Origin of the sequence: Streptomyces sp. NPDC017943 (assembly GCF_044328425.1) — a bacterium.
Classification (GTDB): Bacteria; Actinomycetota; Actinomycetes; order Streptomycetales; family Streptomycetaceae; genus Streptomyces; species Streptomyces djakartensis_A.
Genome location: NZ_JBIRHH010000011.1, coordinates 1 through 57,671, shown reverse-complemented (window position 1 = coordinate 57,671; position 57,671 = coordinate 1). Strand labels below are relative to the sequence as shown.

The window sequence follows — 57,671 nt, the reverse complement described above, 5'->3', positions numbered from 1 at the left end:
ACTTCGCGATTCAGCCCGCGTTCTTCACCGACCCTTTCCCCACCCTGCGAGCCCTCCAGCAGGAAGGGCCCGCCCGCCCCGTCCGGCTCCCGGACGGGGTGGAGTGGTGGTTCGTCACCCGGCACGAGGACGTCCGCAGCGGCCTGGCCGATCCACGGCTGAGCAGCGCGGCCAACGACCACATGGCCAACGACGAGAGCCTGCCCACCACGGACGCCATCACGAGCGCCAACGACGCCACACGGCGTTCCCTGGTGAACCTCGACCCGCCCGACCACACCCGCCTGCGCAAACTGGTCGTCCGGGCGTTCAGCGCCACACGTGTCGACGGACTGCGTCCGCGCGTGCAGCAGATCGCCGACGAACTCCTCGACGCCATGGCCGCGGGGGACGACGAGGCCGACCTCATCGGGACCTACGCGTCCGCCCTGCCCATCCGGGTGATCTGCGAACTGCTCGGCGTCCCCGAGGACCACGACGCACTCCGCGAGAAGACGGGCGCCGCCTTCCAGGTCGTCCAGGACGACACCTCCGCGGCCGACATGGCACAGGCCTTCGCCTGGCTCACCGCCTACACCCGGCGCCTGATCGCGCTGAAGCACGACACCCCCGGCGACGACCTGCTCAGCGACCTGATCGCGGTGCACGAAGAGGACGACGACCGACTCGACGACGAGGAACTGGCGGCCATGGCGCTGACCCTCCTCCTCGCCGGGCACGAGACGACGGTCCAGCTCATCGGCAACGGCATGAACGCCCTGTTCGACCATCCCGAGCAGTTGGCCACGCTGCGGGACCGGCCCGAGCTGCTCCGCACCGCCGTCGACGAACTGCTGCGCCACGACGGCCCCACCAACCCCGGCGTCGCCCGCTACGCGACCGAGGACGTGACCCTCGGCGGAGTCCGCATCCCCCGCGGCGCACTGGTCCTGCTGTCCGTCGCCGCGGCCAACCGGGACCCGGCCCGGTTCACGGACCCCGACCGGCTCGACCTCACCCGTGACGCCGGCGGACACCTCGGCTTCGGACACGGCATCCACTACTGCCTCGGCGCGCGGCTGGCCCGCATGGAGGGCGAGATCGCCATCGGCTCACTGCTGCGCCGCTTCCCGGGCATACGCCGTGCCGTGCCGGCCGAGGAGGTCCGCTGGCGGCTGGGCATGGTCCGAGGGCTCGTCTCCCTGCCCGTGATCCTGCGGTGACGACGTCCAGGGTGCGTCCACTCGTGCTCTAGCTCGCCCCGATTCGATGGTCGAGCACCACATCTGTCCCGGGTACAGCCGCTTTCCGGCCCCGTCGCACACGACGGCGTGACGCGCCGGGCAGCGAGGGTCGCGCTGATCGCGCAGAAAGGCTCGACGTGTCGAACACACAGCAGGACCTGAAGGCCGCGCTGCCCGCCATCCGGGCACTGCAGAAGCGGGCAGCCGATCTGGAGGCCCAGCTCACCGACCCGATCGCCGTGGTGTCGATGGCATGCCGTCTGCCGGGCGGTATCGACACCCCCGAGGCGTACTGGGAGCTGCTCGCGTCCGGCGGTGACGCAGTGGGCGGTCTGCCCGACCGCTGGCGTGGACTCGACCTGTACGACCCCGACCCGGAGGCCGTCGGCAAGAGCTACGCGCGCGAGGGCGGGTTCCTCGCGGACGGTCATGTGGAAGATTTCGACGCCGGCTTCTTCGGTATCTCGCCGCGTGAGGCGGTGTCGATGGATCCGCAGCAGCGGCTGGTGCTGGAGGCGTCGTGGGAGGCGCTGGAGCGCGCCGGGATCCGGCCGGAGACGCTGAGCGAGAGCCGCACCGGCGTCTACCTCGGCACCATGAGCACCGACTACGGCGCCCTCGGCCGCAACCTGGACGCCCTGGACGGCTACGTCAGCACCGGCAAGGCGTCCAGCGTCGTCTCCGGGCGGGTCGCCTACACGCTCGGCCTGCAGGGCCCGGCCATCACGGTCGACACCGCGTGCTCGTCGTCGTTGGTGGCACTGCATCTCGCCGTCCAGGCGCTGCGCCAGGGCGAGTGCGAACTCGCCCTGGCCGGCGGCGTCACGGTCATGAGCGCACCGTCCCTCTTCGTGGAGTTCTCCCGCCTCAAGGGCATGGCCGCGGATGGCCGGTGCAAGTCGTTCTCGGCTGCCGCGGATGGTGCGGGGTGGTCGGAGGGTGTGGGTGTGCTGGTGCTGAAGCGGTTGTCGGCCGCGCAGCGTGACGGCGATCGGGTGCTGGCGGTGGTGCGTGGGTCGGCGGTGAATCAGGACGGGCGCAGTCAGGGGTTGACGGCGCCGAACGGTCCGTCGCAGCAGCGGGTGATCCGGGACGCGCTGGAGGCGGCGCGGTTGGTGCCGGGGGACATCGATGCGGTGGAGGCGCACGGCACGGGTACGTCGTTGGGGGATCCGATCGAGGCGGGTGCGCTGGCGGAGGTGTTCGGTCCGGGCCGGGATCCGGGCTCTCCGGTGTGGTTGGGGTCGTCGAAGTCGAACATCGGTCACGCGCAGGCAGCTGCGGGTGTCGCAGGTGTGATCAAAATGATCCTCGCGCTCCAGCATCAGATGCTTCCCAAGACCCTGCACGCACAGGAGCCCAGCGCACTGATCGAGTGGGAGGGCAGCGGACTCCAACTTGTGCAAGAGGCACGAACCTGGGAGCGGGATGGGTCGCGTCCGCGTCGTGCGGGTGTGTCGTCGTTCGGTCTGAGCGGCACGAACGCGCATGTGATCGTGGAGGAGCCGCCCGTCTCCGCTTCTGTCGAGCCGGTGGCCGGGGGAGTGGTGGGTCCGGTGCCGGTGGTGGTGTCGGGGCGTGACGAGGCCGCGCTGCGGGAGCAGGCGGGACGCTGGGCGTCGTGGCTGACCGTGCACCACGACGTGGCCCTCGCCGACGCCGCCGTCACGGCCGCCCGGCACCGCACCCAATTCGAGTCACGGGCGAGTGTGGTGGCGGCGGACGTGCCGGAGTTGGTCCGGGCGTTGCGGTCGCTTGCGGGTGGTGAGGCGCACGACGCGGTGGTGACCGGGGTGGCGGAGCGGCGTGGGAAGGTCGTGTTCGTCTATCCGGGCCAGGGTTCGCAGTGGGTCGGGATGGGGCGTGAACTGCTGGCGTCCAGTGAGGTGTTCCGCCAGTCGGTCGAGGCGTGTGATGAGGCGCTGCGTCCCTTCACCGGTTGGTCGGTGCGGGAGGTGCTGGCCGGTGAGGAGGGCGATCACCCGCCGTTCGACCGGGTCGACGTGGTCCAGCCGGCGCTGTTCGCGATGGGCATCGCCCTGTCGGCGCTGTGGCGCTCCCTCGGAGTCGAGCCCGCTGCTGTGGTGGGCCATTCTCAGGGCGAGGTCGTCGCGGCCGTCGTCAGCGGGGCCCTCACCGTCGAGCAGGGGGCGCAGATCGTCGCGGCGCGTTCGCAGGCGGTGCTGGCCTGTACCGGGCAGGGTGGCATGGCGCTGATCGAGCGTCCGGTGGCGCAGGTGGAGGAGTTTCTCGCCCCCTACGGCGATGCTCTGTCCGTCGCAGCGGTGAACACGGCCGGGTCGACGATCATCTCCGGCGAGGCCGACGCCATCGCGCGGATCGTGGCGGAGCTCGGCGCGCGCGATGTGTACGCCCGCCGGATCAATGTGGACTACGCGTCCCACAACGCGCAGATGGACCCGCTTCTGCCGGGCCTGGCCGCCGAGTTCGCAAATCTCACCCCCCATCAGGCCAGGATCCCTCTCTATTCAACCGTGACCAGTCAGGTGGCTGCGGGGCCGGAGCTGGACGGCTCGTACTGGTGCCGCAACCTGCGCGAGCCGGTCCGTTTCGATCGTGCCCTGAACCGGTTGCTGGACGATGGACACACGGTGTTCGTGGAGATCTCCGCGCATCCGGTGCTGTCCATGCCGTTGACCGACGGCAGCAGCGAGCACGGCGGGATCGTCGTGGGTTCCCTGGCCCGCGAACAGGGCGGCCCGGCTCAACTGCTGCGCAATGCGGGTCTGTTGCACGTCCAGGGCCACCCGCTCGACTGGGACCGGGTGCTGGGGGCTGGCACCGTCGTGCAGCTGCCGACGTACGCCTACCAGCGTCAGCGCTACTGGCACCAGAGCGAGGAGACGACGGGCGACGCCCGTTCCCTGGGACTGCAGCCCGCGGAACACCCCTGGCTCGGTGCGCTGACGGCCACCGCGGACGACGACGGCTACCTGTTCACCGGCCGCGTGTCGCTGCGGGAACACCCGTGGCTGGCCGAGCACTCGGCGTTCGGCACGACCCTGGTCCCCGGCACGGGTCTCCTCGAACTCGCCCTGGTGACCGCCGACCACGTAGGCGCGCAGACGGTCGAGGAACTGACGTTGCTGGAGCCTCTCGTCCTCCCCGACGAGAGCGCGCTCGGCCTCCAGGTCGTCGTGGGCGGTCCCTCGTCTGACGGCCGGCGCTCCATAGCCGTCTACAGCCGACCCGAGTCCGCCGACGAGGACGTCCCGTGGCGGCAGCACGCGGCCGGGACGCTCTCGTACGCCGCCACGCCTGACACCCACGAGCCCACCGGTCTGGCGCAGTGGCCCGCCCCCGGCGCCGAGCGGCTCCCGCTCGACGGCTTCTACGAGGCGTTCGCTGCACGCGGCCTCGGCTACGGTCCGGCCTTCCAGGGTCTCACCGAGCTGTGGCGCAGCGGGAACACCGCCTACGGCCTCGTGCAGCTGCCGGAAGCCCTCGCAGCGGATGCGTTCGCCATTCACCCCGCCCTCCTGGACGCCGCACTGCACGCCCTGGTGACGCTGCACGGCGAGAGCGGAGCGCACGAGCAGGTCCTGCTGCCCTTCGTGTGGTCCGCGGCGCGGTTGCACGCCGTCGGCAGCACCGAACTCCGCGTCCGGATCGACCTCGACACTGCGGCGGACACCTTGCGCGTCCGTGCGACCGACCCATCGGGACGACTCGTCGTCGAGGCGGATCTGCGGCTGCGTGAGGCCACCGCCGAGCAGGTCCGCGCATCCCGTCCCGGGACGGCCCACCTGCACCGTCTCGAGTTCCGCCGGCTGCCCGCCCCGCCGGCCGCGCCCGAGGGCGCCGCCTGGGTGACGGAACTGGCGGACCCGGCTGCGCTCGACGCGCTGACCGGCCGCCTCGACGCCGTAGAGGACGCCCCTGAGCGGGTCGTGATCGACGCCACCGCCCCGGCACCGACCGCGCTGGAGACCACGTCCCTGGCCCTCGACCTCCTCCAGGGCCTGCTCGCCGAGCCGCGGCTGAACGGCGTGCCCCTGCTCTGGGTCACCTCCGGCGCCGTGGACGCCGGGGACGGCACGGGCGTACCGTCGCCGGCCGGCGCGGGACTGTGGGGGCTGCTGCGCACGGCCCGCACCGAGCACCCCGAACGCCCGGTGCACCTGGTCGACACCGACGGCTCCGTCGACCCCGGCCGGACGCCCCTGATCGCCGGGGAGCCCGAGGCGGTCGTACGGGACGGCGAGATCCGTGTCGCACGCCTCGTCCGCGCCGCCGGGGAGGCCGGGACGGTGCCCCTGGACCCGGAGGGCGCCGTGCTGATCACCGGCGGCCTAGGTGAACTGGGCCGTCAGGTCGCCGCCCACCTGGTGCGCGAGCACGGCGCACGCCACCTGGTCCTCACCTCACGGCGCGGCCCCGACACCCCCGGTGCCGCGGAGCTCGTCGCCGGGCTGACGGAGGCGGGCGCGGCGAGCGTCCACGTCATCGCGTGCGACGTCTCCGACCGCGAGCGCCTCGCCGAGGTGCTCGCCGCCACCGACCGGCCCTGGACGGCCGTCCTCCATCTCGCCGCGACCCTCGACGACGGCCTGCTGACCGGCCAGACCCGGGAGCGGCTCGCCGCGGTCTGGGAACCCAAGGCCCAGGCCGCCGAGCATCTCCACGAACTCACCCGCGACATGGACCTGGCCGCGTTCGTGCTGTTCTCGTCCGCCGCCGGTGTCCTCGGCGGTGCCGGACAGTCCACCTACGCCGCCGCCAACGCCTACGTCGACGCGCTCGCCGCACACCGTCGCGCCGCCGGCCTGCCCGCCACCAGCCTGTCCTGGGGACTGTGGCAGCAGGCGGGCATCGGCCTGACCGCCGCACTGGGCCAGGCCGAACTCACCCGGCTGCGCCGCCAGGGAGTCGGCGCGCTGGCCGCCGCCCAGGCGCTCGCGGCACTGGACACGGCCCTCACCCAGCCCTACGCCCACCTCGTGCCCGTCAGGCTGGAGCTCACCTCGCTCCAGCGCACCCTCGACAGCGAGGGGGAGGCGGCGGTGCCGGCGGTGCTGCGTGCCCTCCTGCGCGCACCGCGCCGCCGCGCCGGACAGGCCGGAGCCGACCGGTCGGACCTGCGCGGCCGCCTGCTGACGCTGTCCGAGACCGACCGGCGCGGGTCGCTCATCGACCTGGTCCGCAAGGAGGCCGCCACCGTCCTGGGCCTGTCCGGCCCCGAAGGGGTGGGCAAGGAACAGGTCTTCAAGGACCTGGGCCTCGACTCCCTCATGGCGGTCGAACTGCGCCGCCGCCTCTCGGCGGAGACGAGCGTCCCCCTGCCGTCGACCCTCGCCTTCGACCACCCCACGTCCACCGCCATCGCCGACCTGCTGCTGAGCAGGCTGGACCTGGCCTCCGGCCCTGAGACCCCGGCGGCCACGGCCGTCGTCCGGGACGAGGACCGGTCCGCGGACGAGCCGATCGCGGTGGTGTCGATGGCGTGCCGTCTGCCGGGTGGTATCGACACGCCGGAGGCGTTCTGGGAGCTGCTGGTGTCCGGTGGGGATGCGGTGGGTGGGTTCCCGGGGCGTTGGCGGGGGCTGGATCTGTTCGATCCGGATCCGGAGGTGGAGGGCAAGAGTTACGGCTGTGAGGGCGGGTTCCTCGCGGATGGTCATGTGGAGGATTTCGACGCCGGCTTCTTCGGTATCTCGCCGCGTGAGGCGGTGTCGATGGATCCGCAGCAGCGGTTGGTGCTGGAGGCGTCGTGGGAGGCGCTGGAGCGGGCCGGGATCCGGCCCGAGGAGCTGAGCGGCAGCCGGACCGGTGTGTATCTGGGGGCGATGAACTCCGACTACGGGGATCACCGCACCCATGATCTGCAGGCGCTGGACGGTTATGTCGGCACGGGCCGTGCCTCCAGCATCCTGTCCGGCCGCGTCTCCTACGTACTCGGCCTCCAAGGGCCGTCCCTGACCGTCGACACGGCTTGCTCCTCCTCCCTCGTCTCCCTGCACCTCGCTGCCCAGGCGCTGCGGCAGGGCGAGTGCGAACTCGCCCTGGCCGGCGGCGTCACCGTGATGTCCACACCGTCGACGTTCGTGGAGTTCTCGCGGTTGAAGGCGATGGCTCCGGATGGCCGGTGCAAGTCGTTCTCGGCTGCCGCGGATGGTGCGGGGTGGTCGGAGGGTGTGGGTGTGCTGGTCCTGAAGCGGCTGTCGGCCGCGCAGCGCGACGGCGACCGGGTGCTGGCGGTGGTGCGTGGGTCGGCGGTGAACCAGGACGGACGCAGCCAGGGCCTGACCGCACCGAACGGCCCGTCGCAGCAGCGGGTTATCCGGGACGCGCTGGAAGCAGCCCGGCTCACCCCCGCGGACATCGACGCGGTGGAAGCCCACGGCACCGGCACCTCGCTGGGCGACCCCATCGAGGCGGGCGCCCTGGCGGAAGTCTTCGGCCCGGGCCGTGACCCGCACACGCCGGTGTGGCTCGGCTCGTCGAAGTCGAACATCGGCCACGCCCAGGCGGCCGCCGGCGTCGCAGGGGTGATCAAGATGATCCTCGCGCTCCAGCACCAGATGCTCCCCAGGACCCTGCACGCCCAGGAGCCCAGCGCACTGATCGAGTGGGAGGGCAGCGGACTCAAACTCGTGCAAGAGGCGCAGGCGTGGGAGAGGGATGCTGCGCATCCGCGTCGCGCGGGTGTGTCCTCGTTCGGCCTGAGCGGCACCAACGCCCATGTGATCGTGGAGGAACCGCCACTCGCCGAAGTCTTCGACTCGGCTGAGGACGTGGTGGGTGCGGTGCCGGTGGTGGTGTCGGGTCGTGACGAGGCCGCGCTGCGCGAGCAGGCCGGGCGCTGGGCGTCCTGGCTGACCGCTCATCACGACGTGACTCTGGCCGACGTCGCCGTCACCGCCGCCCGGCACCGCACACACTTCGACTCACGGGCCGCGGTGACAGCCGACTCCCTCGACCAGTTGGCCGAGGCCCTGCGGGCACTCGCCGACGGCCGCCCCCACCCCGCCCTCACGCACGGCACCGCCGCCCCGCGCGGAAAGGTCGTCTTCGTCTTCCCCGGCCAGGGCACCGACTGGGAAGGCATGGGGAGCGCGCTGCTGGAGCAGAGCGACGCCTTCCGGGACACCGTGACGGCCTGCGACACGGCGCTGCGGCCGTACACCGGTTGGTCCGTGCTGGAGCGTCTGCGCGGTGAACACTCCGGCTCCCTGCCCTTGGAGCGTCTGGACGTCGTCCAGCCTGTGCTCTTCGCCATGTACGTCGCGCTGGCGGCGGCCTGGCGGTCGCTCGGCCTCGAACCCGCCGCGGTCGCCGGCCACAGTCAGGGCGAGGTGGCCGCGGCCGTCGTGTCCGGTGCACTGACCCTCGACGAGGGGGCCCGCATCGTGGCGGTGCGCAGCCGCGCGCTCCAGTCCGACGGCGGCGGTGGCGAGATGGCCGTCGTCGAACTGCCCGTCGCCGAGGTGCAGGAGCGCATCGCGCCGTACGGGGAGGCCCTGTCGATCGCCGCGGTCAACACCGGCCGCTGGACGGTGATCTCCGGCAACGCCGACGCGGTCGAGGACGTCCTGATCGAACTGGACGACGAGGACATCTCGTGCGGGAAGCTCAACGCCGCCTGCGCCTCGCACAGCGCGCACATGGACCCCCTGCTGCCCGGCCTGCGGGCCGAGTTCACCGTCCTGCGCCCGCAGAACACCGGCATACCGTTCTACTCGACGGTCACCGGCGGTCCCCTCGACGGATCCGAACTCGACGCGGACTACTGGTGCCGCAACCTGCGTGAGCCGGTGCGCCTCGACCTCACCCAGGCCCGGCTGCTGGACGACGGCTACGACGTGTTCGTCGAGGTCAGCCCCAGCCCGGTGCTGGTCATGCCGCTCACCGACGGCTGCGCCGACGCGGACGGCCTCGTCGTTCCGAGCCTCCAGCGCGGCCACGGCGACGCGGGCGAACTCCTGCGCACCCTCGCCCTGCTGCACGTCCAGGGCCTCGACGTCGACTGGAACCGCGCCCTCGGGACCGGGTTCCGGCGGGCGGACGCGGTACCCCTGCCCACGTACGCCTTCCAGGGCGAGCGCTACTGGGCCGACACCGCACAGGGGACCGGCGACGCGAACTCGATGGGCCTCGTCGCCGCGCGGCACCCCTGGCTGAGCGCCGTCACGACACTGGCCGGGGGAGAGGGGCATCTGTTCACCGGCCGGCTGTCGACGGCGCTGCACCCCTGGCTGAGGGACCACGCCGCGTTCGGCACCGTCCTGGCCCCCGGCACGGGTCTGCTGGAGCTCGCCCTGGTGGCGGCACGGGAGACCGGAGCCGGACACGTCGGCGAACTCACCCTGTCCGAACCGCTGATCCTCGACGACGACAGCCCTGTGCACCTCCAGGTCGCGGTGGACGCGCCCGACCTTCAGGGCGAGCGCTCCATCGCCGTCTACTCCCGGCCGGAGTCGGACCAGGAGCACTGGACCTGCCACGCCTCCGGACGGCTGCTCGAGGGCCTCCCGGACGGCCACGACCAGGGATTCGAGAGCCTGCGGGACTGGCCCGTCCCCGAGGCGGAGGCGGTCCCCCTGGACGGGTTCTACGAACGGCTGGACGCCCAGGGTGTCGGATACGGCCCCGCCTTCCGGGGCCTGACCGAGCTGTGGCGTGACGGCGACACCGCATACGGCCTCGTCCGTCTCCCCGAGGGGGTCCCGGCCCAGGAATACGGGATGCACCCCGCCCTGCTCGACGCCGCCCTGCACACGGTGCAAGCCGTCCGGGACCAGGACGAGTCCGACCGGCGAGTCCTGCTGCCCTTCGCCTGGGAGAGCGTGGAGCTCCACGCCGCAGGCAGCTCCACCCTGCGGGTGCGCGTGGACCTGGACGGCGCGCGCTCCAGCGCCCGGCTGTGGGTGGCCGACGCCGACGGCAGGCCGGTGGCCGCGGCCCGAGCGCTGCGGATGCGCGAGGCGAGCGCGGAACAACTGCGGGCGGGCCGCCCGGTGGAACACCTCCACCAGGTGGACTTCCAGCCGCTCCTCGCCCCGGTGACGCGGCAGGAGACGGCCGCGACCTGGCTTCTCGGCGACGAGCGTTTCCTGGCCGGGCTGCCCGACGCCACGGACACCGGGCACATCGAGCACCTCGCCGGTGCGGACGCCCTCACGGCGCGTCTCGACGAGGGCTCCCCGGCGCCCGCTCGGCTGATCGTCCTCGCCGTCCCCGCCGTCCCCGCCGTCCCCGCCCCGGACACCGCCGGTGCCCAGGACACACCGGACACCGACGGCGGCAGCACCGTCGCGGACCTGCGGGCCCGCACGGCCGCAACCCTGGAACTGCTGCGTGCGCTGCTGGCCGAGGAACGGCTCGCCTCCACCGAGCTGGTCTGGGTCACCCGCGGCGCCGTGGACGGTGGTGACGGTGTGCGGGACCTCGCCCACAGCGGTGTGTGGGGCCTGCTGCGTGCGGCCCGCACGGAGTACCCCGAGCGGGTCCTGCGCCTCATCGACACGGACGGGCCCTCCCCGGCGCTGGCCCGCGCGTTGACGGTGACGGACGAACCCGAGATCGCCGTACGGGGTGAGGCGCTGCTCGGCGCCCGCCTGGTCCGTGCCACCGGCACCACCGGGAGCACCGGCACCACCGGCACCACCGGCGACGGCTCCGCGCACGGCCGCCCGGACCCCAACGGCACCGTCCTCGTCACCGGGGGCACGGGGGAGCTCGGCCGGCAGGTCGCCGCCCACCTCGTCCGCGCCCACGGAGTCCGCCACCTCGTGCTGACCTCCCGCCGCGGCCCCCAGGCCCCCGGCGCGTCGGACCTCGCACGCGAACTCCACGACGCCGGCGCCGAGACCGTGCGCATCGAGGCGTGCGACGTGACCGACCGCGACCGCCTCGCGGACATCCTGGCCGCCGCGCCGGACGGCCACCCGTGGACCGGGGTCGTCCACCTCGCGGCCACACTCGACGACGGCCTGCTCCAGAACCAGGACCCCGAACGTCTGTGGACGGTCATGGGCCCGAAGGCGGCCGGAGCGGTCCACCTCGACGAGCTCACCCGCCGGGCCGGCGCGGACCTGTCCCTGTTCGTGGTGTTCTCCTCGGTCGCCGGGATCCTCGGCGGCGCGGGACAGTCCACCTACGCCGCCGCCAACACCGTCCTGGACGCGGTGGCCGCCCGCCGCCGCGCCGACGGCCTGCCCGGCACCAGCCTGTCCTGGGGCCTGTGGGAGCCCAACGGCACCGGCGTGACCGACGCCCTGAACGACGCCGACCTGGCCCGGATGCGCCGCCGCGGCATCTCCGCGCTCACCTCCGGCCAGGCGCTGCGCCTCCTGGACGCCGCGCTGTCCCGCCCGGAAGCGCACCTCGTGCCGGTCAAGCTGAGTCTCGGAGCGCTGCAACGCGGTCTCGACGACGGGGACGACACACCCGCGCTGTTGCGCGGACTGCTCCGCAGCAGGCTGCGTCGCGCCCAGGGTGCGACGGCACCGGTCACCCTGCGGGACAGGCTGCGCTCCGCGTCCGCCAAGGAACGACGCCGGACCGTCCTGGAGACGGTCCGCCGCGAGGCCGCCGTGGTGCTGGGTCTGCCCGGTCCCGAGGCCGTGGACGCCCAGCAGGTCTTCAAGGAGGCGGGCCTGGACTCCCTCATGGCGGTGGAACTGCGCAGGCGCCTGTCCGCGGAGACCGCGCTGACCCTGCCGGCCACCCTGGCCTTCGACCATCCGACCCCGGACTCCATTGCCGCGTTCCTGCTGGACCGACTGCCGCAGGACGACGTTCCCGAGCGCCCGGGACGCAGGGCCGCGACCGACCCGCTGACCGAGGCGCAGATCGACAGCCTGGTGGCACTCCTGCGCTCCGCCACGCCGAAGCAGCTCGAGTCGCAGGGCCTGGCTTCGGCCTTCCTCGACCTCAAGGAGGGCCTGACGAAGACCGTCACCACCGCAGAAGCGGCCCCCGTCGAGCTCGAGGCCGACAGCACCGAAGACCTTCTGCAGTTCCTGGACGACAAGTTTGGAGTCAGTTCATGACCGCGCCCGATGTCGAGAAGCTCGAGTCCTACCTGAGGCGTGCCACGACGGCCCTGCTCAAGGCCGAGAAGGAACTCGACTCGGAGCGGGCCGCCCGCACCGAGCCGATCGCGGTGGTGTCGATGGCGTGCCGTCTGCCGGGTGGTATCGACACGCCGGAGGCGTTCTGGGAGCTGCTGGTGTCCGGTGGGGATGCGGTGGGTGGGTTCCCGGGGCGTTGGCGGGGGCTGGATCTGTTCGATCCGGATCCGGAGGTGGAGGGCAAGAGTTACGGCTGTGAGGGCGGGTTCCTCGCGGATGGTCATGTGGAGGATTTCGACGCGGGCTTCTTCGGTATTTCACCGCGTGAGGCGGTGTCGATGGATCCGCAGCAGCGGTTGGTGCTGGAGGCGTCGTGGGAGGCGCTGGAGCGGGCGGGGATCCGGCCCGAGGCGTTGAGCGGCAGCCGGACGGGTGTGTATCTGGGGGCGATGAACTCCGACTACGGGGATCACCGCACTCATGATCTGCAAGCCCTGGACGGCTATGTCGGCACCGGCCGTGCCTCCAGCATCCTGTCCGGCCGCATCTCCTACGTCCTCGGCCTCCAAGGCCCCGCGATGACCGTCGACACCGCGTGCTCGTCATCGTTGGTGGCACTGCACCTCGCCGCCCAGGCGCTGCGCCAGGGCGAGTGCGAGGTGGCCCTGGCGGGTGGTGTCACGGTCATGTCCACGCCCTCCCTCTTCGTGGAGTTCTCGCGCTTGAAGGCGATGGCTCCGGATGGCCGGTGCAAGTCGTTCTCGGCTGCCGCGGATGGTGCGGGGTGGTCGGAGGGTGTGGGTGTGCTGGTGCTGAAGCGGTTGTCGGCCGCGCAGCGTGACGGTGACCGGGTGCTGGCGGTGGTGCGTGGGTCGGCGGTGAATCAGGACGGGCGCAGTCAGGGGTTGACGGCGCCGAACGGTCCGTCGCAGCAGCGGGTGATCCGGGATGCGCTGGAGGCGGCGCGGTTGGTGCCGGGGGACATCGATGCGGTGGAGGCGCACGGGACGGGCACGTCGCTGGGTGATCCGATCGAGGCGGGTGCGCTGGCGGAAGTGTTCGGTCCGGGCCGGGATCCGGGCTCTCCGGTGTGGTTGGGGTCGTCGAAGTCGAACATCGGTCACGCGCAGGCGGCCGCGGGTGTCGCGGGTGTGATCAAAATGATCCTGGCGCTGCAGCACGGAGCGTTGCCGAAGACGCTGCATGCCGATGAGCCCAGTTCGCTCATCGAGTGGGAGGGCAGCGGACTGCAACTGGTGCAGCAGGCGCAGGCATGGGAGCGGAATGCTGCACGTCCGCGTCGTGCGGGTGTGTCGTCGTTCGGTCTGAGTGGCACCAACGCCCATGTGATCGTGGAGGAACCGCCACTCGCCGAAGTCTCCGAGTCGGCTGAGGACGTGGTAGGTCCGGTGCCGGTGGTGGTGTCGGGTCGTGACGAGGCTGCGCTGCGGGAGCAGGCCGGGCGCTGGGCATCCTGGCTGACCGCTCACCAGGACGTGACTCTGGCCGATGTCGCCGTCACCGCCGCCCGGCACCGCACGCACTTCGAGTCACGGGCGGCGGTGACGGCCGACTCCCTCGACCAGTTGGCCGAGGCCCTGGAGGCGCTCGCCGACGGCCGCCCCCATCCCGCCCTCGCCCAAGGCACCGCCACCCAGGGCGAGTCCGCGGTGCTGTTCACCGGCCAGGGCAGCCAGCGCATCGGCATGGGGCGCCGGCTCCACGCGGCGCTGCCGGTGTTCCGCGACGCCTTCGACGAGGTCTGCGCCGCTCTCGATCCGCATCTGAGCCGCCCGCTGGCCGAGGTGGTCCTCGCTGCCGACGACAGCGCCGACGCGGCCCTGGTCCACGAGACGGAGTTCACGCAGCCCGCGCTGTTCGCCTTCGAAGTGGCGCTGTTCCGCCAGTGGCAGTCATGGGGCGTCCGGCCCGCCGTGGTGGCCGGGCACTCGATCGGCGAGCTGGCGGCCGCGCACGTGGCGGGCGTTTTGGACCTGGCCGACGCGACCCGCCTCGTGGCGGCCCGCGGCCGGCTGATGCAGGCGTGCGAACGCGGTGGCGCCATGGCATCGGTCGAGGCGTCCGAAGCGGAAGTGACCGAGGTGCTCGCCGGCATCGACGGCCGGATTTCCATCGCGGGCCTGAACGGCCCGGCCCAGACGGTCGTCAGCGGTGACGCCACGGCGGTGGAGGCCGTCACGGCGCACTTCGCCGCACAGGGCAGGCGCACCCGGCGGCTGGAGGTGTCCCACGCCTTCCACTCGCCCCACATGGACGCCATGCTCGCCGAGTTCCGGACGATCGCCGAGAGCTGCCGTTTCCAGGCCCCGGCCGTCCCGCTCGTCTCGTCCGTGACCGGACTGCGGGCCGACGAGGACCTGGCAGCCGGAGAGGGAGTGCGCTCCCCGGCGTACTGGGTGCGCCAAGCCCGCGACGCGGTGCGTTTCCTGGACGTCGTGCGTGCCGTCGAGCAGCAGGGCGCCACCCGGTTCCTGGAGTGCGGGCCCGCCGCCGTCCTCTGCGCCATGGGCGCCGCCTGCTCGGAGCGAGACGCCGTTTTCGTGGCCTCGCAGCGGTCGGACACCGGCGAGTCCGGCGGGACGGACGAGGTCCGCACGCTCGTGCGGGCTCTCGGCGGCCTCCACGTGGCCGGGGAGGAGCTCGCCTGGCAGGACATCCTGCCCACCGGCTCCGGAGCCGCACCCGTGGCGCTGCCCACGTACGCCTTCCAGCGTGAGCGTCACTGGCTGGAGACGGCCGGTCAGGTGGGCGGCGATCTGGCGTCGGTCGGGCTGGAGCGCCCGGGGCACCCCTGGCTCGGCGCCGCGACCGTGCTGGCCAACGGCGAGGGGCATCTGTTCACCGGCAAACTGTCGCCGAACGAGCACCCCTGGCTGCGCGACCACGTCGTGCACGACATCGCCCTCGTTCCCGGCACCGGTCTGCTGGAGCTGGCTCTCGCGGCCGCGCACCGCACCGGCGCGGCGGGGGTGGCCGAGCTCACGCTGCTCGAACCGCTCGTGCTGGACGAGGCCGTCCGCCTCCAGGTCGTCGTCGGGGCCCCGCGCGGCGACGGGGGCCGCACGATCGGCATCCACAGCCGTACCGAGGGCTCCGCCCCCGACGCATGGCGCCAGCACGCCGTCGGCGAGCTGCTCGAGCACTCCGCTCAGACCGCCGAGCCCGAGCCGCAGCCGTGGCCGGCGCCGGACGCGGAACGCGTCGAACTGGACGACTACTACCGGCACTTCCACACCCTGGGCCTGCAGTACGGCCCCGCCTTCCAGGGACTGGCCGAACTGTGGCGCACGGGGGACACCTTGTACGCCGAGGTCCGCCTCCCCGACGACCTGCGCACCGCCGACTACGGCGTCCACCCGGCGCTGCTCGACGCCGCCCTGCACGGGCTCGCCGCGCTGCGCGCCCAGGACTCCCCGCAGGGCACGGAAGTTCTGCTGCCCTTCGCCTGGAGCGGCGTGGAATGCCGGGTGGCCGAGAGCACCGCCCTGAGGGTGCGGGTCGACCTCGACCGTACGAACGCCACCGCCTCGCTGCACGCGACCGACGCGGCGGGCCGCCTCGTGCTGAAGGTCGCGGCGCTGCGGCTGCGCGAGGCGACAGCGGAACAGCTACGCGTGCGCGGAACCGTCGAACACCTCTACAACGTGGCCTTCCAGCCCCTGCGCCACCCGGAGCCGGCGGACGGCCACACCCGCACCTGGGTCGTGGGCGGCACCGGAGACCTGGCCGACCGCCTGAGCGCCACCGGCCCCGACTCGGGCCTGGTACGGCACTGCCCCGGCACGGACGAGCTGACCGCACTGCTCGACGCCGGTGAGGAACCCCCGCCACGGCTCATCCTCGACGCGACGGCCTCAGACGGGGAAGAGGCGTACGCCTCCGCGCTCGCCGCGGTGAACGGCACCCTGCGCACGGCCCGGAGCCTGCTCGCCGACGAGCGGCTGGAGTTCACCGAACTGGTCTGGGTCACCCGTGACAGCGTGGCGGCCTCGCCGGCCGACCGGCTCGACGGATGGGCCGGCGCCGCGGTGTGGGGCCTGGTCCGCGCGGTGCGCGCCGAACACCCCGAGCGGACGGTACGGCTCGTCGACCTCGACGCGCAGGACCTCGACGCCCACGTCCTCGCCCGTGCCCTCACCGCAGCCGGGGAGCCGGAGATCGCCGTACGGGCGGGCCAGGTGCTGGCCTCGCGGCTCGTGCCCGGACCCACCGTCGACGAGACGGACGCATCCCACCGGCTCGACCCGGACGGCTCCGTGCTTCTCACCGGTGGCACCGGTGAACTCGGCCGGCGCGTCGCCCGCCACCTGGTGCACACACATGGCGTGCGCCACCTGGTGCTCACCTCACGGCGCGGCGCCGACGCCCCCGGTGCCGACGAACTGGTGCGGGACCTGACCGACGCCGGAGCCGAAACCGTGTCCGTCGTCCGGTGCGACGTCGCCGACCGCGACCAGCTGGCCGCTGTCCTGGCCGCCGTCGCTCCTGATCACCCGTGGACCGGCGTCTTCCACCTCGCGGGTATCACCGACGACGCGCTGCTGGCCGATCAGGACGAGGACCGCGTGCGCCGGGTCATGGACCCCAAGGTCGCGGGCGCCCTCCACCTGGCGGACCTCACCGCCGGCCTCGACCTGTCCGCTCTCGTCCTGTTCTCCTCCGTCTCCGGTGTCTTGGGCGGACCGGGTCAGAGCAATTACGCCGCGGCCAACGCCTGGCTCGACGCCTTGGCGGCCCGGCTCAGGCGGCAGGGCCGCCCGGCCGTGGCCCTGTCCTGGGGCATGTGGGAGCAGAGCGAGGGCGGTATGACCGCGCGGCTCGGGCGGGCCGACCTGGCCCGCATCCGCCGTCAGGGCATAGGTGCCCTGACGGAAGGGCAGGGCCTGCGTGCCCTGGATCTGGCGCTGGCCGGGGACCGGGCCCAGCTCGTCCCCGTACGGCTCGAACTCACCGCCGTGCAGCGCGATGCCGACCGGGGCGAGGACATCCACCCTCTGCTCCGCGGCCTCGTACGCACCACGTCACGGCCTACGCCGTCCCGGGCCGCGTCCGGCGTGCGGGACCGGCTGGCCGCCCTGCCGCAGGAGGAACGGCTCCCCGCTCTCCTCGCCCTCGTGCGGCAGGAGGCGGCCGCCGTCCTGGGGGGTGCCGGGCAGGACGGCATCGGCGAACAGCAGGTGTTCCAGCGACTGGGCATGGACTCCATGACGGCCGTGGAGCTGCGCAGCCGGCTGACCGCCGTCACGGGCGTACGGCTGCCGTCCACCCTGGCGTTCGACTATCCCACCCCGGCGGCCGTGGCCGGACTGCTGCTGGAGCGGATGGAGCTCACCCCGGCCACCGCTCCCGCAGTCGGCCGTCCGACGCGGGCGACCGACTCGGCGGAGCCGATCGCGGTGGTGTCGATGGCATGCCGTCTGCCGGGCGGCATCGACACCCCCGAGGCGTTCTGGGAGCTCCTGGCCGGGGAGCGCGACGGCATCGGCCCGTTCCCGCAGCGCTGGGACGCGCTCGACGTGTACGACCCCGACCCGGAGGCCGCTGGCAAGAGCTACATCCGGGAGGGCGGGTTCCTCGCCGGTGCCGAGGATTTCGATGCCGGCTTCTTCGGTATCTCGCCGCGTGAGGCGGTGTCGATGGATCCGCAGCAGCGGCTGGTGCTTGAGGCGTCTTGGGAGGCGCTGGAGCGCGCCGGGATCCGGCCCGAGACGCTGAGCGAGAGCCGCACCGGCGTCTACCTCGGCACCATGGGTTCCGACTACAGCACCCAGCAGGGCCGGGGACTGGCGGAACTCGACGGTTACGTCGGGACGGGCAACGCCTCCAGTGTCGTCTCCGGGCGGGTCGCCTACACGCTCGGCCTCCAGGGCCCGGCCATCACGGTCGACACGGCGTGCTCCTCCTCCCTCGTCGCCCTCCACCTCGCTGCCCAGGCGCTGCGGCAGGGCGAGTGCGAACTCGCCCTGGCCGGCGGCGTCACCGTGATGTCCACACCCACACCGTTCGTGGAGTTCTCCCGTCTCAACGGGCTGGCCCCCGACGGTCGGTGCAAGTCCTTCTCCGACCAGGCCGATGGCACGGGGTGGTCGGAGGGTGTGGGTGTGCTGGTGCTGAAGCGGTTGTCGGCCGCTGAGCGTGACGGTGACCGTGTGCTGGCGGTGGTGCGTGGGTCGGCGGTGAATCAGGACGGGCGTAGTCAGGGGTTGACGGCGCCGAACGGTCCGTCGCAGCAGCGGGTGATCCGGGATGCGCTGGAGGCGGCGCGGTTGGTGCCGGGGGACATCGATGCGGTGGAGGCGCACGGCACGGGTACGTCGTTGGGGGATCCGATCGAGGCGGGTGCGCTGGCGGAGGTGTTCGGTCCGGGCCGGGATCCGGGCTCGCCGGTGTGGTTGGGGTCGTCGAAGTCGAACATCGGTCACGCGCAGGCGGCTGCGGGTGTCGCAGGTGTGATCAAGATGATCCTGGCCTTGCAGCAGGAGGTTCTCCCCGCGACATTGCATGCGGAGGAGCCGAGTTCGCTGATCGAGTGGGAGGGCAGCGGGCTGCAACTGGTGCAGCAGGCGCGGGCGTGGGAGCGGGATGCCGCGCGTCCGCGTCGCGCGGGTGTGTCCTCGTTCGGCCTGAGCGGCACGAACGCGCATGTGATCGTGGAGGAGGCGCCACTCGCCGAAGTCTCCGAGTCGTCTATGGACGTGGTGGGTCCGGTGCCGGTGGTGGTGTCGGGTCGTGACGAGGCCGCGCTGCGGGAGCAGGCCGGGCGCTGGGCGTCCTGGCTGACCGCTCATCACGACGTGGCTTTGACCGATGTCGCCGCCACCGCCGCCCGGCACCGCACGCACTTCGAGTCACGGGCCGTGGTGACGGCCGACTCCCTCGACGCCGCCGTGGAGGGCTTGGAGGCACTCGCCTCGGGACAGACCCATCCGGCTGTCGTGACAGGAGCGGCGGAGCGGCGTGGGAAGGTCGTGTTCGTCTATCCGGGCCAGGGGTCGCAGTGGGTCGGCATGGGTCGTGAACTGCTGGCGTCCAGTGTGGTGTTCCGGGAGTCGGTCGAGGCGTGTGATGCGGCTCTGCGGCCGTTGACGGGCTGGTCGGTGCGGGAGGTGCTGGCCGGTGAGGAGGGCGAGCACCCGCCGTTCGACCGGGTCGACGTGGTGCAGCCGGCACTGTTTGCGATGGGCATTGCCCTGTCGGCGTTGTGGCGCTCCCTCGGGGTCGAGCCGGCCGCTGTGGTGGGTCACTCGCAGGGCGAGGTCGTCGCCGGCGTGGTCAGCGGGGCGTTGTCGCTGGAGCAGGGCGCGCAGATCGTCGCCGCCCGCTCGAAGGCGGTGCTGGCCTGCGCCGGGCAGGGTGGCATGGCGCTGATCGAGCGGCCGGTGGCGCAGGTGGAGGAGTTTCTCGCCCCCTACGGCGATGCTCTGTCCGTCGCAGCGGTGAACACGGCCGGTTCGACGATCATCTCCGGCGAGGCCGACGCCATCGCGCGGATCGTGGCGGAGCTCGGCGCGCAGGATGTGTACGCCCGCCGGATCAATGTGGACTACGCGTCCCACAACGCGCAGATGGACCCGCTTCTGCCGGGCCTGGCCGCCGAGTTCGCGGACCTCGTCCCCGACCGGGCCCGGATCCCTCTGTATTCGACGGTGACCAGTCAGATCGCCGCGGGGCCGGAGCTGGACGGCTCGTACTGGTGCCGCAACCTGCGGGAGCCGGTGCGTTTCGATCGTGCTCTGAGCCGGTTGCTGGACGATGGTCACACGGTGTTCGTGGAGATCTCCGCGCATCCGGTGCTGTCGATGCCGTTGACCGACGGCAGCAGCGAGCACGGCGGGATCGTCGTGGGTTCCCTGGCCCGTGAACAGGGCGGCCCGGCACAACTGCTGCGCAATCTGGGTCTGTTGCACGTCCAGGGGCACATCGTCGACTGGGACCGGGTGCTGGGGGCCGGCACCGTCGTGCAACTGCCGACCTACGCCTACCAGCGCCGGCGCTACTGGCACCAGACGGTCAGGGCGGCCGGGGACGCCGGATCACTCGGTCTCGACGCCTCCGCGCACCCGTGGCTGGGGGCCGTGGTCGAGCTGGCCGACGGGGAGGGGCACCTGTTCACCGGGCGGCTGTCCCTCGCCGAGCAGCCGTGGCTGAAGGACCACGCGGTGCACGGCACCGTACTGGTCCCCGGGACCGGGCTCCTCGACCTGGCGCTCACCGCCGCCCACCACGTCGGTGCGGCCGGCGTCGGCGAACTGACACTGTCGCAGCCCTTGGTGGTCGATGCCGACAACGCAGTCCGCCTCCAGGTGAAGGTCGGTGCCGCCGCTGACGGAGAAGCTCTGCCCGTGGACATCTACAGCCGGCCCGACGACGGGGCCGACACCACCGCCTGGACCCTGCATGCCACCGGCACGCTGACCGGGGCGAGCACACAGACCCCGCCCCTTGCCGACCTGCGCGCATGGCCGGCGGACGGAGCCGAGCGGGTCGGCCTGGACGGCTTCTACCCTGACCTTGCCGAGCAGGGGCTGGAATACGGGCCGGTGTTTCGGGGCCTGACCGAACTGTGGCGTGCCGGAAGTGTCGCGTACGGCCTGGTGCGGCTGCCGGAGCAGGCCGGGCCGGACGCCGAGGGCTTCGCGGTACATCCTGCGCTCCTCGACGCCGCCCTGCACACCCTGGCGGGAACGCAGGCAGGCGACCCGGACGGCGACGGCTCGGACGGAGTCCTGCTGCCGTTCCTGTGGACCGGTGTGCGGCTGTTCGCCACGGGCGGTACCGAGTTGCGGGTCCGCGCCGAGCTCGTGGACGACTCCACCGTCCGCATCCTCGTCTGCGACGGTACGGGTGAGCCCGTGCTGAGCGCGGAGGGCCTGGCGGTCAAGCGTGCGGACACCGCGCAGCTCACGGGCGCGGGCGTCACCCGCGGCACCGAGCACCTGTACCGCGTCGAGTACCAGCCGCACACGCTGCCGGACGAGTCCGCCGCGCCGCCGGACGGGCCCGCCACGCCGCCGGCGGAAACCGGCGAGCTGCTGGTGCTCGGCCCGGGCGGAGTGGTGGCCGAGACGCTGGGCGTCGAGAACGCCCGGAGCCTAGGCACCGCCGTGCCGTTCGACGTGCACCGTCCTCGTACCGTCGTCGTCGACCTCAGCGCCGCAGGCGGGGCCCGCGGGAACGACGAGACCGTGGGGGAGTGTGCCGGACAGTCGGTGACGGCGGCGCTGGCCTGGTTGCAGGAGCTGCTGGACGATCCGCGCTCGGAGGGCATCGACGTCGTCTGGGTGACCCGGGGCGCGGTGGCCGCGAGCCCGGTGGACTCGATCACGGCGCTGGAGCACGCGCCGCTGTGGGGCCTGGTCCGTGTGGCCCGCGCCGAACACCCCGAGCGTGGCCTCCGATTGGTCGATCTGGGTGCCGAACAGCCCGATGCGGCCCTGCTGCGCCGGGTCCTGCTCTCCAGGAGTGAGCCGGAGCTGGTCGTGCGCGGGGACGGTGTGCTGGTGCCCCGGCTGGTGCGGGCCGACCGTGCGTCCTCGCCGGACGTGCTCGTCCCGGACCTGCGGCAGCAGCCCTGGTATCTGGACATCGAGGACAAGGGGCGGCTGGACACGTTCGTCTTCCGTCCCGTCGACCACGACGATCCGCCGGCGGACGGATTCGTCCGGGTGGGGATCCGCGCGGCAGGCATGAACTTCCGGGACGTGCTCAACGCCCTCGACATGGTGCACGCGCCGAAACTCGGCCTGGAGTGCGCGGGTGTCGTCCTGGAGACGGGTGAGGGTGTGACGCATCTGCGGGTCGGTGACCGTGTGATGGGGCTGGCCGTGGGCACGTTCGGCTCCGAGGTGACGGTGGACGCGCGCTGGATGGTGCGCATCCCGGACTCGCTGTCCTTCGTGGAGGCCGCGACCGTCCCCCTGGCCTACCTCACCGCCCACTACGCCTTCACCGACCTCGGCCCCCTGCGGGCGGGGGACAAGGTCCTCGTCCACGCGGCGGCGGGCGGTGTCGGACAGGCCGCGCTCCAACTCGCCCGGCATGCCGGCTGCGAGCTCTACGGCACGGCGAGTCCCGGCAAGTGGCCCGTCCTGGAGGAGCTCGGCCTGCCGAAGGAGCGCATCGCCTCCTCCCGCGACACCGGCTTCGCCGAGAAGTGGCTGTCGCTGACCGGCGGCGCGGGTGTGGACGTGGTGCTGAACGCGCTGACCGAGGAGTTCGTCGACGCCTCACTGCGGCTGCTGCCGCGCGGGGGACGCTTCCTGGAGATGGGCAAGACGGACGTGCGGGACGCCGACGAGATCGCCGCAGCGCACCCCGGCGTCCACTACCGGGCGTTCGACCTCATCGACAGTGGGGCCGACCGCGTCCAGGAGATGCTGTGCGAACTCGTCGTCCTGCTGGAGCAGGGGGCCGTCACGCCCCTTCAGTACTCGGCGTTCGACGTGCGGGAGGCACCGAGCGCGTTCCGCCTCATGGCGCAGGGCCGGACCGTCGGCAAGCTGGTCCTCACCGTTCCGCAGTCCTTGGACGGCGCGGGCACCGTGCTGCTGACGGGCGGCACAGGCGAGCTCGGCCGCCTGGTCGCGCGTCGTCTGGTCGAGGAGTACGGCGTGCGGCACCTGGTGCTGACCTCGCGCCGCGGGCCGCGGGCACCGGGCGCCGACGAGGTGGTGGCGGAGCTGCTGGAGGCGGGCGCGGCCGATGTGCGCGTGCTGGCCTGTGACGTGTCGAACCGTGAGGACGTCGCCCGTGTCGTCGGCGAGGCGGGCACACGGCATCCGCTGACAGGCGTCTTCCACCTCGCGGCCGTGCTCGACGACGGCATCGTCCGCAACCAGGACGCCGACCGGTTCGCCCGGGTGCTCGCCCCGAAGGTGTCGGGTGCGGCGCATCTGCACGAGCTGACGGCCGGACTGGACCTGGCGGCGTTCGTCCTGTTCTCCTCGGCGGCGGGCACGCTGGGCGCCCCCGGCCAGAGCAACTACGCGGCGGCCAACGTCTTCCTCGACACGCTGGCGGCCCACCGGCGCAAGCTCGGTCTGCCCGCGGTGAGCCTCGCCTGGGGCCTGTGGGAGCAGGCGGGCATCGGCATGACCTCCGGCCTGGGTGACACGGAGCTGACGCGGCTTCGCAAGCGCGGCTCGCAGGCGCTGTCCGCGCAGGAGGCGATCAGCGCGATGGACGCTGCCCTGGGCCGCCCGGAGACCCATCTGGTCCCGATCAAGCTGGATGTGGCCGGGCTGGGCGGCGGCGAGGAGGCCGCCCCGCTGTTCGCGGCTCTGGCGCGGCCGCGGTTGCGCCGGGCCCGGCAGGCAGTGGCGCGCACGGAGACGTTCCGTGCACGGCTGGCCGGTCTGCCGGCGGGCGAACAGGTGGCGGCGTTGCTGGATGCCGTGCGGCAGGAGGTCGCCGGGGTTCTCGGCCTGCCGGGGCCGCAGACGGTTCCGGCGGACAAGCCGCTGCGCTCGTTCGGCTGGGACTCGCTCATGGCGGTGGAGCTGCGCAACCGGCTGAGCGCAAGCGCGCAGGTGAGCCTGCCCAGCACACTGGCCTTCGACTACCCGACCCCCCGGGCCGTCGCCGAGTTCCTGCACGTGCGTCTGGACCTCGCCACGACGGGCGGGGAGTCCGGGCCGCCGCAGGATCCCGCGCAGGCCGCCGCGTGGGCGCTGCAACGCGTGAGCGCGGATCAGCTGAAGGACAGCGGAGTGCTGGCGCAACTGCTCCGGCTCGCGCGGCCCGACGGCGATCCCGCCGAGGTGAACACCGCCGCGGAGGCGTTGCAGGCGGCCGGCGAGCTGTCGGAGGACGACATGGACCGGGCACTGGATGCCGTTCTCGGAAACACACTGTGAGGGATGCCATGCCTGAGCCCACCGACTCCACAGCGCACCAGGGCCCGGAGCAGGCGCCGTCGCGCCCCACCGGCTCCTCTGCCCCCGCTCCCTCACCGCACCGCTGGCTGGCGCTCGCCGTGGTCACCCTGGCGTCGTTCCTGGACAACCTCGACGCGAACGCCGTCACCGTGGTCCTGCCCGCCATCCAGCAGGATCTCGGGGCCGGCTTCGCCACGGCCCAGTGGACGGTGGCGGGTTACGCCCTGGCCTACGCCCTGTTCCTGATCACGGGGGGCCGGCTCGGCGACATCTACGGACGCAAGCGGCTGTTCGTGGCGGGGGTCGCCGGATTCACCGTGGCGTCGGCGGTGTGCGGTGTCGCGGGTGCTCCCGCGGTGCTGGTGGCGGGGCGGTTCGCGCAGGGTTTCATGGCCGCGCTGATGGTGCCCCAGGCCGTGTCGGTCGTGGTCACGATGTTCCACCGTGACGAGTGGGCAAAGGCGTTCGCCGTACTGGGCACGGCGCTCAGTATCGGCAGCGTCGCAGGCCCGTTGCTCGGAGGCACACTCACCGACCTGGATGTGCTGGGCCTGGGATGGCGGGCGATCTTCCTGATCAACGTGCCGCTCGGGCTGATCGCGCTGATCATGGCGGTCCGCAGTATGCCCGAGTCCCGCTCGCAGCAGCCGCCGCGGCTGGACGTGATGGGTGTGGTGCTGCTGACGGTTGCCTCCCTGGGCGTGATGTATCCCTTGATCCAGGGACGTGAACAGGGCTGGCCGGTCTGGATGCTCGTCCTCGTCGGTGTCGGTGCCGCGACGTTCGCGGTGTTCGTCAGGCAGCAGGGTGTGCGGCACCGGCGCGACGGCTCCGCGCTGGTCCCGCCGACACTCTTCCGGCACCGCTCCACCCGGGTCGGCCTGACCGTGACGCTGCTGGTGTTCAGCGGTGTGGCGTCGTTCTTCCTCGTGCTCACCTATCACCTGCAGACGGGGCTGGGTTGGCCGGTGCTGAAGACCGCGCTGGTCACGGCGGCCTGGCCGGTGGGTATCACCGCCACTTTCCAGATCGCGTGGAAGCACGGTGCGGGCCGGCGTCGGGCGTGCGTGGCGGTGGGGTCGTTGCTGATGGGCTGTGGTGCCCTGTGGACACTGCTGGAGATCTGGGCGGCCGGTGACGGGCAGCTGGCCTGGCCGCAACTGGCCGCCGCAGAGCTGGTCATGGGCTGCGGGATGGGCCTGACCACCCCGGTGCTGACCGCCGTCGTGCTGGAGGACGTCCCGGCCGATGACGCCGGGGCGGGCTCCGGGGTGCTCAACGCCGCCATCCAGTTCAGCTCGGCCGTCGGGGTCGCCGTCATCGCCGGGCTGTACTTCGGGCAGCTGGGCGAGGCGGCGGGGCGGCACGCCGGGGCGGGGGGATCCGCCTCGGTCACGGCGGCGGTCCTTTGGTGCAATGTCGCCGTCTTCCTGCTGACGACCGTATTGAGTTCCCTGCTGCCCGCCGACCCAGAGCGAAGGAACCGGGAGCAAAGGAGGTCACCGGTCACCACCGGATCGTGAGGTGATCCGGTTTCGAAACGGCTGGATTCCATTCCCGGAATGTCACGTGCGTCTGGCCGGTGCGGGATTTCCGTGCCAGTCTGACGCCACACCCCCCTCTCCCATTCAGGAGGCATGCATGGCTGCACTTCCCGAGCCGAATTCCGACGGCAATTACGGCAATGACGCCAATGATGGCAGCGACGGAAACCGTGCTCTCGACGGTGACAACCGGGCGAAATTCCGTGAGGCCCTGGCCCGCAAGGCGAACGCCAACCAGGCGCGCCAGGCCCACGAGGACGGGCGGCTGCGTGTGAAGGGCATGAGCGGGCCCGCAGGCCAGAAGCGCTACTTCCGGCGCAAGACCGGCTGAGCGGCCTCTGACCGCACACGCTCCGGGGCTGCTGCGGGATTCTTCTCCTTCCGGCCGGACTTGTTGCCCGGCCGGAAGGAGAAGACCCCGCGGCAGCCCTCTTTCCATGCCCGGAATGCCACTCTCCGCCGCCCACTTCCAAGGAAAAAGAGAAGACTCTCTCGCGGTGGGGTGAGGGAATATCGCACATCGGCTCGCCGCCCGCTCGCACCCCACTCGAAGAACACTTCAGCAGCAGTGGAGTCCGCCTGGAATCCATGGCGCTGATCAGCCATTTCGCGTCGACGTCCCACACGCCGCCCGTACCGGGCCTGGACCGCGGCTCCAGTCAGGCTCCGGCACCCCACCAGAGGCCCGGGCCAGGGTGATGTACGGGCGCGCGACCGGCCCGCCCGGACCCGAGGAGCTGACCGAGCGCGATGACCACCACCGCCGAGACCGGACACGTCCCGGGCACCGCACCCGGCGGCTGGGAGCGCGCCGCGGACCTGCGCGCGGCCCGCCTGGAGGCCCGGCTCGGCGACCCCTACGACCCCGCCAACCCGCACGGCCTGCGGGCCCTGTTCGCCGCCGACGACCGGCGCACCCCGCCCCGCGCCACCGAAGAACTCCTGGACGAGGTGCAGCTGGCCGCCGAGTTCGTCCCCCTCGCCCACGGCGGCCGGCTCACCCGCGCCGACCTGCTGGCCCGCACCCTGCGCCCCCTCTTCCGGCGCGACGTCGCCCTCGGCTTCGGCCACGGCATCACCTCGCTGTTCGCGATCGGCGCCGTCTGGGCCGCCGGCAGCGACCAGCAGCGCCGCCGCCTGGCCCGGCTGCTGCTGGACGGCAGACGGGCCACGATCGTCCACCACGAACTCGCCCACGCCAACGCCATCCTGCGCCACGAGTTCACCGCCCGCCCCGCACCCGGTGGCGGCCATCTCCTCACCGGACACAAAGACGTCATCATCAACGCCGCCCGCGCCGACGCCCACGTCGTCTACGCCCGCACCGACACCGCGCGCGGCCCCCACAGCCACTCCGTGTTCCTGCTCGACGCCGCCGACGCACCGCCCGGCAGCGTGGTGCACCTGCCGCGCGTGCAGACCTCCGGCATGCGCGGCGCCCTGTTCAGCGGACTGCACTTCCACGACCGGCCGGTGGGCGCCGACGCGCTCGTCGGCCGCACCGGTCAGGGAGTCGCCCTGGCCCTGCGCACCTTCCAGGTCAACCGCAGCGTCATCTGCGGCGTCGTCACCGCCGCCGCCGACACCGTCCTGCACTCCGCCGTCCGCGCCGCCACCACTTCCCGCAGTGGCCCCGTGGCCCGCCGCTGGCACAAGCCCCTCACCGGCGTCTTCGCCGACCTGCTGGCCTGCGACGCCATGGCGAGCGTCGCCCTGCGCGCTCTGAGCCTGCTGCCCGAGCGCGCCCACGTGTTCGCCGCCGCCGTCAAATACGTCGTCCCCGACCTGCTGCGCGAGAACCTCGAAGAACTCGCCGCCGTCCTCGGCGGCCGCGGCTACCAGCACCACAGCCCCGAATACGGCGCCCTGGACAAACTCGTACGCGACCTGCCCGTGGCCGGACTCGGCCACGCCGGCACCGCCTCCTGCCAGTCCGTGATCGTGCCGCAGCTGCGCTCCCTCGCCGAGACCGCCTGGTTCACCGAGGAGGAACCGCCGCCCGAACTCTTCCGCACCGGCGCCGAGCTGCCCGCGCTGGACTACCGGCTGCTCGGCATCGCCGGCGGCGGCGACTTCATGGCCGCCTCCCTGCTCCACTCCGCCGCCCGCCTGGCCCCGGCCCGCGGCGTCGGCGGCCACATCACCGCCCTGGCCGCCCTCGCCGAGGCGTTCACCGCCGAACTGCGCGCCCTGCGCCAGATGTGCCTGCGCCTGCCACGCCACGGACCGGGCCTGTCCGAGCCCGCGGCACTCGTGCTCAGCGACCGCTACAGCCTGATCGTCGCCGCCGCCGCCGTCCTGGGCATCTGGGAGGGCCAGGACGGCAGCGACCCCTTCCTCGCCGACGCCGCCTGGGCCGTACTCGCCCTGTCCCGCATCGGCGCCCGCCTGGGCATCCCCGTGCCCGACCTGCCCGACGGCTGCACCCAGCAGGTCCTGAACGAACTGATCCGCCGCTACCGCGCCGGCCTCGGCTGCGACCTCGCCGCCACGCCCCTGGCCCGCTAAGACCCCCCACCCCGCCGCCCACCCCACCCGCCCGCAAGCCGCCGCCCACCGCACCCGCCCCTAGCGCCCGCCCACCGCACCCGCCCGCAACGCCCGCGCCCGTGACCCGCGCGAGAACCACCAAGGAAAGGGGTGAACCGAGGTGCCCACGCCCCCCCTCACCGACCCGGCGTGCCTGCCCGCCGACGCCGACCGCATCAGCCGGCCCGTCCACGTCAGCGGCCCCGACGGCCCCTGGCACCAGATCGGCCAGGACATGCACGCACGCGGCAACGCCGTCGTGTTCGCCACCTGGGGCGAATGGCTCGGCCCCGCCCTGACCGACCCCGCCCTGCGCCCCCTGCTCGGCCGCGACTGGCAACGCTACCGCCGCACCACCGACCCCCTGGTCCGCTTCCGGTTCGTCACCTCACGCCTGGTCACCAAGTACACCGCCGCCGCCGCACTGGGCACCCAGGCCAGCGCACTCGACCTCGCCTACAAGATCGGCGGCCGGCCCTACCTGCGCGGACTGGACCAGGTCGACATCAGCCTCACCCACACCGACGACCTGATCGCGGTCGCCGTCAGCCGCAACGGCCGCATCGGCGTCGACGCCGAACCCGCCGACCGCACCATGTCCTTCGACCTCATCCACGGCCACGTGTGCACCCCGGCCGAACGCACCGAACTGCACCCCCTGCCCGAACCACAGCGCGCCGCCGCCCTGCTGAGACTGTGGACCCTGAAGGAGGCCTACACCAAAGCCATCGGCCAGGGACTGCGCCTGGGCTTCACCGAGTTCGGCTTCGGTACCGCCGGCGCGGGCCTCCTCGCCCCCGACGGCCGGCCCGCCTCCCGCGGCGAATGGGCCTTCGCCACCCACCGGGCGCTGGGCCGCTATCTCATCAGCGTCGCCTGCCACGACACCGGCCTCGACACCGCGCGCGACACCGCCCCGCACACCATGCTCGACGAGGGCTTCATGGGCGCCGTCACCGACCTGCTCACCCCCTGAAGCCCCCCCCGGGCCCGTCCGCACCCGGCGCCGGTGAGCCCGGCTCGCGCCCGCGTCCAGCACCGGACGAGGAACACGGCCACCCCATCACGCCCGGCTAACGTTCCCCGGACGGTTCGTGCGAGGTGGGGGAGAAGGAGCCAGTCATGGCACCACCACGGCCCCCGCGGCCTGCGGCCTCACCCGCGTCACACGCCCACCCTCGGACGGCATCATCGTCGGACGGCGGGACACGACGAAGCCCCAGCCCCCCGCGCCGCGGCCCCACCCGGAACACCTCGCTCGCCGTACATTCCGCCGCACATTGCGCCGGCGCATCGGGACGGCGGCCGCTGCTCCCTGCCCCGCACCCTCCCTGAGGCCCTAAGCCCCACCAGACACGGCCGCACCACACTCCCGTGCGCGTCCACCGCGACGTCAGCGCCGTAACAGGCCCGCATGGACGGCACCGCACATACTCGTCGAGCACTCGCAGAGGGGAGGGCAGGGGCCTTCGCAGCCGTACGCCGAGGTCGGCACACACCGTACGTCGACCGCACGCCGTACGCGCGACCACCCAGGCGCGCCCCGTACAGCCGATGAGCACCGAACACACCTCGTCGCCCCCGGGCGAGGAGCCGACCTGCATCGTCGTCGACCTCGGGCCGGCCCCGTACCGCCGGCCGCGCCTGGAGGTGCGCGGCCCGCTCGACCGAGACCACCTGCAGGCCGCCCTCGGCCAGGTGGCCGGCCACCTCCCGGGCGTCGGCGCCCTGCACCACCGTCTCGACCGGCACCGCAACGGCCATCACACGCTGCGGCTGACCACCGACGGCACCAGTGAGCCAGGTGCTGAGCCCGGTGCCGAGCCTGGAGAAACGTTCCCCTACGGGCTCCTCGCAGACCTGCTGACCCGCCCCGGCGCGCCCGCAACCCACCCCACCTCCACCCGCACGCTCGCCCCGACACCCCTGATGCGGGAACTGCTCGCCGACGCCGACGCCCACCCGGGCCGCCACGTGGAGCGGCTGTCGTGGGCCTGGCACGGACCGCTGGATCCCGACCGGTTCCGCGCCGCCTGGCAGTCGGTCGTCGACCACGAGAGCGTGCTGCGTGCCGTCTTCGACGACAGCCCCGAGCCCCTGCTGGTCCTGCATGACCGCGCCGACGCCGACGTGCTGTGGCTGCCGCACGGCTCCGTGCGCTTCAGCGACCTGATCGCCCAGGACGTGCGCCGCGGTCTCGACCCGCGCCGCCTTGGCAGCCTGCGCGTCAGCGTCCTCGCCGGTGGCCCGGCCGGCGCCGACGGCACAGCACCCGCGCCCGCCTGGGTGCTGCTCACCTACCATCACGCCCTGCTGGACGACACCGGCGCGCGACTGCTGCTGCACGAGTTCTACCGCGCCTACCTGACGGGGGGCCGGCTGCCCGGCGGCGAACGCCGCCCCGACTTGCGCGACTACGTGCGCTGGCTCGACCGCCGGGACACCGTCCCCGCCCGGCGGTTCTGGTCCGCAGCCTGCGGAGCCGACGGAGCCGGAGGAGCCGGAGGAGCCGGAGGAGCCGACGCAGCCGCTCCTCCCGCAGGCGGCCTCCCACCCGGCCCGCTCACCGCCGCACCCGGCCCCGCGCACTGCACCCGCACCCGTATCCGGCTGTCCGCGCAGCAGACCCAGCGGCTGACCGCCTGGGCCGCCCGCCTGGGCTGCACCGAAAGCAGTGTTCTGCACACCGTGTGGGCGGTATTGCTATACCGGGCCGCCACCACCGGCGCCACCGGCACCGCTGGCGCACCCGCGACGGTCCGCTTCGCGGTCACTGCCTCCGGCCGAGGCATTCTCCTGGAGGGCGCCGACCGCCTCCCGGCCGCTCTGCGCACCACGATGCCGCTCAGCGTCCGGGTTGCACCCGAACGCACCGTGGCCGGCCTGCTGACCGAACTACGCGACCGCGTCCTGGACATGAGCTGCTACGAATGGCTCTCCCCGGGACAGATCCACCACTGGTCCGCCCCGGACCCGACGCAGGGACTGGCCGCCCCCGACCCGGCGCATCAGCGGTCCGCCGGCCACTTCCTGTCCGCCGGTCACTGTGCACCCGCTGCCAGCCTCCTGGCCTTCGAGGGCGGGCCGCGCCCCGCCCCGGACCTGACTCGGGAACTGGCCGCCCAGGGCGTGCGCGTGGAGCGGCCCGACCCGCTGGGCGCCCTCACCGCCTTCCCCCTCACCCTCCTCGCCCACCGCGACGACCACGGCGCCCTGGTGCTGACCGCGTCCTGCCACCCGGGCCCGCACACCACCGACGCCAGCGAAGCGCTCACCCACAGCGCGCTGCTCCTGGGCGAACTGCCCTACCTGCCGGGCGACACCACGACCGTCGCCGACCTGCTGCGCCTGCCGACCGCGCCGACCGGCAGACGACCCGCACCGCATCCACACCCCGTCCCTGACGAGCCGCCCGACGCCCCGCCGGCCACGCCGCGCAGCGCGCCGATTGGCCCGCCGCTGACAGCGCTGCGTCCCGCCGCCGGCCCGGACGACGGAATCGTCTGCCTGGTACAGACCCACGGCACCCCCCGTTCCCGCTACGACCAGCTCGCCGCGGCCTACCGGGGCCCTGAGTCGGTCGTCCTGCTGCGTTGCACGCCCGGCGGCGTCCGTGCTCGCCACGACGCGCTGCGCCCGCTGCTGGACGGGGCGGGGCTGCTGGTGCTGGGCGCGTTCTGCGGCGGCGGCAGCGCCGCCTACGAGATCGCCCGGCTGATCGCGGCGCAGGGCCGGCGCCCCCCGCTGGTGGTGCTCACCGGCGCCACGACCGCACCCGCGGCCCTCGCCCGGATGCTGCAATCTGCCGCCGCACGAGCGGGACGCCCCTGAACCGGCCCCATGGTGACGACACACGGACGGCCCGCGGGCCGTCGTGAGACGTCGACCTCTGGAGAATCATGCCCCGTTGCCCATTCACCTCCCAGTCCGTGACCGAGGCTCACCCCGACGAGACCGCCGGCCCGATCGCCGACGCCGTCCTGAACGCGCCGGTGCGCCAGAACCCGCCCGCCCGGGTCGCCGTCGAGGCACTGCCCACCACCGGCCGGGCCCACGTCACCGGTGAAGTCACCACCAGCGCCTGTGCGCCGACGGAAGGCGCGGCATGACCGGCTCCCGCACTGCCGACGACAGCCGCACCCGCGTCCTGGCGCTGCGCGAGGCCCTGGCCACCCGCGTGGTGGTGGCCGACGGGGCCATGGGCACCATGCTCCAGGCGCAGGATCCGACCCTGGCGGACTTCCACAACCTCGAGGGCTGCAACGAGATCCTCAACGTCACCCGGCCCGACATCGTGCGCGCGGTGCACGAGGCGTACTTCGCCGCCGGGGTGGACTGCGTGGAGAGCAACACCTTCGGCGCCAACCACGCGGCCCTGGGCGAGTACGACATCGCCGGGCGCGTCGCCGAACTCTCCGAAGCGGGCGCGGCCATCGCCCGGCGCAGCGCCGACGACGTCACCCGGCGCACCGGGCAGCAGCGCTGGGTCCTGGGCTCCATCGGTCCGGGCACCAAGCTGCCCACCCTCGGCCACATCGGCTACCGCACCGTTCGCGACGGTTTCCAGGCCAACGCCGAGGGCCTGCTCACCGGCGGTGCGGACGCGCTGCTGGTGGAGACCACCCAGGACCTGTTGCAGACCAAGGCGGCCCTGGTGGGCGCCCGCCGGGCCATGGACGCCCTCGGCGCCGACGTGCCGCTGCTGTGCTCGCTGGCGTTCGAGACGACCGGCACCATGCTGCTGGGCTCGGAGATCGGCGCCGCGCTGACGGTCCTGGAGCCGCTCGGCATCGACATGATCGGCCTGAACTGCTCCACCGGCCCGGCCGAGATGAGCGAGCACCTGCGCCACCTCGCCCGCCACTCCCGCATCCCGCTGCTGTGCATGCCGAACGCCGGCCTGCCCGTGCTCACCCGGGACGGCGCGCACTTCCCGCTCGACCCCCAGGGCCTGGCCGACGCGCAGCACTCCTTCGTCCGCGACTACGGCCTGTCCCTGGTCGGCGGCTGCTGCGGCACCACCCCCGAGCACCTGCGCCGGCTGGTCGAGCGGGTCAGGGGCGTCACCCCGGCCGGGCGCGACCCGCAGCCGGAGCCGGGCGCGGCTTCCCTCTACCAGAGTGTGCCGTTCCGGCAGGACACCTCCTACCTGGCCATCGGTGAGCGGACCAACGCCAACGGGTCGAAGAAGTTCCGCGAGGCGATGCTGGAGGGCCGCTGGGACGACTGCGTGGAGATGGCCCGCGACCAGATCCGCGAAGGCGCGCACATGCTCGATTTGTGCGTGGACTACGTCGGCCGCGACGGCGTCGCCGACATGAAGGAGCTGGCGGGCCGTTTCGCCACCGCCTCCACCCTGCCGATCGTGCTGGACTCCACCGAGGTGGACGTCATCCGGGCCGGCCTGGAGAAGCTGGGTGGCCGTGCGGTGATCAACTCGGTGAACTACGAGGACGGCGACGGCCCCGAGTCCCGCTTCGCGAAGGTCACGGCCCTGGCCCGGGAGCACGGGGCGGCGTTGATCGCGCTGACCATCGACGAGGAGGGCCAGGCCCGCACGGCGGAGAAGAAGGTCGAGATCGCCGAGCGGCTGATCGAGGATCTGACCGGCACCTGGGGCATCCGCGAGGAGGACATCCTCGTGGACTGCCTTGCCTTCACGATCTGTACGGGTCAGGAGGAGTCCCGCAAGGACGGTGTGGCCACCATCGAGGGCATCCGCGAGCTGAAGCGCCGCCACCCGGCGGTACAGACGACGCTGGGTTTGTCCAACATCTCCTTCGGCCTGAATCCGGCCGCCCGCATTCTGCTCAACTCGGTCTTCCTGGACGAGTGTGTGAAGGCGGGTCTGGACTCGGCGATCGTGAACGCCGGCAAGATCCTGCCCCTCGCCCGCTTCGACGTAGTGCAGGTGACCACGGCCCGGGATCTGATCCATGACCGGCGCGCAGAGGGCTACGACCCGCTGCAGAAGCTGATGCAGCTCTTCGAGGGCGCCACCGCCGTGTCGCTGAGGGCGGGCGCGGCCGAGGAGCTGGCGGCTCTGCCGCTGGAGGAGCGTTTGAAGCGCCGGATCATCGACGGGGAGCGCAACGGCCTCGAAGCGGACCTCGACGAGGCGCTGACGCGGCGTCCGGCGTTGGACGTCGTCAACGAGATCCTGCTGGACGGCATGAAGGTCGTGGGGGAGCTGTTCGGCTCGGGCCGGATGCAGCTGCCGTTCGTGCTGCAGTCCGCCGAGGTCATGAAGACGGCCGTGGCGCACCTCGAGCCGCACATGGACAAGAGCGACGAGGCCGGCAAGGGCACCATCGTGCTGGCCACCGTGCGCGGCGACGTCCACGACATCGGCAAGAACCTCGTCGACATCATCCTGTCCAACAACGGCTACAACGTCGTCAACCTCGGCATCAAGCAGCCGGTCTCCGCGATCCTGGAAGCCGCCGAGGAGCACAAGGCCGACGTCATCGGCATGTCCGGGCTGCTGGTGAAGTCGACGGTGATCATGAAGGAGAACCTGGAGGAGCTGAACCAGCGCGGCCTGGCCTCCGGCTATCCGGTCATCCTCGGCGGCGCCGCCCTGACCCGCGCCTACGTCGAACAGGATCTGCACGAGATCTACCAGGGTGAGGTCCGCTACGCCCGCGACGCCTTCGAGGGACTGCGCCTGATGGACGCCCTCATCGGCGTCAAGCGCGGCGTCCCCGGCGCCAAGCTCCCCGAACTCAAGCAGCGCCGGGTACGCGCCACCACCCCAGTCGAGGTCGCGGAGCGCCCGGAGGAGGGCCACGTCCGCTCCGACGTCGCCACCGACAACCCCGTGCCCACCCCGCCCTTCCGCGGCACCCGCGTGGTCAAGGGCATCCAGCTCAAGGAGTACGCGAACTGGCTAGACGAGACGGCCCTGTTCCGCGGGCAGTGGGGTCTGACGAAGGACCTGATCGAGACCGAGGGGCGTCCACGTCTGCGCGGCCTGCTGGACCGGCTCCAACGGGAGAACCTGCTTCAAGCGGCCGTGGTCTACGGCTACTTCCCGTGCGTGTCCAAGGGCGACGACCTGATCATCCTGGACGAGCAGGGCAGCGAACGCACCCGCTTCACCTTCCCCCGCCAGCGCCGCGGCCGGCGCCTGTGCCTGGCCGACTTCTTTCGCCCCGAGGAATCGGGTGAGGTCGATGTCGTCGGCCTGCAAGTCGTCACTGTCGGCTCGCGCATCGGCGAGGAGACCGCCCGGCTGTTCGAGGCCGACGCCTACCGCGACTACCTCGAACTGCACGGCTTGTCGGTGCAGTTGGCCGAGGCGCTCGCCGAGTACTGGCACGCACGTGTGCGCTCCGAGCTCGGCTTCGCGGGGGAGGACCCGGACGAGATGCAGGGCATGTTCCGCACCGAGTACCAGGGATGCCGTTACTCGCTGGGCTACCCGGCCTGCCCGGACCTGGAGGACCGGGCCAAGATCGCCGAACTGCTCCGGCCTGAGCGCATCGGCGTGCAGCTGTCCGAGGAGTTCCAGCTGCACCCCGAGCAGTCCACCGACGCCCTCGTCGTCCACCACCCGCAGGCGGGCTACTTCAACGCCGGAGGCCGCCCATGACCCCCCTGCGTGACCTCCTCACCCGCGGCACACCGTCGTTCTCGTTCGAGTTCTTCCCACCGAAGACCGAGGCGGGCCTGCGGACGCTGTGGCAGGCCGTCCGCCGCGTCGAGGCACTGGCGCCGTCGTTCGTGTCGGTCACCTACGGCGCGGGCGGCGCCTCACGCGACCGCACCGTCGAGGTCACCCAGCGGATCGCCGCCGAGACCACGCTGCGGCCGGTGGCTCACCTCACCGCCGTGGGCCATTCCGTCGACGAACTGCGCCACATCATCGGCCAGTACGCCGATGCCGGCGTGCGCGACGTGCTCGCCCTGCGCGGCGACCCCCCGGGAGACCCCAACGCCCCCTGGGTGCCACACCCGCAAGGTCTGCGCCACGCACACGAACTGGTGTCACTGGTGCGCGCGTCGGGGGACTTCACCGTGGGTGTGGCCGCGTTTCCCGAACGGCATCCACGCTCACCCGACTGGGACAGCGAAGTCCGCCACTTCGTGGCCAAGTGCCGGGCGGGCGCGGACTACGCCCTCACCCAGATGTTCTTCCGCGTCGAGGACTACCTGCGACTGCGCGAGCGGGTGGAAGCGGCCGGCTGCACCACCCCGATCATCCCGGCGATCATGCCGGCCACCGACGCCCGCCAGATCACCCGCTTCGCCCAACTCTCCCACGCCACCTTCCCCGAGGACCTCGCCACACGGCTGGAGCAGGCACGCGGCAACCCGCAGGCCGGCCACCGCATCGGCGTCGACCACGCCACGGCCATGGCCGACCGGCTGCTGGCCGAAGGTGCGCCCGGGCTGCACTACATCACCCTCAACCGCTGCGGCGCGACGGTCGAGATCCACCGCACCATCCAGAACCGAACCAGGAGTGCCCATGCCTTCGCAACCGCCCGCTGACTTCACGGACTTCAAGGTCGCCGACCTGTCCCTGGCCGACTTCGGCCGCAAGGAGATCACCCTCGCCGAGCACGAGATGCCCGGCCTGATGGCGATCCGCAAGGAGTACGCCGCAGCCCGGCCCCTGGCGGGCGCCCGGATCACCGGCTCCCTGCACATGACCGTGCAGACCGCCGTCCTGATCGAGACGCTCGTCGCCCTGGGCGCCGAGGTCCGCTGGGTGTCCTGCAACATCTACTCCACCCAGGACCACGCGGCCGCCGCCGTGGCCGCCGCGGGCATCCCGGTCTTCGCCTGGAAGGGCGAGACGCTCCAGGAGTACTGGTGGTGCACCGAACAGGCCCTGACCTGGCCCGGCCACGCGGGCCCGAACATGATCCTGGACGACGGCGGTGACGCCACCCTCCTCGTCCACCAAGGCGTCACCTACCGCAAGACCGGTGAACTGCCACCCGCCGACAACGAGGAACTGGCCGTCGTACGGGCCCTGCTGGAGTCGAGCACACTGGACTGGACGGCCCTGTCCTCGCAGATCCGCGGCGTGACCGAGGAGACCACGACCGGCGTCCACCGCCTGTACGAGATGCAGCGCGAGGGCACCCTGCTGTTCCCGGCGATCAACGTCAACGACGCGGTCACCAAGTCGAAGTTCGACAACAAGTACGGCTGCCGCCACTCGCTGATCGACGGCATCAACCGCGCCACCGACGTCCTGATCGGCGGCAAGACCGCGGTCGTCTTCGGCTACGGCGACGTGGGCAAGGGCTGCGCGGAGTCGCTGCGCGGCCAGGGCGCCCGGGTGATCGTCACCGAGATCGACCCGATCTGCGCCCTGCAGGCGGCGATGGACGGTTACCAGGTCACGACCCTGGACGAGGTCGTCGAGACGGCCGACATCTTCATCACCACGACCGGCAACAAGGACATCATCATGGCCTCCGACATGGCCAAGATGAAGCACCAGGCCATCGTGGGCAACATCGGCCACTTCGACAACGAGATCGACATGGCCGGCCTGGCGAAGATCCCCGGCATCGTCAAGGACGAGGTCAAGCCGCAGGTCCACACGTGGACCTTCCCCGACGGCAAGGTCATCATCGTCCTGTCCGAGGGCCGGCTGCTCAACCTCGGCAACGCCACCGGCCACCCGTCGTTCGTGATGTCCAACTCCTTCGCGGACCAGACCCTGGCCCAGATCGAGCTGTTCACCAAGCCCGACGAGTACCCCACCGGCGTCTACGTCCTGCCCAAGCACCTGGACGAGAAGGTCGCTCGCCTCCACCTGGCCGCCCTCGGCGTCAAGCTCACCGAACTGCGCCCGGAGCAGGCCGAGTACATCGGCGTGCAGGTCGAGGGCCCGTACAAGCCGGACCACTACCGCTACTGACACCGAGAACCGTCGGCCCCGGTTCCCAGCCGGGGCCGACGGCTCCTGACGTGTCCAAAGGGGGCCGGGCGGCGGGTCACTGCCCCGAGCCCGGCTTGGCCAGCCGGCGGGAGCGCGAGTATGCGACGCTCCTATGAACGCATCACGCCCGAACCCGATGGGGTCGCCGACATCATGTGCGCCGAGCCCTCCACCGGCCTCGTGCCCCTCATGCCGCGCCAGACACACACCCGCACGGAGAGCGGACCGAGCCGGCTACATTGCCATGCTCGAACTCCGCATCGAGGGTGCTCAAGGAGAACGCCCACGTCCACCCACGGGCCCACCTCCGCAGCGACCGATATCGCCATGGTCCTGCTTCATCGGCGACTCGCCCACCGCCTGCTGTCCTAGCGGAACTCAAGAGGTCCTCATCCCTCCTTGAAGCAAGCTGCAAGCAGCGAGCAGCAATACAAGGGACGGGAGACCCTCATGAGCCACGACGACTTCCTGCGCATCGAAAAGGGCCGTGCCGAACCCGAGGAACTGGCCGCCCTGACAGCCGTCCTCCTGGCCCACGCAGCAGCTGGCCGCACCCACCCCCGCCCCACGCGCACCTCCACCACCCGCTGGCACCGCTCCCAGCACCAGCCGTACTACCATGCCCCCCACTCCTGGCAGTCCGGCACCTGAACAACGTACAACCCGTTCGCCAACCGCACGCAATCCGTACGCGTTCGGTCCCCCCCCCCCCCCGGGGGCCTAGCTATCCGGTCGCATAGCCAGGCCGCGCTATTGCTTGAGGCGGTTGATGCATCGTTCGACGTCGTTGCGCTACTTGTACGCCTCGGCGTTAAAGGCCGGTGGGCGGCCTCCGTCGCGGCCTCGCCGCAGCCGGTGGCCGACCTGGTCGGACGGCTGGGGAATGACAGCCGGATTCCACGTCGCCGGAGTTGATCGCGGCTCGCGCGGGATGAGTACGCACGGTCCGCCAGGGGGCGTGGGTCGGGTTCTGAGTCCGCCGGTTCCCTTCGTACAACAGGGATGCCTGGCCATGACGGTCTCGAAGGCCGGGGCGTCGCCCTGCCTGGCCTGCGGTAACGCGAAGGGCCGGGGGCGTGCACGGCTGTCGCTGGCGAGGTGAACTTTCATGATCCCGCCTCGGGAGCGTCCGAGGGCTTGGCCGTCAGGCTCGGCCCGGTGTGGCACCTGATGGGTCCTCAGTCAGAGTGCGGTGGCTGTGCATCGCCGCACCTCCGGTGCCTCCTCGTCATGCAGCCAGGCACTGCCGGGCGTATTCGCGTAGTTCGACCAGGGGCTGTTCGGGTCTGTCAGCTGGTCTGACCCTAGTTCGACGGCGCGGCTCGACTCGTGTTCGTCCACAAAACTCCCTTATTCAAGTATCAAGCCACGGAAGAATGCCACACCGTCGCAGGGAGTCGAAACCTCTCTGACGATCCTCATGGTCGGTTGTGGTCGTGCTCTTGACGGTCGCCTGGATCGGAATGCGCGGAGGCTGCTGTCATGGATGCCACCGCGAACTGACGTGGTGGGTTGGGCATTTCGGCAGGTCAGGTCATAGTTGGACATCCCGCTGTGGCGCTCGTCACTCTTGATTGACTCGGTGAGTAACTCTGCATTAACTCTGTGCGTCCTGTGTGAATCTTGTGACGGAGGGTGGGCTCCGTCGGGTGGGGGTGGGGGCTGTGTTCGTTCTGCGTGCGCGAAGAACGCGCGGGGTGTTGCTGGGGGGTGTGATCGCTTCGGTGGTGCTGTCCGCGCTGCCGATGCAAACGGCCACGGCCACGAATGCGTCGCAGTCCATCGCATCCGCTCTTGCGACGGATGTGGTGGACCAGGCGACTGCATCGGAGAGAGCTGCGGTTTCCGGTGAGCCCGTCGAGGTCACCACGGAGCGCACCGAGTACTCGACCACGCATGCCAATCCGGACGGAACGTTCCTGCTCACACAGTCTTCTACGCCCCAGCGCGTGAAGCAGCAGGACGGCTGGGGGCCGGTGGACCCCGTCCTGGAGCGCCGGCCCGACGGCCGGATCGCCCCCAAGGGTGCGGTGGTCGACCTGTCGTTCTCCGGTGGCGGTGCGGGCTCGGACATGCTGCGGATGGGCAAAGACGGCCGATCGATCACCCTCGGCTGGAGGGACACCCTGCCCGCACCCACACTGAGCGGGGCGACAGCCACCTACCCTAATGTCTTGGACGACGTGGACCTGCAACTGACGGCCACCGCCGAGGGCTACCGCGAGGTCCTCGTCGTGAAGACACGAGAGGCGGCCGACAACCCGGAACTCGAGCAGGTCGAACTCACTGCCACAGGCAACGGACTGACCCTGACCCCAGGCGCCGGTGGCGGCCTGCGAGCAGTCGACGAAGACGGCAATGCCCTCTTCCGCGGGCCGGCCGGACAGATGTGGGACTCGGCCGGTGATGACACCGAGCCCGGACCGCAGCCTCAGCTCCTCACTGCCCCTGCCAGAGCGACCGAGACTGAGCCCGAGGAGGAAGACTCTTCGCAACCCGGCGAGGGCGATGCCAGCGCGGTACTGCCGGTCAAGGTCGACAACGACACCGTTGCCGTCCACCCGGACCTTGACCTCCTGCGCGGCGAGGAAACCATCTATCCGGTCTACATCGACCCTCCCGTCGGACTGGGCGCCCAGGAGCGTACAAAGATCTCCTCCGACGGTGACAAGTTCTGGATGTTCGACGGTGACAAGGGCGTCGGCAAGTGTGGCACCGCGGACGGCTACTCCTGCGGTGGGGGCTATGTCGACCGCATGTACTTCGAGTTCGCGCCGGACAAGCTGGCCGGCAAGTATGTGCTGGACGCCACGTTCCGGGCTCGTGAGACGTGGTCGTTCAACTGCAGCCCCTACTGGGTGGACCTGGAGCGCACCGACAACATCTCCGAAGGCACTCGGTGGCCGGGCCCTGCGCAGCTGGACCAGATGGGCGACCGCTACGTCTCCGCCGGGCGCGGTGACCTGTGCTCTCCCGACCAGCCCGATGCCTGGATCGAGTTCAACGACAACCCTGACGAAGCAGACGAGAACCTCAAGAGCACCGTCCGCTCCTACGCGGACGGCAAGATCGACCGTCTCACGCTGATGCTGCGGGCCAAGGACGAGGGCGAACCACGTGCCTGGAAGCGCTTCGACGACAGCGCCGAACTCCAGGTCATCTTCGCCTACAAGCCCGGTGCTCCCACCAGCGTCGGTCTCATCCCGGGCGACGGCACCACCGCCTACTGCAAGAAGTCCTCGAGTGACCCTTTGATCGTCACTCGTAAGGACCCGAAGGTGCAGGCCGTCGTTCAGACGCAGGTCGAGGCTCATAAGGGTGACGAGGAAGGTTCCCTGCAAGCTGAGTTCGTTGTAGAGCGCGGCGATGACGCGCCCTGGCACCAAGTCTGGACAGGACACGCTCCCGACACAGGCTGGCACCCGGACGGCACACTGGAAAAGCTCCAGATGAGCGACCGCGCCGACGGGGGCCTGTATCGCTACAAGGCGCGCACACAGTCGCACTGGTCCCACTCGGGCAAAACCGGTGACCTGTTCTCCTCATACAGCCCATGGTGCTACTTCAAGATCGACTCGACAGCCCCTAAGGCTCCCCGTATCACCGTCGGCTCGCCGTACACCGAGTGCACGGCAAACCTGTGCGAAGGAAAGGGAGGACCGGGAATTCCCGGATCCTTCACCTTCCAGCCCAACACTGCCGACATCAAGTCCAACGGCACCACTGACATAACGGCCTACGAGTGGAAGCTGCTTTCCACGGCCGCCAAGCCGGTAACAGGAGGCCTCAAGGTCACAGTCTCCAGCGTCACTCCACCGCTCTCGGGCACACAGGTCCTATCGGTGCGGGCCAAGGACGTCTACAACCGGTGGGGGGCCTACCAAGAATTTGTGTTCAAGGTGGCTCCCGCCCAAGGTGAGGTGGGTCGATGGCACCTGGACGGCGTGCCTCGCTCGGACGACATGACCGCCGAGGACACCGCTACTGTCGGCACCCGTCACGACGCCACGTTGCATGGCGTGGAAGGGACCGGCTGGTCGACTCGGGCCCGGCGTGGTGAAGCCGACTATTCCCTGCGCCTGAACGACGACACCAGCGACCCGGCCAAGCAGACCGGCTACGCAGCGACGTCCGCGCCTGCGGTCAACACCCGGGACTCCTTCACCGTCTCAGCATGGGTGCAGTTGTCCAACGTCTCCGCCAACCGTGCGGTGCTCTCCGCGCCCGGTGACAACGGCAGTTCCTTTGCGCTCTACTACTCGGCTGCCTACAAGAAGTGGGTGTTCAACCGCACGGACAAGGACGCGACGAGTCCCGTCTACATCCGTTCACTGGCAGATCAGGACAACCCAGCGCTCAACGTGTGGACGCACGTTGCCGGTGTGTTCAAGACCGAGGGCGACGACAACCTTCCGGACACCGACCCGGCCAATGACACCATCCAGCTGTTCATCAACGGCCGGCCTCAGGGACAGCCGATTGTCCTTTCCAAAGCCGCGCCTACCTACACGCCGTGGACTGCGAGCGGAGGGCTGCAGTTCGGCCGCTCCCGCGTGGGCGGCAACTATGGTGACTATCACTTTGGTCTTCTTGACGAGGCCGCCGTGTGGCAGCGGGCCTTGCAGCCGGCCGAAGTTGCCGAGGAAGCCAGGGTGCTGCAGGACGGGGTTCCGGCCAACGAGCTGGTCGCACACTGGGACGCCACCATCTCCAGGGGGACTCAGGTCGCGGAAATCACTGCTTACCCGCTCCCGGCCATGGCCCTGTCCGGCTCCGGGGCCACGCTTAATGAGGAGGACAACACGCTGTTCCTAGACGGCGCAACGGGCTACGCCGCCGCCACCGGCCCTGTGGTCGACGAGACTGGCTCATTCACGGTGTCAGTGGGCGCCCGGCTCAATTCGACGGCCCTGGATACGAAACCGGTCGGCTACCAGGCTCAGGTCGCAGCGCAGCGCCTAAGCGCAGAGTCCTCGTGGGCCCTTTGGGTGGTGAAGCCTGACGCTGGTGTCTATCAGTGGAAGTTCACTCGAACTGCATTGGGCCCGGACGGGAAGATCACCCAAAGTGCACAGGTGACGGAAGACGACGGCGCCGCCACCAATAGCTGGGTCCGGATCACGGGCACTTTCGATGCCCAGGAGACCTGGGAGTGGAGCAACCCGACCGACGGCACTACACAAGACCGCTACGGGAAGATCCACCTCTACGTCGGTGAGTTCGACCAGCCTTCGGGCGAGACACCCGGCTTCACCGTCCCCCAGCAGGGCAGCGGCGAGCTCAGCCTGGGCCGTGGAACAGCTGCGGGCAAGACAGGCAATTACCTGCCCGGCGCACTCCACGACCTCAGGCTCTGGGCGGGAGCCATGACCGCCGACCAGGTGCGCTCCCAAATACTCAACACCCCTAACGCCGTCTAGACGCCCCTACCCCGGTCTGCCAAGTGCGGTAGCCGCAAAGACTCACTGCCACACCGCGGCGGCAGACCGGGCTCTCTACCCGCCTTCTTCTCCGCCTCCAACGGCTCGCGTCCGGCGCGCCGCCCGGCGCCGTACAGGAAGACACCTCATGAACCCCTTCGGCATACCCGGTCTCGATCCGGGCCGCAGGAACAAGATCTCCAGACGGTGGTCCCGCCGCCTCGCCGCAGCCACCGGTCTAGTCATGCTTCCCGGCCTGCTCACCCCTGTCGCCTTCGCCGCCGATTCCGAACCCCTGGGTGCACCCGACCTGAAGAAACCCCGGTCGGCCAAGGTCAGCCCGTTCACGGCGAAGGTAAACCGAAAAGCTGCCGCCGCGGTGAAAAAGTCCGAGGAAGCGGACAAGACGGCAATCGCCCGCGCCCGGCATGACCGGACCAAGCAGACACAGTGGCCCGCTGCCGGGAAAGCGCACCTGAAACTGCCCATCAAGGGCACCGCCAAGGCCGCTCCGGGATCCCTGCCCATCAGTCTGACCACATCGGGCAAGAACCGGACCGCTGCATCCGTCACCGTCCAAGTGCTCGGCCAGAAGGCGACAACAAAGCTCGGCATCAAGGGTGTCGCCCTCAAGGTCACGAGCTCGAACAAGGGCGACACAGCGCGCCTGGGCCTGAACTACTCGGCCTTCGCAACTGCCTACGGAGGCGACTGGGCCGGGCGCCTGCACCTGACGCGCCTGCCCAACTGCTCGCTCACGGATCCCACCACAGCGAAATGCCGCACAGGCCATCTCCTCAAATCAACCAACGATCGCTTCAAGCAGCAGGTCTCCGCGCCCGTCAACCTGCCTGCTGCCGGCACACCGATGGTGCTGGCGCTGACGGCCGGAACGCAGTCCGGGGCCGGCGATTACAAGGCCACACCTCTGTCGGCGTCCTCGACCTGGGAAGCCGGCGGCTCTTCGGGTACCTTCACCTGGTCCTACCCCTTGCGCGTGCCGCCGGCTGCAGCCGGGCCCCAGCCCACGCTGTCCATCTCCTACGACTCCGGCGCTGTCGACGGACGCACCGCGAGCACCAACAACCAGGGCAGCCAGATCGGTGAGGGCTTCGACCTCACGTCGTCTTACATCGAGCGCAAGTACGGCTCCTGCGACGACGACGGCCAGACCGATAAGTACGACCTGTGCTGGAAGTACGACAACGCCTCCCTCGTCCTCAACGGCCAGGCCACCGAGCTGGTCAAGGACGACATCACCGGCAAGTGGCGGCTGAAGAACGACGACGCCTCCACCGTGACCCACTCCACCGGTGCCGACAACGGGGACGACAACGGTGAGCACTGGACGGTTATCACCGGCGACGGCACCAAGTACGTCTTCGGCTTGAACAAGCTCGAGGGCGCCGGAACCGACGACCGCACGCAGTCGGTGTGGACTGTTCCCGTCTTCGGCGACGACGAAGGCGAACCCGGCTACGCCGACGGCAGCTCGTTCCCCGGCCGCGGCAAGACTCAGGCCTGGCGATGGAACCTCGACTACGTCGAGGACACTCACAACAACGCCATGTCCTACTGGTACACGGCCGAGCACAACAACTACGACAAACTCGGCGACGACACCACTGGCACCGACTACGTCCGCGGCGGCTATCTCAAGGAGATCCGATACGGCCAGCGCGCCAGCGCCCTCTTCTCCGGCTCCCCCGCCGCCTCGAACAAAGTGGTCCTCACCCATGCGGAGCGCTGCATCGCCGCTGGCACTGGTTGCGACTCGCTGACCGAGGACGCCAGGGACAACTGGCCGGACGTACCCTTCGACGCGGTCTGCAAGGACGGCGACAAGTGCACCGGCAACACCGGCCCAACGTTCTTCACCCGCAAGCGACTGACTACCCTCACCACCTATGCATGGAACGCAGCCGCCACCACGCCGGCCTTCGACCCGGTGGACGTCTGGTCCCTTAAGCAGCGATATCTCGACCCGGGCGACACAGGTGACTCGACCGATCAGTCGTTGTGGTTGGACGAGATCAAGCACACCGGCAAACGCGGCACCGATCTGTCGCTGGACCCGGTCAAGTTCACGCACGAGATGCGGGCCAATCGAGTCGACGGAACCGAAAACATCCTGCCCTTCTACAGGCCACGCCTGAAGACCGTCACCTCAGAAACCGGCGCACAGACGATCGTCACCTACCTGGCCGCCGACTGCGCCGCCAGCCAGGCCAAACCCAAGGTCGACCAGAACACCAAGCGCTGCTACCCCGTGTACTGGTCCCCTAACGGTGAGAAGGAACCCCTCCTCGACTGGTTCCAGAAGTACCCGGTCAGCTCAGTGCAGACAACTGACCCGCGCGGCGGCTCGGAGGCAGTACAGCACGCCTACCAGTACTCCGGCGGAGGAGCCTGGCACTACAACGAGGACCCGCTCACCCCGGCCAAGGAACGCACCTGGTCCATCTGGCGCGGCTTCGAACGGGTCACTCACCTCACCGGCATCTCCACCGGCACCCAGAGCAAGACAGTAACCGTCTACCTGCGTGGCATGCACGGCGACCGCGTCCTGGGCCCGGACGGCAAGACGCCAGACCCAGACGCCCGCAAGACGGTAGAAGTCTCCGGCATCAAAGCCGGCAAGATCACTGACTCCGACCCGTACGCCGGCTTCACCCGCGAGAGCGTCACCTACAACGGCACCGCCGAAGTTGCCGGCACGATCAACGATCCCTGGTCCAAGCGCACCGCGACGCAGCACAAGTCCTACGCGGACATCGAGGCGTACTACGTCCGCACCGGAGCCACTCACTCCCGCACCAACATCACCAGCAAGCTCGACCCCTACGACCGCATCCACACGGTCAAGACCACCTACGACGACTACGGCATGACCGCTACCGTCGAAGACCAGGGCGACACCGCGGTCGACGGCGATGAGAAGTGCACCCGCCTCTGGTACGCCCGCAACGACACAAACGGAATCACCTCCCTCGTCTCCCGCACCCGCGTCACCAGCAAGCCGTGTGCCATCACGGGAGACGGCCTCGACCTGCCGGCGGACGCCAGCAGGCCCGGCGACGTAGTCTCCGACACGGCCGTCGCCTACGACGCAACGACCTGGTCCTCAAGCCAGAGCCCGACCAAGGGTGAGGCCCAATGGACCGGCCGCGTTCAGGGATACACGGCCGCCAACAACCCCCTCTGGCAGAAGCTGACGACCACGACGTACGACACGCTCGGGCGTCCCCGCCTCGTCAAGAACACCAACGACCTGCAGGTCTCACAGACCACCTACACCCCAGCAGCCAGCGGCCCTCTGACAGCGACCGCCGTCGAGGACGCCAGGCTCTACAAGTCGACGACGATAGTCGATTTCGCCACGGGTGCCCCGCTGAAGGTGACTGACCCCAACAGCAAGGTTACGGAGACGGAGTACGACAGTCTCGGCCGCCTGACCAAGGTGTGGCTGCCCAACCGGCTCAAGGTCCTGAGCAAGACGCCCAACTACGTCTACGCCTACAACGTCACCAGCTCGGACATGTCCTGGGTGTCCACCGGCATACTGAAGGGTGATGGCTCCGGCTACAACACCACCTATACCTTCTACGACTCCCTGCTGCGCACCCGTCAGACCCAGGCTCCGACGCCGCAAGGCGGCCGCCTCATCTCGCTGGCTCTCTACGACTCCAGAGGTCTGGCCGTCAGCCAGCAGTCTGATATCTGGGACAGCGCTTCAGTCCCCACGGAGGAACCGGCGCAAACCTCCGCCGGTCAAGCACCGATACAGACGGACACCACCTACGACGGCGCCGGCCGCCCCAGCAAGGTTGTCACCAGCACGCATGGCACCCCCCGCTGGACGACGACCACGTCCTACACGGGTGACACGGTCAGCACCAGCGCCCCGAACGGCGGTCAGGCAACCACCACGGTGACCAACGCCCTCGGCCAGCTCACCGAGCACCGTGAATACGGCGGTGAACAGCCCACCGGAACTGAATACACCACCACAAGCTACGCCTACACACCGGCCGGCCAGCAGAAAACCATCACAGCTCCTGACCAGAGCAAGTGGTCCTACACCTACGATCTGGTCGGCCGCCAGGTCACGACCACAGACCCGGATAAGGGCAAGAGCACCACCGAGTACAACAACCTGGACCAGGTTGTCAGCACCACCCCGAACGACGACCCGAACAAGAAGCTCCTCTTCGAGTACGACGACCTTGGCCGCAAGACTGGGATGTGGCAGGTCACCAGGACAGATGCCAACAAGCTTGCCGCATGGACCTTCGACGCTCTGGCCAAGGGCCAGCCGGACAGCGCCATCCGCTACGACGGCGGCGTAACCGGAAAGGCCTACACCCAGAAGGTCACGTCTTACGACGCTCTCTATCAAGCAACCGGCAACCAACTGCTCCTGCCCGACACTGATCCCTTGGTGACCGCGGGCGTGCCCAAGACACTGTCCTTCAGCACCGGCTACAACGTCGACGGCACGATCAGCCAGTACGCCTCACCAGCCATCGCTGGTCTGCCCGCGGAGACCGTCTCTTACAAGTACGACTCGACCGGCCATCAGGTCAGCTCAAGCGGCACCACCGGATACCTGCAGGGCGCCGGGTTCTCTCCTCAAGGGGACCTCAACCAACTCGTCCTCGGCGTGGACCCAACGGACTCAGCGAAGAAGGCCTACCTCAACTGGGCCTATGAGCCAGGCACACGCAGACTTACTCGTGCCTGGGTCACAGATGACGTCCACGGCTACATGCCACAGGAGTTGCGGTTCACCCAGGACGACGCCGGCAACGTCACCTCGATCTTCGACGCCACCACTCAGGGTGGCACGAGCAAGGCCGACTACCAGTGCTTTGCCTATGACGGCTATAGCCGCATGACCGAAGCCTGGACACCGAAGACTGCCGATTGTGCGGCGACGGGACGCGCGACGTCCAACATCGACGGCTCCGCCCCCTACTGGACGTCTTACACGTACACCGTAGGTGGACAGCGCAAGAACGAAACCAAGCACACTTCCGCGGGCGACGAGACCACCACGTACACGTACGACGACACGGCCAGAGACACCAAGCCGCACACGCTGGATAAAACCACCGGAGCCCGGACCAGCAGCTACTCCTACGACAGCAGTGGCAATACCACCTCCCGGCCCGGCCCAACGGCTCAGCAGACGCTCGCCTGGAACACCGAAGACAAGCTGGTCCGTCTCACCGAGAGCGGCAAGGAGACCACCTATCTCTACGACGCCTCCGGGGAACTCCTGATCCGTCGAGCGAAGGCAGAGGGCGATACCGTCCTCTACCTGGGCGGTGGCAACGAGGTCCGCCTCACGGTCAAGGGAACTACGAAAACGGTCTCCGGTACCCGGTACTACACCGCCAATGGTCAAACAATCGCGGTCCGTACCGCAGTAACCGGCACTTCCGGAACGAAGCTCAACTTCCTCGCTGCTGATCACCACGGCACATCCAGTATCGCCCTAAACGCCAGCACATACGCGATCACCAAGCGGTACACCACGCCGTTCGGGTCTCCGCGTGGCAGTAAGGCCAACTGGATGGACGACAAGGCCTTCCTGGGCAAGCCAGCCGACGATTCCACCGGCCTCACTCACATCGGTGCCCGCGAGTACGACACGTCTATCGGGCAGTTCGTCAGCGTCGACCCGATCATGGCCCTCGACGACCCACAGACCCTCAACGGCTACAGCTACGCGGGGAACTCACCCGTCACTCACTCGGACCCCACAGGTCTGTGCAGGGCTGACCAGTGCGGCGTCGGCACCCCCAAGGGCGACGGCTCCGGCGACATCATCAGGGACGGCCCGATCGACCCGGGCAACCCGAGTGCTGGAAGCTGCCACAAGGGTTCCTGCGGTCCAATCGACTACATCGACCATGGGACAGCTCCTACTAGCAGCTCAGGTAACACCAGCAGCAGTGGCAGTGGCGGTGGCAGTGCCGCATGCTGGCCCGTCTACACTTGTGGTGCCAAGAAGGGGCCAGCAGATACCATCAACAACATGGGGAATGCCGGAGGGCCTGACATTCCGTCCATGTTCGATTCAATGGTGACTTCCTTCGCGCAAGGTCCACTCGCAGCCCTCCTTGCCGGAGACCTTGATGAAGCTTGGAACCGGCTGAACCCGGATTGTGGGAATCCCGCCATATGTGAGCCCAGAGGAGGTACGTTTGACGTTGGCGGGTCATCTATACTCGCGCGGGCAGCAACAAGGGCAACTTCCAAAGAACTCGCAGCCCAAGTCGAGGTAATGTTTGCAAAGCAAATTGCAGGAAAGCGGCGAGCCGCTCTGGCTGGCAGGCTGGAAATGGAAGGTAGTCCTTCAATGCTTCTCCTGGCCACAAGCGGGAAGCACGAGCAGGCAGGGTTGATTCCCACTGTTGGAAGTAGGGGGAATCCTGCCCGCTATACGGCTACCTCTACTGGCAAGAACGGCCGAGTGAATGACACTGAGTATAAGATGCTCACCTGGATAGCCAATCAATTGGGTGCGCCATCAAAAGTTAAAGGTAGCCTCACTTTGCATTCGTCACAACAGGCGTGCTCTTCTTGCACTCCGGTGCTTGGGGAATTCTCCAAAGAGTTCCCTAATATTCGGATAAATTACACGTCGGGTCGACGGTAAGGCGCCGAATCCCGGGGGGTCTTTTGAGGGCCGCCCGGGATTCGTGTACTATCGTGTAGTCATGAGCACTTTGAGTAATCTTTGGAGCCCATCTCACCAGGCCGTAGAAGATGGTGATGTAAGCAAGTTGGCCCAGCTGTTGGACGCTGGCGCGGACCCGAATGAAGTGTGCTGTGGTATGACGCTTCTGGCTCACGCTGTTGACTATGAGGCGGATGCTGCCATTCAGGCTGGCGAGGAGATGGAAGTGACGTTGATTGCCGTACTCCTGGCATACGGGGCTTCTCCGGGAATTGCTGGTGACCCCGGAAAGAGTCCTTTGGATCTAGCGAATGAGTATCAGCACTCGATGGCCGCACGACTGCTGCTGCGTTTTACGTAGTTGTTCGACTTATCCAGGTCCTTGCGTCCAGCTGCTAACTGGTGAAGCTGCATCTCGGCAATTTCGGCGTCGGTCGGGATATCGGTCAGCGGCATCCACGCAAACATCGGTGGGGTCTCCTGCGGGCGTACTTGCTCAACTTCGGTCTTGGTGGATGCAGATGCGCGCTTGGGCCTGCCGGCCCCAAAGGGTCGGCAAGCTTAGGCCTCGGCGGACTCTCCAATCGACGCTTAAGAGGTCGTTTTCTCCCGTTGTTGCATCCCGGAATCCGCTGTTTGGTCTGTGGTGTCGGGTCGCGTCAGGGGGTGTTGCTCTCGCTGGTGGGGCGGCGGGCCACGGTGGTTTTCCCGGCTGCGGCGGGTCCGGTGACGATGAGGGAGGGCCGTGCGGTGGTGTGCTGGTGGCGGCCGAGGATCATCAGGGTGCGGACCCGGGTGGCGAGTTGGCTGATGGCGGGGGTGCGGATGGTGACGAAGGCGGAGTGGTAGGCGAGGCGTTCGTCGGTGCTGTGGGGCGGTGCGGGCGGGTCGGTGGTGGCGAAGTGCTGCCAGCCCTGCCAGGTGGTCAGGGGCCAAGACGGCTCGGCCGTGTTGCCTTCGCCTGCGTCGGTGGGCGCGCTGGACGGTTGGTGCGCTGCGGGCTCGGGGCGGGTGTTCACCACTTGTCGGCTTCCTCGTGTGCGTCGTAGAGCCCGAACCCGGTGGCCGTGGCAGGGCGGGTGCCGTCGTCGGAGAGGTCGTCGAGGTCGTCGATGCTGTCGTCCTCGCCGTGCTGCGCGAGCTCGTCGTGTTGTGCCGGTGCGTCGGTGGTGGGGCTGGTGCCGTGGTGCGGGTGCCGGGCGGTGGGGACCGGTGTTGTGGTGGCGCGGGCGAGGAGGGTTTGTTCGGCGGTGGTGGCGTGGCCGGTGTGGACGCGGCGCATGAGCTGGTCGAGGGCGTCGGCGAGGCCGGCTTCGTGCTGCTGGCTGTTGTCGTGGTCGCTGTGTTGGGCGTGGGTTCTGATGTGCTGCCAGGTGTGGTCGTTGAACGGCTGGTGGACGTGGTCGCGGTGGATCCAGGGGATTTCGGTGAGCTTGCCGTCGGTCAGGCGGATCCAGATCTGGCGGACGTCGTGCGGGTTGTAGTGGATTTCCCATTTCCCGCCGCGGCCGGTGACGGGGGAGGCCTGCCCGCGATACGGGGCGAGGAGATCGTGGTCGTAGGTGCGGTGGTGGATGCGGATGCCTGCGGGGGTGATGGCCTGCCAGCGCACGGGCAGCAGTTCGAGGTAGTCGCTGCCGGTGAGCGGGACGGGCACGTACCCGGCGACGGCGACGAGCGCGGCCCACATCTGGTTCGGGGTGAGGGCCTTCTTCGGCATCAGCGGGTGGCGCAGGCCTTCGTGAGGGCGGTGGTGGTAGTGCACCAGCCATTCGTCGAGGAGGTCCTGGATCTGGGGGACGCTGTAGCAGGTGTCTTTCTCGGTGTCGGGGCCGCGGCGGGTGACGTCGGAGCCGGTGTAGCCGGGCAGGTGCTGGCAGAACAGGTGGTTGATGGTGCCGAAGGTCCGCTCGACGATGCCTTTGGCGGTGGGGGCGCGGGGCGGGGCGGGCTGGACGCTGATGCCGAGGTGTTCGCAGGCGGCGGTGAACGCGGCGGAGACGAAGACTTTGCCGCGGTCGACGACGATCGTCTCGGGCAGGACGAAGGGCCGTGCCGCAGCTGCGGCCAGACGCTCGTCCAGCGCGGCCAGCCGCTCGTGGGGGAGTGCGGGGGCGTGGTCCATGCGCAGGATGTCGGGCCAGGTGGGCCGGGCGGGGTGCGGGACGGCCATCTCCGCCAGCAGCAGGGCGGCGTCGACGGCTTTGGTGGTGCTCGGGCACAGCACGGCGGCGAGGATGGCGCGGGTGGCGACGTCGACGGCGATCGTCAGTTCGGGCCGGGCCAGACGCCCGTCGTCGAAGAGGGCGAGGACGTCCAGGCGGGTGGTGTCGACCTGGACCTGCTCGCCGTGGCGCAGCGCCGTGGCGGGGGTGAAGGCCCGCCCGTCGACGCTCGCCGGCACCTGCCGGACGGGTCCGGTGGGCAGTTCGCCGGGACGGGCGAGATTGGTGACGAGCCGGTAGAGCGTGGCCTGTGACGGCGCGGGCACCGTGCCGGGGCCGTGCCGGTCTTCTGGTTGATGAGCGGGAAGAGGCCGTTGATGGTGCCCTTGGAGCGGCCGCGGCGGCGGCGCAGTGCTTCGCGGACGGCGGCGACGACTCGCTCGTCGGCCCGGCCGGTGGGGCTGGAGGCGCGGGTGGTGCGGTGGTCGAGGAGCCACCACAGGCCTTGTTTGCGGTAGGCGAGCCGCATGCGCTGCACCGTGGTGCGCGAGACCGTGCCGAAGCCGAGCGCGGTCAGCTCCTTCGCCTTGGCGTGCTCCCGCTCGGCCAGCGTGTGCCGCTGCGGGTCGTACTGCTCCCGCACCGTCCCTTCGCTGCCGGGCCCGCCAGGCAGGCCGCATTCGACTTCCCGCACATGCCGCCGCCAGGCCAGCGCCTTCTCACGCGCCGCGGCGGGGGCGGTCTCGAACAGCCCCCATTGCGGGGCCGCCTGAGGCGCATCGGCGCCGATGACGGTAAAGCCGGGGTCGGCGAACAGCTGCCCGGCGAGCACGACCTCACCACCGCCGTCCGGGCCGAGGAGGTGGATGTCTTGTCCCGAAAGGGCGACCACTTGCCACTTCACGTCACGGAAGCGGACGTGAGCACCGACCTTCACGGTCGGCCGGGCATCGCGCCGCGCGCTCACCCGGCACCTCCCTTCTTGCTCGGGTCGCTCCAGCCCTGCGGGCCGACGAGGATGCGTTCGTGCAGCGGCGTGTTGAGACCAGCCGTCAACCGGCCGTGCCACAGAGCGTGGAAGACGCAGGGAAGGACTTCGATCGGGTCGCCGACCGCTTCGGTGCCCTCGAGCAGAGGCCGCGGCCGCGTGAACGCCTCGACGACCGCCGCCATCAGCCCCGGGCGGCCGGCGTTGCGAGGATGGCGGTAGCCGGCCAGCCATTTGAGGTTGGCGGCCAGGACGTCGTCGAGCGGCGGGATGCGCCGGTAGGTCCAGCCGACATCCGCGCATGCCTGCGTCACCGCCTCGGCGGCCTTCACCGCGCGTTCGCCTCCGGCGTCCGGGTGGCCGGGGCAGTCGGCGAGCAGCGCGGTGCCGTCGGCACGGCGGGCGAAGAGTTGTGGCACCCAGGAACGCACCTGCCCGCGGGGATTACGCCACAGCAGCCGCACGGGCCGCCCTGCCAGGCCTGTCACGTCGGGGTCGCGGTCCAGGACCATTAGCTGGGTGCGCATCGGGTTCGACCCGGCGGCCACGTGCCGGCCGGTGGTCGCCGACCACCACAGGCCCGGCCCCCAGCGCCGCCCCGGGATGACCGGGAACGCCGACACCGGTGCCAGGTCCTCGAACGCCACGGTCATGGCGGCATCCGCCCACCGCTGCTGCGCCGCCTGTCCCACCGGGTCGAGGAACACCGCCTCGAATCCGCCCGCCTGATCGATGGCCGCTCGCCCTGCCCGGCTCTTGGGCCGGGCCGCTCCTGTGCTGCTCACCCGCGCCAGCCAAACGGCTTCCGCCCGCCCGGACCGCTGTTTCCAGTGTTCCTGCCACGAACGAGTGCCGTATCAGCTAACAGCCGACTTCCCCCCGGCGTATCGCTCTCAGCGGCCGTCTTCCTGCCTGTCCGCGGTCAGCATTTTCCGGAGCACCTCGACGGGCATGTCCACCCACCGGGCCACCTCCTCAAGCGGCACCCCGCCGTTCACCGCCGCCACCGCGGTCCGCTTCCAGGCGTTCTCGATCAGACCGGCACTGTGACCGAGCCCGCGCAGCAGCCGCCGGGCGACCTCGGCGGTCGGGCCGGTCTGCACCCCGCGCAGCTGCAGCAACTGCTCCTCGGCACTGTCGATCGTGCTGGTGATGCCCCTGCGCTGCTCTGCGGGCACCGCAGCCCGCCACATCGTCCCCGAACCGGGCGCCTTCTTCTCCTTGCCCAGCACCCGCAGCCGGCCGGCCATGGTCGCGGCCTGGTGTTCCTGGCGCAGCCACCACGGGTCGTTGTCGTACCCGGGCGGTCCGCCGGCGCCGCGGCGAAGGCGGATGACACTGCCCATCCACGCAAGAAGCGCCCCGCCGTGGTCCGCCGCGGCCAACGGTCCCAGCCACGGCCTGCCCACGCGCTCACCGAGCCCGCGGCAGAACATCCCGTCGGCGGGCAGCGCCGCGGCCGCCCGGCACCGCTGTCCACCCACACCAGCTCGGCCATGGCCGGGTCCAGCAGTACGTCGGCCACCGCCACCACCTCCGGAAAGACGACCGCGTCGCGCCCCACGATCCGCCACCGCTCCAGATCACCGCCGGCATCCCCACCTGCGACCTGGTGCAGGCGCTGCGGCCAGATCGTCTCCCGCTCCCAGCCGTAAGCCTGCTCCCACCACCGGGCCACCACCGCGTGAGACAGCGCGAACACGAGCTCCGGCTTCACCCCGGCCCGCACCGCACGCCGCGCCACGCCCGACCACCGCCGCTGCGCGCCACCACCTCGGGCACACCGTGCAGGTCGAGGTGTTCCAGCAGCTGGTTGGCGTCCGCGTCCAGCAGCCACCGTCCATGCCGAACACACGCCCGCTCCCACCGCGGCGTGTACCGCAGCGCCCGCAGCGCCTGCCCCGTGCGCCGGGCCGTGCACAGCCGGCAACCGAACGCCACCGGACCGGCCAGCGCCACCGATCCGCCACAGCCCCACGGGATCGCCATCTTCGGCGCGCAGCTTGGCGTCCCCTTCTACCCAGGACGGCAACGCCTGCGCCAGCACCTCTTCCTCGACGCCGCACATGTCTGCCCGTCGGCCCGTGCGCCGCCGCCCTCGTGGGCGGGCGGGTAGTTGCGCCACTTCCAGCAGGCCCGCAGCACCTTCGCTTGCATCCCGTAGCGGCTCGCGATGCGCCCGATCAGCGACGAGGTCATCTCTCCCTGCAGGGGAGCTGTTCGCAGGAGGCCGGGATGGTGGGTCACTCCACTACGGTCTCGTGTTCGCCGTCCCGGCGGGCGTCTTCGCGATGGATACACACACCGAGACCACCTCGCCCCTGCCGAGCACTGGAACCCATGAAGCGTACGTGAGGCGTGCTCCTCGCGTACCTATACCGTATAGGAGGCGCACATGACCACGGCACTCCCCGCTGCTCCTGGCTGAGCTTGTCCCGCCTCGATTTAGTGCGGTGTACTTCCAGGACGGTGGCCGCCGTGCTGGCAGCCTGGAAGAGGTCCGCTTCACCGAGATCGAGCACCTCGACTTCGAGCTGTAGCCCCCGAGCTCCGTCGACCACATGGACGCGCCGGTCGGACTGTGTGGTGGGGCCCCGGGCCGGCCGGGGGTCCGGTCGGCCCGATGTACCCCTGCCTCACGTCACCGCCGGGACCAGCACGGCCAGCAGCGCGATGAACAGCGTCATGACGCTGAAGAACACAAAGCCGCCGCGACCAATGGCTGTGGAGACCGACGAGCCCCCCTCGCGGGAGACGCTGTAGCCGATTAGACCTGCGACGGCGGAGACGGCCGCGAGGGCAACCAGAGCCAGAAGAAGGATCAGGAGGTTCTGCACGCTCACACCGCACCCCGCTGCTGGTGCCCGCGGGAGACGGGCTTCGTGTGCAGCTCCTCCGGGATCCAGATCCGGCGCTCGCGGGCCGCCTGGTACAAGACCGTGCGGAACCGCGACCTACGCTGGCGGACGGTCACGTTGGTGAGGTTCAGCCGCTCGGCGATCTCGGTGTCCGGGAAACCCATGACCGTCAGCCGCACGACCGCCTGCGTCTCCGGCGCCTGCTCATCGAGGATGTCCTCGAAGTCGGTGCCGAGCACCTCCGAATCCATCTCGTCGCTGGTGGACTGGAGCAGCCCGCCGATCCCGGCCTCGTTCGCGGCGTCCTCCGTGAAGTCGTATACGGCGTGCAGCCGCGCCCAGTCCACCCGCTCCTGGGCCCACCTCACGTACGCCCGCCGGAACACCCATACGCACTGGCCGATGAAGTACGTCATCAGGCTGCAGGCGCCGCGCGGTCCATTGTGGTCCGCCGTCCAGCCCCGCCCGTTCTGCAGGTCGCGGCGGAACTTGCGCATCGCCTCGGCGAGCACGTCGACCATGATGATGTCCCGCTCGCGCCTGCTGCCGCGCAGCAGGCGCATGTCGTCCTCGTGGACGAAGAACTTCCAGCCGCGGCTCTTGCACTGCTTCAGAGCGAGCCGGGCCAGCGTGCCCTTGCGGAGCATGCCGAGCAGGATCGGCTCGGCCTCCCGGTACAGCTCGATCTCGAACACCTCGTAGGCCAGCCCCTCGAACCCACCGCAGGCCAACTCCTCGATTCGCGCGGCGTCCTGCTCGATTCGCGCCGTACCTCCCCCGCCCAGCACCGCGTCGATGGTCTCGACGATCTCTGCATCCACACCCATGGCATAAGCCCCCTCGTCGTGGTCTGCCCCCGATCCCCGGCAACTTCTTCAAGTCGCGCGAATGAGCTGCGAAGCAGATCGCTTGTTGTACGGGCTTATGTGCAGGGGAAGTTGGCGAACGTGACACGCCAGCTGAAATTTTTTTCGCGAGGCTCAGAAGCAATCTGCGGGCCCGCAAATGCTCCACGGACCCGCAGGCGAAATCTCGCACCCGGCATTGACTGGACGAGCGCAGGCCCTCACCCTGTACCAGGGATCAGGACCGTGCTTTGACGATCAGCCGACGTGTTCACGCCCACTGCATGCCGAGCTCCCGCAGCGCGTCCAGCTGCTCCGCCGTGAGCCTGTCCCGCCTCGACTTGGTGTTCGAGACCCACACGCCCAACTTCACGGCCACCGGCTCCGCCTCGCCGTCGACCGCGATCTCTTCGCTGTGTCCCCTCGGCACGGGCCGGTCCGCGCCTTCCCGTTCCACCCACTGCGCGAGCGCCGTCAGACCCCGCTGGAACGCCTGCTGCCCCTTGCTCGGGGCCTTCGTCGCCCGCGCGGCAGCCGGGGCGGGAGACGGGGCCTGGTCGGGCTGAACGCCCAG

Annotated in this window: 25 protein-coding genes and 2 pseudogenes (1 of these 27 running past the window's edge); 17 read left to right on the top strand and 10 right to left on the bottom strand. The window is 70.4% G+C overall.

Annotated elements, in window-relative coordinates; genetic code table 11:
• From ACH4C6_RS29925 to ACH4C6_RS29865, 13 genes are all read left to right on the top strand, one after another.
• A protein-coding gene (locus tag ACH4C6_RS29925; RefSeq protein WP_398111754.1) for a cytochrome P450 crosses the window boundary here: on the top strand, positions 1-1,202 show its 3' portion. It extends 13 nt beyond the left edge of the window; only the last 1,202 of its 1,215 coding nucleotides appear in the window; its start codon lies beyond the left edge, outside the window; the stop codon is at positions 1,200-1,202.
• A 158-nt stretch (positions 1,203-1,360) separates the two neighbouring features.
• The gene (locus tag ACH4C6_RS29920; RefSeq protein ID WP_398111753.1) at positions 1,361-12,238 is read left to right on the top strand and encodes an SDR family NAD(P)-dependent oxidoreductase; all 10,878 of its coding nucleotides are present in this window, start codon (positions 1,361-1,363) and stop codon (positions 12,236-12,238) included.
• Positions 12,235-24,135: an SDR family NAD(P)-dependent oxidoreductase gene (locus ACH4C6_RS29915; protein ID WP_398111752.1), complete on the top strand. Its 11,901-nt coding sequence runs from the start codon at positions 12,235-12,237 to the stop codon at positions 24,133-24,135. The genes ACH4C6_RS29920 and ACH4C6_RS29915 overlap by 4 nt, the downstream gene beginning before the upstream one ends.
• 8 nt (positions 24,136-24,143) lie before the next feature.
• Complete coding sequence (locus ACH4C6_RS29910) at positions 24,144-25,679, top strand: MFS transporter (RefSeq protein WP_398111751.1); 1,536 nt, start codon at positions 24,144-24,146, stop codon at positions 25,677-25,679.
• A 118-nt stretch (positions 25,680-25,797) separates the two neighbouring features.
• Positions 25,798-26,031 carry a DUF5302 domain-containing protein gene (locus ACH4C6_RS29905; protein WP_398111750.1) on the top strand — a complete coding sequence of 78 codons (234 nt, stop codon included), beginning with the start codon at positions 25,798-25,800 and terminating at the stop codon, positions 26,029-26,031.
• A gap of 419 nt (positions 26,032-26,450) precedes the next feature.
• On the top strand, positions 26,451-28,208 hold the full coding sequence (locus ACH4C6_RS29900) for an acyl-CoA dehydrogenase (RefSeq protein WP_398111749.1): 1,758 nt from the start codon (positions 26,451-26,453) through the stop codon (positions 28,206-28,208).
• A 142-nt stretch (positions 28,209-28,350) separates the two neighbouring features.
• On the top strand, positions 28,351-29,205 hold the full coding sequence (locus ACH4C6_RS29895) for a 4'-phosphopantetheinyl transferase family protein (RefSeq protein WP_398111748.1): 855 nt from the start codon (positions 28,351-28,353) through the stop codon (positions 29,203-29,205).
• 578 nt (positions 29,206-29,783) lie between these two features.
• Complete coding sequence (locus tag ACH4C6_RS29890) at positions 29,784-32,060, top strand: condensation domain-containing protein (RefSeq protein ID WP_398111747.1); 2,277 nt, start codon at positions 29,784-29,786, stop codon at positions 32,058-32,060.
• 68 nt (positions 32,061-32,128) lie between these two features.
• Entirely contained in the window at positions 32,129-32,338 is a 210-nt protein-coding gene (locus tag ACH4C6_RS29885) for an S-adenosylmethionine synthetase N-terminal domain-containing protein (protein WP_398111746.1), read from the top strand.
• A complete protein-coding gene (gene metH, locus ACH4C6_RS29880) occupies positions 32,335-35,823 on the top strand; it encodes a methionine synthase (RefSeq protein WP_398111745.1) in 3,489 nt (1,162 codons plus the stop codon). Before ACH4C6_RS29885 ends, metH begins: the two co-directional genes overlap by 4 nt.
• The gene (gene metF, locus ACH4C6_RS29875; protein ID WP_398111744.1) at positions 35,820-36,725 is read left to right on the top strand and encodes a methylenetetrahydrofolate reductase [NAD(P)H]; all 906 of its coding nucleotides are present in this window, start codon (positions 35,820-35,822) and stop codon (positions 36,723-36,725) included. Before metH ends, metF begins: the two co-directional genes overlap by 4 nt.
• Entirely contained in the window at positions 36,703-38,112 is a 1,410-nt protein-coding gene (ahcY, locus tag ACH4C6_RS29870; RefSeq protein ID WP_398111743.1) for an adenosylhomocysteinase, read from the top strand. Before metF ends, ahcY begins: the two co-directional genes overlap by 23 nt.
• 471 nt (positions 38,113-38,583) lie before the next feature.
• Positions 38,584-38,784 carry an acyl-CoA carboxylase epsilon subunit gene (locus ACH4C6_RS29865; RefSeq protein WP_398111742.1) on the top strand — a complete coding sequence of 67 codons (201 nt, stop codon included), beginning with the start codon at positions 38,584-38,586 and terminating at the stop codon, positions 38,782-38,784.
• Positions 38,785-38,886: 102 nt separating this feature from the next.
• Here the strand turns inward: ACH4C6_RS29865 and ACH4C6_RS29860 are convergent.
• Positions 38,887-39,285: pseudogene (locus tag ACH4C6_RS29860) on the bottom strand (transposase); the annotation flags it as partial.
• Positions 39,286-39,878: 593 nt separating this feature from the next.
• Here ACH4C6_RS29860 and ACH4C6_RS29855 point away from each other — a divergent pair.
• The 3 genes from ACH4C6_RS29855 to ACH4C6_RS29845 all read left to right on the top strand — a co-directional run bounded on the left by ACH4C6_RS29855 (position 39,879) and on the right by ACH4C6_RS29845 (position 50,602).
• Entirely contained in the window at positions 39,879-43,553 is a 3,675-nt protein-coding gene (locus ACH4C6_RS29855) for a LamG domain-containing protein (protein ID WP_398111887.1), read from the top strand.
• 148 nt (positions 43,554-43,701) lie between these two features.
• Entirely contained in the window at positions 43,702-50,220 is a 6,519-nt protein-coding gene (locus ACH4C6_RS29850; RefSeq protein WP_398111741.1) for an RHS repeat-associated core domain-containing protein, read from the top strand.
• A 61-nt stretch (positions 50,221-50,281) separates the two neighbouring features.
• Positions 50,282-50,602, top strand: a complete 321-nt coding sequence (locus ACH4C6_RS29845) for an ankyrin repeat domain-containing protein (RefSeq protein ID WP_398111740.1) — start codon at positions 50,282-50,284, stop codon at positions 50,600-50,602.
• Positions 50,603-50,900: 298 nt separating this feature from the next.
• Here the strand turns inward: ACH4C6_RS29845 and ACH4C6_RS29840 are convergent, their stop codons facing one another.
• The 6 genes from ACH4C6_RS29840 to ACH4C6_RS29815 all read right to left on the bottom strand — a co-directional run bounded on the left by ACH4C6_RS29840 (position 50,901) and on the right by ACH4C6_RS29815 (position 55,383).
• The gene (locus ACH4C6_RS29840) at positions 50,901-51,263 is read right to left on the bottom strand and encodes a hypothetical protein (protein WP_398111739.1); all 363 of its coding nucleotides are present in this window, start codon (positions 51,261-51,263) and stop codon (positions 50,901-50,903) included.
• A complete protein-coding gene (locus tag ACH4C6_RS29835) occupies positions 51,257-51,931 on the bottom strand; it encodes a Mu transposase C-terminal domain-containing protein (RefSeq protein WP_398111886.1) in 675 nt (224 codons plus the stop codon). The genes ACH4C6_RS29840 and ACH4C6_RS29835 overlap by 7 nt, the downstream gene beginning before the upstream one ends.
• 578 nt (positions 51,932-52,509) lie before the next feature.
• Positions 52,510-53,373: a hypothetical protein gene (locus tag ACH4C6_RS29830; RefSeq protein ID WP_398111738.1), complete on the bottom strand. Its 864-nt coding sequence runs from the start codon at positions 53,371-53,373 to the stop codon at positions 52,510-52,512.
• Entirely contained in the window at positions 53,370-54,179 is an 810-nt protein-coding gene (locus tag ACH4C6_RS29825; protein WP_398111737.1) for a TnsA-like heteromeric transposase endonuclease subunit, read from the bottom strand. Before ACH4C6_RS29825 ends, ACH4C6_RS29830 begins: the two co-directional genes overlap by 4 nt.
• A 108-nt stretch (positions 54,180-54,287) precedes the next feature.
• Entirely contained in the window at positions 54,288-54,740 is a 453-nt protein-coding gene (locus ACH4C6_RS29820; RefSeq protein ID WP_398111736.1) for a hypothetical protein, read from the bottom strand.
• A 367-nt stretch (positions 54,741-55,107) separates the two neighbouring features.
• Positions 55,108-55,383 (bottom strand): hypothetical protein, encoded by a 276-nt coding sequence (locus ACH4C6_RS29815; RefSeq protein ID WP_398111735.1) that lies wholly within the window; start codon positions 55,381-55,383, stop codon positions 55,108-55,110.
• Between the two features lie 461 nt (positions 55,384-55,844).
• On the opposite strand from ACH4C6_RS29815, the pseudogene ACH4C6_RS29810 reads away from it, so the two are divergent.
• A pseudogene (locus ACH4C6_RS29810) lies at positions 55,845-55,934 on the top strand (XRE family transcriptional regulator); the annotation flags it as partial.
• Positions 55,935-56,030: 96 nt separating this feature from the next.
• Here the strand turns inward: ACH4C6_RS29810 and ACH4C6_RS29805 are convergent.
• The 3 genes from ACH4C6_RS29805 to ACH4C6_RS29795 all read right to left on the bottom strand — a co-directional run.
• Positions 56,031-56,237, bottom strand: coding sequence for a hypothetical protein (locus ACH4C6_RS29805; RefSeq protein WP_069974925.1), 207 nt, complete (start codon positions 56,235-56,237; stop codon positions 56,031-56,033).
• Entirely contained in the window at positions 56,234-57,079 is an 846-nt protein-coding gene (locus ACH4C6_RS29800; protein ID WP_398111734.1) for a hypothetical protein, read from the bottom strand. Before ACH4C6_RS29800 ends, ACH4C6_RS29805 begins: the two co-directional genes overlap by 4 nt.
• A gap of 289 nt (positions 57,080-57,368) precedes the next feature.
• A partial coding sequence (locus tag ACH4C6_RS29795; protein ID WP_398111733.1) for a helicase associated domain-containing protein occupies positions 57,369-57,671 on the bottom strand: 303 nt, incomplete at its 5' end.

Coding starts and splice junctions, on each gene's coding strand:
- metH (WP_398111745.1), top strand. CDS start 32,335: ATGACCGGCTCCCGCACTGCCGACGACAGCCGCACCCGCGTCCTGGCG.
- ACH4C6_RS29900 (WP_398111749.1), top strand. CDS start 26,451: ATGACCACCACCGCCGAGACCGGACACGTCCCGGGCACCGCACCCGGC.
- ACH4C6_RS29915 (WP_398111752.1), top strand. CDS start 12,235: ATGACCGCGCCCGATGTCGAGAAGCTCGAGTCCTACCTGAGGCGTGCC.
- ACH4C6_RS29910 (WP_398111751.1), top strand. CDS start 24,144: ATGCCTGAGCCCACCGACTCCACAGCGCACCAGGGCCCGGAGCAGGCG.
- ACH4C6_RS29890 (WP_398111747.1), top strand. CDS start 29,784: ATGAGCACCGAACACACCTCGTCGCCCCCGGGCGAGGAGCCGACCTGC.
- ACH4C6_RS29835 (WP_398111886.1), bottom strand. CDS start 51,931: ATGTGGGCCGCGCTCGTCGCCGTCGCCGGGTACGTGCCCGTCCCGCTC.
- ACH4C6_RS29800 (WP_398111734.1), bottom strand. CDS start 57,079: ATGGGTGTGGATGCAGAGATCGTCGAGACCATCGACGCGGTGCTGGGC.
- ACH4C6_RS29850 (WP_398111741.1), top strand. CDS start 43,702: ATGAACCCCTTCGGCATACCCGGTCTCGATCCGGGCCGCAGGAACAAG.
- ACH4C6_RS29855 (WP_398111887.1), top strand. CDS start 39,879: ATGCAAACGGCCACGGCCACGAATGCGTCGCAGTCCATCGCATCCGCT.
- ACH4C6_RS29820 (WP_398111736.1), bottom strand. CDS start 54,740: ATGGGCAGTGTCATCCGCCTTCGCCGCGGCGCCGGCGGACCGCCCGGG.
- ahcY (WP_398111743.1), top strand. CDS start 36,703: ATGCCTTCGCAACCGCCCGCTGACTTCACGGACTTCAAGGTCGCCGAC.
- ACH4C6_RS29865 (WP_398111742.1), top strand. CDS start 38,584: ATGAGCCACGACGACTTCCTGCGCATCGAAAAGGGCCGTGCCGAACCC.
- ACH4C6_RS29845 (WP_398111740.1), top strand. CDS start 50,282: ATGAGCACTTTGAGTAATCTTTGGAGCCCATCTCACCAGGCCGTAGAA.
- ACH4C6_RS29905 (WP_398111750.1), top strand. CDS start 25,798: ATGGCTGCACTTCCCGAGCCGAATTCCGACGGCAATTACGGCAATGAC.
- metF (WP_398111744.1), top strand. CDS start 35,820: ATGACCCCCCTGCGTGACCTCCTCACCCGCGGCACACCGTCGTTCTCG.
- ACH4C6_RS29885 (WP_398111746.1), top strand. CDS start 32,129: ATGCCCCGTTGCCCATTCACCTCCCAGTCCGTGACCGAGGCTCACCCC.
- ACH4C6_RS29815 (WP_398111735.1), bottom strand. CDS start 55,383: ATGGCGATCCCGTGGGGCTGTGGCGGATCGGTGGCGCTGGCCGGTCCG.